Below are 57671 nucleotides of genomic sequence, written 5' to 3' on the forward strand. Positions count from 1 at the left end.
TGCGGGGATTGGTGCCCAGCGCCTTGATGCCGATGTCGATGCCGCCCAGTGCGACCGAATCGCGTACCGCGCCGTGTACCACCAGGCCCGCCCAGCCGTTGGATCGGGCCAATTCGGCGATCACATCGCCGACCAGTGCGGTGTGTAACGAGCCGGCGCCGTCGACAACCAGCACGCCGCCGGCCCCCGGCTGCGAGAGCATGGATTTCAGCAGGGCGTTGTCCTGAAAGCAGCGCACCGTGCTGATCGGCCCGGCGAACTCCGCGCGCCCGCCGAACTGGCGGAATTGCAGGTCGCAGCTGCGCACGTCGGGCCCGATATCGTCGACCAGATCGGCCGTCGGCCGGAACGACACGTTGCGCATCGACCTAGCGGCGGCGCAGCTGCCGGACCAGCAGCATCGCCAGCAGGCTTAGCGCGACGGCGACCAGCAGCGGAACGGTGAAGTTGTTCGACGCCGGCTCCAGGTCCCGGGAAAGTGGGTCATTGGCCCGGTCGACAGCTGCCTTCGCTTGTGCTGCAGCGTCTTTGGCGGCCGCGGCAAGTTCGCCATCGGATTTCGCGCGCTGCTCGAGACCAGGCGGCTCGGCGGCCATTGCGGCGGCCGCGGGTTCCGGGTTGCCGGTGGGGGTGTTCTTGGTGGGGGCTTTTTTGGCCGGCGCTTTTTTGGCCGGCGTTTTCTTGGCGGGCGCTTTTTTGGCGGGGGCCTTCGCGGCCTTCTTGGCGGGCTGCTTCTTGGCCGGTGGTCTCGGTGTGCCGTCGGGTTCGCCGACGGGTCGATCCTGCGGGTCTGCCATGCGGCCGCTCCTTTGCAGCTTCTCTGTTTGCGTGGGTGCGAAGCACTCGGGTCCCATCATGCCAGGACCCGTTGTGCCGCCATCTCGGCTACCTGTGCGCGCTTACCGGCTACCGCCGCCGCCGTACCGCCCACAGCGCCGCCGCGGCGACCGCGGCTATCGCACCGACCGCGAAAGGCCAGGTAGGCACGTCGGCGTCGGTGTTGGCCCGGGCTACCGTCACCGGGTAGCTGTCCCGCAGGTGTGGCCACCCGGTGACGGTCGGGCCGGTCAGCTCCGGCTCGGCGGTAGGCCACCCGGTGCCCGGATGCTGGATACCGGTCAGGCTCACCCGGGTTGGACCCGCGGATGCGCGGACGGGGTCACCGCTGGCGCCATCCACCATCAAGGGCGCGGCGATCGTCAGGGCGACCAGCAGCAGGGCTGACCACGCGACACCGAGCAGGTGCTTCATGATCGCCGGCGCATCTCAGGTCAGCCCCAGCCGGGCCATCAGATCGGCCTCGATGCCGTCGAGCTGTGAGGAGATCGCGGTGTGGGCGGCTCGGCGCCGCTGCGCCGGCATGTTCTCCGCGGCTGTGATGGCCGCTGACAGCTCGGCGAGCCGTTCGCTGATGGCTGCGACGAATTGTTTGGTCTCCGCGTCCTTCGGCTTCTTCTCCTGGACCATCCGCAGCGACTGCTCCGACCCGGCGATCCTGGCCGACAGCCGGGCGCCGTGCCCGGAGAATTGTCCGACCTGAGCCAGTGGAACCCCCAGTTGGTCGGCACGACGCTGATCGATCAGCCCGCGCGCGGCAATGGCCGCCCGGTATATCACCGGCACCAATATCGGGGCCAACAGCCGCGACACCGTCAGCGCCCGGCGGATTCGGGTGGGCGACAGCAACTTACCCTCGCGCGCCGCTTTGAGCTGGGTCTCGGCGACCTTCAGTGCCGCACGATCGCTGTCCCGCTGCGCCTTGAGCTGCGCCTTGAGGGCCTTGTCCGCCGCCTTGCGCTCGTACTTGAGGCGACGCGCCGCGTTCTTCGCCGACAGCTTGGCCTCGAGTTTGGCGCGGGCCTTTATCGCGCGGGCTTCGGCGCGACGAATCGCCCGGCTCTTTCGCTTGCGGAACAGGCCCATTCCCGGCCGCCTCCCGGTTCTCGTGGACTATCGCGGTGCATGCGCGATCGTTGGGCCAACCCTAATCTGCGCTGGGCGTGGGCAACCCGTCAGGTCGTTGGCAGCCGGCCGTTACACGTCGAGCCGCTCCGCGCGGCGCAGCTCGTCGATGCGGTCCGCGATCTCTTGCTGCGCCTGCGCCGACAACCCATGGGAACGCTCTGCGATGCGGCGCACGCCGTCGTCCCGCATCGCGGCCAGCCACTGCAATTCCTTGTCGATTTTCGCGTAGTAGTCGTCGTCGGTGAAGTAGGCCGCCCTGATGCGGAAGAAGTTGGCAAGCGCGGCCATGGTCGCCGACGACGGGTTGGTGCGGTTGCCCGAGCGTAGCTGGGACAGGTAGGGAGCCGACATCGTGATGCCCTCCGCCTTGAGCGCGGCGATCACCTCCGCGGAGGTGTGCGGCCCGCGTCCGGGTGGATACACCGTATCGAACAGACGGTTCAGGCGGGCAGCGAACGTCGTGCTCATCGATATGACCTCCACCGGGCTGCAAGATCGAACGGTTACCTATCTTTATTTGCTGATCATGGTAGCGACAGATATGTCCACAACCAAGTGCAAACCTGAGCGGATTGGTTGCCAGCGTGTTGGAGGCGCGTCCAGGATGCCCTTGATGAGCGTCCAACCGATTCGGTGAGGTGTCCACAGAATGAACGGATTTCACAGGCTATCCGCAGAATACATCGCAGGTGGGCACGCGGCGAGCCGTCGGCTGAGTCGTCCGGAACCGATATACGCGCACCTCGGCAGGGGAATGCATTCAATGTCGGGCAACCAACGCCCAACGGCGCAGTGCTCGGCAGCTCCTTTGCTGTCGAGGTCTACTGCGGGGCGCGGCGCAGACCGGCGGCGTCGTCGCCGGTCCACCGGAGCTGTCCGCAAGCGGTCGTCGGCATCGCCGAACGGTACGAGGTCCGGTAGGTGCCGTTCAGCACAGGTTCAACGGGGGTGGGCGGCCCTCGTGGCTACCGGGGAGGCATTGCGGCGCCGCCGAAGGGTTTGCGCCGTAACACCCGCCGCCGCCGCGATCGCCACCGCCGCCGTCACGCCGATGGCGACCGAGCGCCACCCGAGCGCGCTGTCGAACAGCATCCACAAGCCGAACAGCAGGAACAACAGGCTGGCCAGAACATGCAGCAGCTGCTCGGGCAGCCGCTGGTGCAGCAGTAGCCCCGCAGCGATTGCCAGGCCGTCGGCCAAGATCATGCCCAGGGTGGAGCCGATCCACACGCCGACCCAGTCGTGATCGCTGGCCAGGGTCACCGTCGCCAGCGTCGTCTTGTCGCTGAGCTCGGCCAGTACGAACGATGACACCACGGTGAGCAGCGCGAACCGTGGGTGGGGCGGGGTCGCGGGCTTGTCGTCACCGGCCGCGCCCTCTCGCCAGGCCCACACCGCGAAAAGCAGGAACGCGATCGCGCCCGCGAAAGCCATCGGCCGCGCCGGCAGGGTGGCGCCCAGGAAGTGGCCGATCGCCACCGAGACCCCGTGCACCGTGAAAGAGGCGATCGCCACGCCGGCCAGCACCACCCACCAGCGAAACCGCAACGCATAGGTCATGGTCACCAGTTGGGATCTGTCGCCGAGTTCGGCGACGAAAACCACCCCGAGACTCAGCAGTGTGGCTGCGAGCATTTCGGACGACCTTTCGACACGTGGTCGATGACAACGTGGTCATCGAACATCGGTCGAAGGTCTCGCCCACCGTCTGCTCGACGGTTCGCCGGCCGGGCTTTCACCAGTATGTCGACCCGACGATTCGGGGCTACTCCCCTTCGCTAACGATCCCCAGGTTAGCGGCCGGGTTCCGGGCGCGCCAGGGCGATGACGGTGTTCGGCCCGTCGCATTCCCGGATTCGCGGCCCGAAACTATGGTTTCGAATTTGCTTATGCGGCAAGCAGCATCGCCAGGATCGCGGTGTCGGGATGGCTGATCGGATCGACACCGACGCGACTCACCATGGACGTGATGGTGCCGTCCGCTTCGGCTTCCACCCAGGCGGCCCGGTGCTCCAGACCCAGGTGCGGCAATCCCGGCAGCAGGACACAGCCCGACGCTGCGCCGGTGCATTCCGGCAGCGACGGCGTTGTCTCCGACGGCGGATGCAACATCAGCAATGCCGGGGGCTGATGATCGGCGAAATATCCGGGTCGGATGGCCGATTCGCCGAACACCGTGCCCTCGGCCAGCACCAGGCCGACGGTTCCGGGCGCGGGTTCGTCGGGCAATTCTTCGCGAGCACCGAATACGGTTGTCGTGGAAAGCAGTCCGGGCCACGACGCGACTCGGACGGCGACCATCAGCAGCTGCGCCCATTCTTTGGTCGAATCAGGCCAGCGTCCAGAGATGACAAACCCTTTCAGAGCACCACGAGAATGAAAGGGAGCAACCCCTATTGGTCTATCTGACCCAGCATTCATCCCGCCCTCCGAGATGCCTCCATCCGAAATAACCACGCTGGTAGCTCGAACAACCGTCTAGTTTCAATAATCAAGCATGCGCGGGGATTTGGCGCCGCGCAACCCGACACGGCTAACCCTCGCCACGTTGACGGTGTCATCCAGATGTCGCGATATCGAAACCGGCCAAAGACCAGGGCGCCGCGCAATAGTGCGCGGCGCCCAAGCCCTGAAATATTGGAGTCAGCCGAAGATCAGGCCCGGCGTTTTCGAGGTGGCCGCCTCGTAGCGCGCCTGCACGTCGGCCCAGTTCACAACGTTCCAGAACGCTTTGGCGAAGTCGACCTTGACATTCTTGTACTGGAGGTAGAAAGCATGTTCCCACATGTCGAGCAGCAGTAACGGAATGATTCCGAGCGGAAAGTTCGTCTGGTGGTCGTAGACCTGGAATATCAGCAGCTTGTTGCCGAGAGTGTCCCAGCCCAGCGCCGCCCAGCCCGACCCCTGCACCGTGGTGGCGGCGGCGTGGAATTGGGCACGAAACTTGTCGAACGACCCGAACGCCTCGTCGATGGCCGCGGCGAGTTCGCCGGTCGGCTTGTCGCCCCCGTTGGGAGACAGGTTCTTCCACCAGATCGTGTGGTTGACGTGGCCGGCGAGGTTGAAAGCCAAGTTCTTCTCGTTCAGCAAGATCGCTGAGTGGTCTTCCTTGGCGCGCGCCTCTTCGAGTTTGGCGACCGCATCGTTGGCGCCCTTGACGTAGGTGGCGTGGTGCTTACTGTGGTGAAGTTCGTTGATCTGACCCGAGATGTGTGGTTCCAGCGCCCCGTAGTCCCAATCCAGATCGGGCAAAGCGTATTCAGCCACGGCATTCCCTCCTTGCAATCGTCTGACACGTCATTCGCGTGGGTTCCGCCACGCGGCGGGCTGACGTAGTCAACCCTGCTGCATGACCGCGCGCGCCGCAAGAACAGCCCCCATCGGGAACAGCTCGAACGGTTCCCAGGGATACCCGGGCGGCTGGGTCTTAATACACAACCAGGAGGATCAGCACCGCGAGCAGCGCGAGCGCGATAAGTCCGGCACGAAGGGCGGCGATGACATACGCGTGGTTCCAGGCGGGCGAGCCCGAGCGCGAATTCGACGGCGGCGTCGACCCCGGACCGTAGGAGTGTGTCGCCATCAAACGCCTTCCACCTGCATGGTCATCCCGCCTCAGTGAGGTGAGTCACAATGAACACCGCGTCGGAGATCATAACGCCTGGTGCACAGGTTGAAAAATTCCGTCGACGGGCAACCCCGGCAGCGCCGCCGTGTAATGGCCATGTGATGGCAAGACCGCTTCCGCGGGCCGTCGGAAAAGGCTGCCCGCGGCCCCGTGGGTGAGCCGGGCCAGACAACCGCTGACGGTTCCGCCGCACCGCCGGCAAGTCGCGTGACCAGGCGACGGCGGCGCTTCGCCCGGCGGAGAGCCGCACTTCGCTCGCGACGCCGCAGGGCTGTCGATCGGCGCGTCCCGGGAGCGCCATGTTATCCACAGTTCGACGCGAACCGGGCCGATAGAGGCGGCATCGAGATGGACCACCGGCTGTGGATAAAGCTGTGGAAACTGTGGATAGGTCGTGGCTAGGCCTTAGTAGCTGTCGAGGTCCTGTCCAGGTCCTGTCGAGCTTCTGATCCAGGTCCCGTCCAGGGCGCCCGCGGACTGTCTCGCCGGGGCCCGGGCCGCCGCGGTCGCGCGTCGTCCCGCGCACCGAAGGTGCTTCCCCGATCCGGATTGACGCCGTGCAGTGCCGTGGCGCCGACGCGCTATTAGGCTGGTCCGGTGATCCAGGTGTGCTCCCAGTGCGGCACTCGGTGGAACGTCCGCGATCGTCAGCGTGTGTGGTGTCCACGTTGCCGGGGGACCCTGATGGCGCCGCTGGCCGACCCGTCGGCGGGTGACCCGCGGTGGCGTTCACCCGTGGGCCCGCAGCCGGCGCCTCACCTCGTGCAGCGCACCCCGGCGCGGCTCCCACCCGGGTTTCGATGGATCGCGGTACGCCCGGGCGCCCCGCCGCCACCGCGGACCTGGCGACGATTCCGCGGACCCACGCCACGCTATGCCGTGATGCCGCGGTGGGGTCTGGCGGATCGACTCCCCTCGACCGCGCCTTCGCCCGCGGAAATACCGGAAAAGTCCGGGCCGGCCGCACCGACGGTGCGGTCCGTGCTGTTCGCCACGATCGTGGTGCTCGGCATCGCCGCACTGGTCTATGCGGTGCGATACGTGCTGCTCATCGTCAACCGCAGCCTATTGCTGAACTCCCTGGTGGCCGGCGCCGCGCTGTGGTTGGGGGTGCTGGCCAGCGTGGCCGCGCTCGTCGCGATGATCGGCTGTTTCGTCGTGCTGATTCGCTGGCTGATCGCTCGTCGGGCCGCCGCCTTCGGGCATCATGGCCTGCCCGAGCACCGCTCGTCGCGGCAGTTGTGGGCCGGCTGTCTGCTGCCGTTGGCCAATGTGTTCTGGGCGCCGGTGTACGTCATCGAACTGGCGGTCGTAGAAGACCAGTACCAGCGGCTGCGCCGGCCCATCGTGGTGTGGTGGATCACCTGGGTGGTCAGCAACACGGTGTCGCTGTTCGCCATCGCCACCAGCTTTTCCAGCGACGCCCAGGGCATCGCCAACAACACGGTCATGACGGTCGTTGGCTACGCGCTGGCCGCGGCCGCCGTGGCCGCTGCCGGGCGGGTCTTCGAAGGGTTCGAGCGCAAACCGGTCGAACGGCCGGCACACCGGTGGCTCGTGGTGCGCCCGGATGGCCCGCCCCCGCAACCCGCCCCGGCAGCTGCCGGTGCAGTTGAGCTGCAAGGGCAAGAACCGGCAGCATAATGGGCATGACCTGGGCCGACGAGGTGATCGCCGGGCACCCGTTTGTGGTTGCCCACCGTGGCGCGTCCGCTGCTCGACCGGAACACACGCTGGCCGCGTACGACCTGGCGCTCAAGGAGGGCGCCGACGGCGTGGAATGCGACGTGCGGCTAACCCGGGACGGCCACCTCGTCTGTGTGCACGACCGGCGCTTGGACCGGACCTCGACCGGAGTCGGGCTGGTCAGCACGATGACGCTGGCCGAGCTACGCGAGCTGGAATACGGCGCCTGGCACGAAAGCTGGCGTCCGGACGGCACTCACGGTGACACCAGCCTGCTGACCCTGGACGCGTTAGTCGCGCTGGTGCTGGACTGGCACCGGCCGGTGAAGATCTTCATCGAGACCAAGCACCCCGTCCGATACGGTTCGCTGGTCGAAAACAAAGTGCTGGCACTTCTGCACCGCTTCGGCATCGCCGCACCCGCTTCCGCCGACCGGTCGCGCGCAGTCGTGATGTCGTTCTCGGCCGCGGCGGTCTGGCGGATCCGCCGGGCCGCGCCGCTGTTGCCGACGGTGCTGCTCGGCAAGACCGGACGCTACCTCGCCAGCAGCGCGGCCACCGCCGTCGGGGCGACCGCGGTGGGACCGTCGCTGCCGGCGTTGAAGGACTACCCGCAACTCGTCGACCGTGCGGCCGCCCAGGGACGGGCGGTTTACTGCTGGAACGTCGACGAATACGGCGACGTCGAATTCTGCCGTGAGGTCGGGGTGGCGTGGATGGCCACTCACCACCCCGCCCGCACAAAGGCCTGGCTACAGCAGGGGCGCGCCGGCTGGGCCGGCGGCTAGAGGCTACCGCCGGCGGCGCGCGGGGCGCCTGAGGCGGAGGGCGCCCGGCCCACCTCGCGGGCGACGAAGTTCTCGAGTTCGAACAGGTTGGATCCGGCCCGGTCGGCGATCCGCAGCAGGGTGGACATCAGCGACATCTCCTCGACCTGTTCCTGCAGGAACCACTGCATGAACTGCTCGCCGAGGAAGTCGCCCTCGTCGCGGGCCACCGCCGCCAGCCGGCTGACCTGGTCGGTGACGGCACGTTCCTGGTCGAGCGCCAGCGCCAGCGCGTCACGCGGTTTGTCGAACTGGTTTCGGACGGTGTCAACGCCCGGTATTTCGACGCGAAGGCCGCGCTCGAGCAGATGTTGCACCAGCATCATCGCGTGATTGCGTTCTTCGACCGCCTGGCCATAGAAATGCTTCGCCAATTGCGGCAAGTCCTCGCTGTCGAAATGCACCGCGATCGCAATATATTGCTGCGCGGTGGTGAATTCGTTAAAGAGTTGCTCCTGCATTAACTCGTGGAATTTGGTCTTGTGTCCGTCGTAGTCAGTCATGAAGTCAGATTAATGCAGGTAGAACCCGGTCCGCAACGAAGGCATCACTTAGTGAGGAAAGCGTTTCCTAAGTGCTCCGCGGCCGTCAATAACGCTCTCTATCAGGCCAGGTTTGCCTAACTAAAATAATTACGGTAGGCGTCATTCCGGGTGGCCGTCGCACAAACGATGCGCGACATCTCTCGATCCGGTGAAGTCACTATGGTTGCCCGTCGATCACGGAAGCCGGCACCGGAGCGTCCGAAGCGAGCGCGTCGTACAATTCCCGGGCCGCGTCGTGGTTCCATACCACCACCGAGCCGACGTCGCTGTCGGTGAACTCGCCGATCGGAACCGTCAGCGCGGTGATGTGCCCGTGCAGCGCCCATCCCAGGCGGGCCAGGTCGAAGACATGGGTGTCCTGGTCGACGGTCAGCGCCCCGGCGGCTGCGTGTGGCACCGCGTACCAACGCCACGGGTTGAGCCATACCGCGGGGCTGGCGGCGCGGTGCAGCAGCGCTGCCATGAACTGGCGTTGGTTGAGCATGCGGTCCAGATCGGCCCGCGGTGTGGCGCGAGATCGGACGTAACCCAACGCCCGTCGGCCGTCCAGTTCTTGACAACCGGCCGCTAGGTCGACACCGGCCAACGGATCGCGGATCGGCTCGCCCAGGCACACGCTGACCCCGCCCAGCGCGTCGACCAGCTCGGCGAAGCCGCCGAACCCAACCTCGGCGTAATGGTCGACGCGCAAGCCGGTGGCCTGCTCGACCGTCTGGACCAGCAACGGCGCGCCACCCGTCACGAACGCGGCGTTGATCTTGTCGCGACCGTGACCGGGTATCGGCACCGAGGAGTCGCGCGGTATCGACACCAACGTCGTCGGGGTGCTCGACCCCAATCCCGGCACGTGCACCAGCAGGATGGTGTCGGTGCGTCCGGTGCCGACGTCGCCGCCGGTGGCGAGGTTCTGCTGTTGGTCGGCGGTGAGGTCCTGGCGGCTGTCGGAGCCGACGAGCAGCCAGTTCATGCCGCGGCCGCCTCCCGGGCGGTCGGCGTAGTCGCTGAACACCGGCTCGCGGCGCAACGACGTGTCCAGCCACAGCGCACCGCCGAGGATGCCCGCCCCGGCCAGTAACAGAACGACCAGCACACTGAGCGCCGCGATCCTGCCCCAGCGCCGCCTGACCCGCTTGCGGCGCGTCTTCGGCGCTACCGGCCGCGGGGGCGGCGTCGCCGCGGTGGGACTGTGCCGCCGTCCGCGCCGACTGGTCGGGACCGGCGGGTCGGCCGCCGGTGGTGCGGCTTCCGGTGCGGGTCGGGGTCTGGCCGGTGGCCGCGGTGGCGGGTTGTCGCGACGGATGACCTGTGACGGCTCCGCCGGCCGTTGATCCACCGGTCTTCGGGGTCCCCCGGGCTCCGGTGATCGATCGCCGTTCACCTGGACAACGTACGTGGCCGGACCCGACGATGCAGCCGGCCGCGAGGGCGTGCTAGGAAGCGCGGCGCCGGCGGGCGCGCAAACCGTTGACGAAAGGGCACCCCATCAACATCCGGATGGCCTGCCCCAGCCCGTTCATGTCGTCAACCGGCCGGTGGAACGGCAGCCGGATGTCACGGTCGCCGTCGTCACCTTCGACCCGAAATTGCACGCCGTACCGGTCGAGTCCGAGGGGACGGATCGGTCCGCGTCGCCATTGGGCCGGCAGCCGGGAGACCAACCGGGCGACGACGTCGCCGTGGACGGTCGCCAGGTGCCACAGCAACGTCGATTCGATGTCGCAGAACGGATCCGGCCGGGCGGCCAGCAGGTCCGCGACACTGACCGGCGAGGCTCCGGTGGCGTCGGTCACGACCACCGATTCGGTCTCCAGCCGCAGCAATGCGTACCGGTTCTGCTGCCGGAGGGCGGGGCCGGATCGGGGAGTCTCGACCTGCAGCAGGGCCGGGTCCGGGTTCTCGGTGGCGATCGTGTCCAGCACCGAGGTAACCGCTGCCCACGGGACCCGCTGCAGGCGGCCGCGGATCCACACCAGCGATCGGACCGGCTCCCGGACCGGCAGCGGGGCGTAGTCGGTGAGTTCCAGCAAAGCTTGAGATCCGCAGCCGGGCCCGTAACCGGCCGCGGCGGCGCGGTCAGCGGGAACCGCCACGGCGAAGGAACCGTCGGACATCAAGTGGTGCAGCGGCGCGGCCATCGGTTGGTCGGGCTCTACCGCCAGCAGGCCCGCGCCGGCCCGGGCGCACACAGTACGAATGCGCTCGGCCGTCGTGGGCGTCGGGCTGGTGATCGGAAACATCACGGCTCCTCGGAATTAGGTAAGCCTAACTTAAGCTACGCCCCTCGTTCGTCGCAAGGACCCGACGCGCCACTAATGTTGTCAGCGTGATCTGCATCGCCTACCTCGGTCCGGAAGGGACGTTCACCGAGGCGGCGCTGCTGCAGATAACCGCCGCCGGGCTGATACCCGGGCGGGACGCGGAGCTGACGGAGCTGCCGCAGCGGCTGCCGGTCGAAAGCACCCCCGCCGCGCTGGATGCTGTCCGGAACGGCGCGGCGGATTTCGCCTGCGTGCCCATGGAGAACTCGATCGACGGGTCGCTGGCGCCCACGTTGGACAGCCTGGCCATCGGTTCGCCCCTGCAGGTGTTCGCCGAGACCACCCTCGACGTGGCCTTCAGCATCGTCGTGCGGCCCGGCCGCAGCGCCGCCGAGGTACGTACGCTGGCCGCCTTTCCGGTGGCGGCGGCGCAGGTACGGCAATGGCTCAGCGCGCATCTGCCCGGCGTCGAGATGTGCCCGGCGTATTCGAATGCCGACGCGGCCCGCCAGGTGGCCGATGGCCGGGTCGACGCGGCCGTCACGTCGCCGCTGGCGGCCGCGCACTGGGCGTTGGCGCCGCTGGCCGACGGTGTCGTCGACGAATCCAGCGCGCGCACCCGTTTCGTGTTGATCGGCCGGCCAGCCCGACCGCCGGCGCGCACCGGCGCCGACCGCACCTCGGCGGTGTTGCGGATCGACAACGTGCCCGGCGCACTCGTGGAAGCGCTGACCGAGTTCGGCATGCGCGGCATCGACCTCACCCGGATCGAATCCCGGCCCACCCGCACCGAATTGGGCACCTATATGTTCTTCGTGGACTGCGTCGGCCACATCGACGACGACGCCGTCGCCGAGGCACTCAAGGCGTTGCACCGTCGTTGTGCTGATGTGCGATACCTGGGTTCCTGGCCGACGGGACAGGCGGTCGGCATGCGACCGCCGCCACCCGACGATGCATCGATCTGGCTGGCTCGGCTGCGGGAGGGCCAGCCCGAGCCGGTCCGGGAGCCGGGGCGATGAGCGGTCGTCTGGTGCTGCTGCGGCATGGCCAGTCCCACGGCAACGTCGAGCGCCGGTTGGACACTCGGCCACCGGGCACGGCGTTGACACCCCTGGGACGCGAACAAGCCCGCGCGTTCGCGCTCGGCGGCCCTGCCCGGCCGCTCCTGCTTGCGCACTCGGTGGCGGTCCGCGCAGCGGAAACGGCCGAGGTGATCGCGGCCGAGCTGGACTTGCCGCCGCTGCGGCTCGACGGCATCCACGAGGTCCAGGTGGGGGAGCTGGAAAATCGCAATGACGACGAGGCCGTCGCCGAATTCAACGCCATCTACGACCGCTGGCATCGCGGTGAATTGCATGTGCCGCTGCCCGGTGGTGAGTCCGGCGAAGACGTCTTGGGCCGTTACGTGCCGGTGCTCACCGAACTACGGATACGCTACCTGGACGACACCGCCTGGGACGGCGACATCGTGGTCGTCAGCCATGGCGCGGCGATCCGGCTGACCTCGGCGGTGCTGGCCGGAGTCGACGGAACCTTCGTGCTCGACAACCATTTGGGCAATGCCGAATGCGTGGTGCTGGCTCCGATCACCGACGGGCGGTGGAGTTGCGTGCAGTGGGGAACCCTCAAGCCGCCGTTCTACCCCGACCTCAGCCAAGGCCCACCCACCCCGGTCATCGACGCGGTGACGTCAAGCACTGACCCGATGGGGTGATCCGACCTCTCCGTCAGGCGTGTCAGCGCATCCGCAGCCGACCGCGTCGCAGTCGATGACGAACGTGTGGACCGAAATCTCGGGCCCGTCGCAGTCGGTCTCGGTGCATTCGGCCCGGCCCAGAGCATGACGAATGATGGTGCCGTGGCAGTGATAGACGCCCGTCCGGCAGTCGCGACAGACTGTGCTCATGAAGCGTTCTTAGCACCGGGGCCGGACAAATCCGGGATGCCGCGCCCGGCACCGGCCGGGTTCGGTCAGCCCCACCCCAGTTCGTCCAGCCGGGCATCGTCGATGCCGAAGTGGTGGGCGATCTCGTGGATCACCGTGATCGCCACCTGGTCGACGACTTCGTCGGCGGATTCGCAGACATCCAGCAGGGCGTCGCGGTAAATGGTGATCGCGTCCGGCAGTGCTCCGGCGTAATCGGAGTCACGCTCGGTCAGCGCGACCCCCTCGTACAAGCCCAGCAGGTCGCGGTCGTCGGGGTGGCGGTCGGCGACCAAGATGACCACGTTGTCCATCGCGGCTGCCAGTTCGGGCGGGATGAGGTCGAGGGCGTCGGAGACCAGTTCGTCGAACCGCTGCGGGTCCATCCGCACCGCCACGGACTAACCTTCCGGCGCGGGCTCGGCGGGTGCGGGAGCTTCCGGTGCCGGGGCCCCCGGCGGCGCGCCGCCATCGGCCGGTGGGGCGGCGGGTGCTTGGGTGGTGGCCGGGGCGGCGGGTGCGCGAGACGGTGTCACCACCGGCTGTTGATTGGGCAGGTGCTGGTTGCCCGGCGGCGTGATCGGGATCTCCTGGACCGGGGCAGCGGGTTGTGTGGTCGGCACCTGCAGCGGGATCGGCGGCAGCGTGAGCCGCTCCTCGGGGATGTCGGGTGGTGGTATCGGGGGCTGGCCGTTGACCAGCAGCGCCCCCTTGGCGCTGTTCACCAACGTGGCCCAGCCTCCGTTGCCCAGTGTCGCGCCGATACTGCATGCGACCTCACGGCTTCCGGCCGACCAACTGGACAGCGACAGCGTCGGGTAGATCAGGGTCAACGTGGTGGTCCGCAACTTGATCGGCGCCAGGTAGGCGTCCGTCATCCGGGTGCAGTTGTCCTTGATATGCGCGTTCTGCTCGGGCTCAGCGGGCAGCGCGTTCGGGAACTTCTCGGCGAGGTTGACCGTGCCGGTCACCTCCATCGCGTGCGGGGCCGTGCAATCGACCGGAACATCGACCGGTTGGTTGGTGTTCGAGTCGATGGCCAGGCAGGTGCCGGCCGGCCAGACCTTGGACTGGTCGAGGTCGGCAACCTTGCCTTTGAACAGGGCCTGCTGATTGTTGGAGCCGGGCAACTGCAGGCCGCACAACATCCGGCGCTCGCCGGCTTGTCGCCACGCCCGGTCACCGGACCACAGCATGCTGATGGTGAACTTGCTGTTCGGATCGAACCTGGTGCCGAGGTAGCGGCGTACCGCGGCCTCGCACTGTTCCTGGCTGATTTGCTGGATGCGTGCCGGCGACGGGGGAGCGGCGTTGGGCCCGTACTCCGAACCGGGGAAAGTCCGCATGTCGATGGACTCGGCCACCTCGAACCGGTGGTCGTCGGAGCAGCTGACGATGGTCGCGGCCTCCGGCATGGCCTCAGGCCAGGTCAGGCAGTCGCCGCTGGCAGCGCGGTTGAAGGCGGTGTTGCTCTTGGCGCCGGTGCTGGGCACCGGATTGTTGTCGATGTAGCCGGCCAGGCGCCCGGGACCGGTGGTCACCGTGGGAATCGCGGTGACCAGCCCGGCGATCAACAGGGCACCCAGGGCGGTGAGCAGCAGCGCCCGTCGGGTCGCCGACGCCTGCAGAGCACGGGGCCAGCGGAAACTCGCCGGCGGCGGCTCCGCTTGGGCCGTGGCGGCTTCGTTGTCCGGTGAGCTGTCAGGTGGCAGTTGCTTTTCGGGCGCGTCCAACATCCGTTCCATTGTGACAGGGGTCGCCCGGTGGCGTTACCAATGTTGCTGATGTGAGACCAGAGCCGATGCCCGGCCAGCTGACGCCATCGGGCGGTGCGGTCAAAAGTAGTCTTGCGGCCGTGATCGACCTGAAGCTGCTCCGGGAAGACCCCGACGCCGTGCGCCGCTCCCAACTCAGTCGCGGCGAAGACCCGTCGCTGGTGGATGCCCTGTTGACGGCCGACACCGCGCGCCGCAGCGCGATCGCGGCCGCGGATGCGCTGCGTGCCGAACAGAAGGCCGCCAGCAAGCGCGTGGGCGGCGCGTCACCGCAGGAGCGGCCCGCGCTGCTGCAGCGCGCGAAAGACCTTGCCGAGCAGGTCAAGGCCGCCGAAGCGAACCAAACCGAAATCGAGGCGGCGTTCACCGCGGCGCACCTGGCGATCCCGAACGTGATTCTGGACGGCGTCCCCGCCGGCGGGGAGGACGACTTCGCGGTGCTCGACGTCGTCGGCGAGCCGCCTCGGCTGGGCGACCCGAAAGACCACCTGGAACTCGGCGAGGCGCTGGGGCTCATCGACATGCAGCGCGGCGCGAAGGTGTCCGGATCGCGGTTCTACTTCCTGACCGGCCGGGGCGCGCTGCTGCAGCTGGGGCTGCTGCAGCTGGCGCTGCGGCTGGCCGTCGACAACGGCTTCATCCCGATGATCCCGCCGGTGCTGGTGCGCCCGGAGGTGATGTCCGGCACCGGCTTCCTGGGTGCCCATGCCGAGGAGGTGTATCGGCTGGAAGCCGACGACCTCTACCTGGTGGGCACCTCGGAGGTGCCGCTGGCCGGCTACCACTCCGGCGAGATCCTGGACCTGTCCGCCGGGCCGCTGCGCTACGCGGGCTGGTCGTCGTGCTTCCGGCGCGAGGCGGGCAGCTACGGCAAGGACACCCGCGGCATCATCCGGGTGCACCAGTTCGACAAGGTGGAGGGCTTCGTCTACTGCACACCCGGCGACGCCCCGGCCGAACATCAGCGGCTGCTGGGCTGGCAGCGCGAGATGCTGGCCCTGATCGAGGTGCCGTATCGGGTCATCGACGTGGCTGCGGGCGATCTCGGCTCGTCGGCGGCGCGCAAGTTCGACTGCGAGGCGTGGGTTCCGACCCAGGGCGCCTACCGCGAGCTGACCTCGACGTCGAACTGCACCACCTTTCAGGCCCGCCGGCTGGCGATCCGCTACCGCGATGCCAACGGCAAGCCGCAGATCGCGGCGACCCTCAACGGCACGCTGGGCACCACCCGCTGGCTGGTCGCCATCCTGGAGAACCACCAGCAGCCCGACGGCAGCGTGCGGGTCCCCAAGGCGCTGGTTCCGTTTGTCGGTACCGACGTGTTCGAACCTTAAGCGGGGACGGTCTGATGTGACTGTTCGTGGCGGCGCTGCCGCTCGATGATGGCGAAGTAGCAGGCGAACGCGAAGGCGAAGCTGGTGAACAGGCTGCTAAGGAAGTACAGCCACGGGCGCCGGATACCCCGCCGATAGCCGTCGGTGATGGTAAACAGCGGCAGCAGAATGACATTCGCGATCGTGTAGTCCTGGCTGGCCGAACTGGCGGCCGGGTTGGTGAACATCAGCCGGATGTAGTCTGCCCAGCTGCCGGGACCCCAGATTGGGTTGGCCGATCCATGCGTGTACTGCTGCACGAAGCGAACGTTGAAGTACCAGCCCAGCGCGATCGAGGCGATGCCGGCGGTGTAATACACGCATTCCAGCGGTGACAACCAGGACCCGCCCGCCGGTTTCGCATAGACCTTCGGGTTCGACCCCACGATCCAGCCGACGACGGCCAGCCCGAGTAACGCGTGGACAACGAGCGACACCATGGCCGCAGTCTCACCGCGGCGGAAAGTTTTGTCAATGTTGACATAACTTTTCTTGGTACCTTACTGCCATGGTCCGGCCCCCTCAGACGGCGCGCAGCGAACGCACCCGGGAGGCGTTGCGTCAGGCCGCGCTGGTGCGGTTCTTGGCCCAAGGCGTGGCGGACACCTCGGCAGAACAGATCGCCGCGGATGCGGGGGTATCGCTGCGGACGTTCTATCGCCACTTCCGCTCCAAGCACGATTTACTGTTTGCCGACTACACCGGGCTGCATTGGTTTCGCACGGCATTGGACGCCAGACCGGCCGACGAACCGATCATCGATTCGGTGCGGTCGGCTGTCTTCGCATTTCCCTATGACGTGGAAGCCGTGACGAAAATCGCTGCGTTGCGGGGTGAGGAACTCGACCCTGGCCGCATCGTCCGGCACATTCGTGACGTCCAGGCCGACTTCGCCGAGGCCATCGCCGGGCAGCTGCAACGCCGTAGCTGCGTGGCAGACCCGACTCCGGACCAGCGGTTGCGGGTGGCGGTGACGGCGAGGTGCATCGCCGCGGCCGTGTTCGGGGCCATGGAGGTGTGGATGCTCGCCGATGACCGGTCGCTGGGTGAGTTGGCGCGGATGTGTCATACGGCGCTGGAATCGCTGCGGGCCGGTATCACCGAGGCGTGGGTTCCGGCGGTGTTTCGTCATAATTGACAAAACACCGCGATCCGTGCCAGCGTACCTTGCTGGAGGGCAGCAGCATGTCTGATTACGACGCCATAGTCATCGGCGCCGGCCATAACGGGTTGACCGCGGCGGTGCTGCTGCAGCGGGCGGGGCTGCGAACCGTGTGCCTGGATGCCAAGCGCTACGCCGGCGGAATGGCGGCCACCGTCGAGCTGTTCGACGGGTACCGGTTCGAGATCGCCGGCTCGGTGCAGTTTCCGACATCGGCGGTGGTCGTCAGCGAACTCGGATTGGACAGCTTGCCGACCGTCGATCTGGAAGTCATGTCGGTGGCGCTGCGCGGTGTCGCCGACGATCCGCTGGTCCAGTACACCGACCCGGTGAAGATGTTCGCCCACCTCAACGAGGTACACGGAGCGGGCGCGGTCACCGGAATGGCGGGGCTGCTGGCGTGGGCCCAGGCGCCGACACGAGCGCTGGGACGCTTCGAGGCCGGCACGCTGCCGAAGACCTTCGACGAGATGTATGCCTGCGCCACCAACGAATTCGAGCGCTCAGCCATCGACGACATGCTGTTCGGGTCGGTCACCGACGTGCTGGACCGCTACCTGCCGGACCGCGAAAAGCACGCCGCCCTGCGCGGCTCGATGACGGTGCTGGCCGTCAACACCATCTACCGCGGGCCGGCCACGCCGGGCAGCGCCGCCGCACTGGCCTTCGGACTCGGCATCCCCGACGGCGACTTCGTGCAGATGAAGAAGCTGCGCGGCGGCATCGGCGCGCTGACCGCGCATCTGTGCTGGCTGCTGGAAAGCCACGGCGGCGAAGTCCGGTTGCGATCCAAGGTGGCCGAGGTCCGCGTCGCGGGCGGCCGGGTGAGCGGGGTGCGCACCGAGGCCGGCGACATACTGAGCGCCCCGATCGTGGTCTCGGCCGTCGCGCCGGACGTCACGGTCAACGAGCTGATCGATCCCGCGGCGCTGCCAGCCGACATCCGGGAACGGTATGCGCGTATCGATCACCGCGGCAGCTACCTGCAGATGCACTTCGCCCTGGACGAGACGCCCAGTTTTGCCGCGCCGTACCAGGCGCTCAACGATCCGGCCATGCAGGCATCGATCGGGATCTTCTGCACGCCGGAGGAGGTGCAGCAGCAGTGGGAGGAGTGCCGTCGCGGAATCGTGCCGGCCGACCCGACCGTCGTACTGCAGATCCCGTCGCTGCACGACCCGCAGCTGGCCCCGGAAGGCAAGCACGCCGCGTCGGCGTTCGCCATGTGGTTCCCCATCGAGGGCGGTGCCGACTACGGGCGGTCCAAGCTCGACATGGGTCAGCGCGTCATCGACAAGATCACTCGGTTGGCACCGAATTTCGCCGGCAGCATCACCAGGCACACCACCTTCACGCCCAAGCACATGGGGGTGATGTTCGGCGCCCCCGGTGGCGACTACTGCCACGGGCTGTTGCATCCCAACCAGATCGGCCAAAACCGGCCGGGGCCGAAAGGCTATATCGGGCAGCCCATCCCGATCGACGGGCTGTACCTGGGAAGTGCGGGATGCCACGGCGGGCCCGGAATCACGTTCATCCCGGGCTTCAACGCCGGACGTGCGGCCCTGGCGGGGTTATAGCTCGCCGAACGTGTTCTCAGCGCGAAGAAATCGCGAAAATGTCGCAGTGGCTACACGTTCGGCGAGAGGCTAACTGCGTTCGGAGAGCAACCCATCCAGCAGCGCCATGAAATCGACCGGACGCGCGGGCGTGAAGGCGGGTTTCCACCGCGCCCCCGGTATGTCCAGGGTGATCAACGTCGACTTGAGTGGCCGGTTGACGTCCAGCGGTAGCCAGCGCTGCAGGTCCGAGCTGCCCCAGATACGAAACCGGTGGGTGAGCAGGCCCAGCGGCTCGGCTTTGTAGCCGCGGATGTCGTCTAATGCGATGACCTTGGCCGTGCCGGACGGAAAGTGGTAGCGGCGCAACGTGAGCGCGGCACGGTCCAGCTGGACCACGCCGTCGTCGTAGAACTGCATCATGTTTTCGAACTCCGCAACTGGTGGCCGCGGGTGGTCAGGCAACGGCCGTCGTCCAGCCGCCATTGCCACCCGTGCAGGTTGCAGGTCAACGTGTTGCCTTCTACCACACCGAATTTCGAAAGGTCGGCCTTCAGATGGGGGCAGCGGCGCTGAATTTCCCAGCCGTCCAGGGTGATCGATGCGCTGTCGTCGTGAGTCTCGGCGAACCAGCCGTCGGCGTAGGTGATCCGCTCGTCGGTCAGACACTTGAAGAACGTGTAGAGATATTCGTTGTAGCCGCCGACGCGCCAGGCCCGAAACCGGGTGGACAAGAAGATGGTGTTGACCCAGTCCGGTTCCCGGTCGCGCAGCACGGTGCGTACCAGCTCCGGCGCGATCGCGAACCCGTAGCGCATCTTTTCGTCGGGAATGCGTTCGCGCACCGTCCGTTTGGGAAAGTCCAAGACGACGGTCTCGGGACCCAGGACCAGTTCCACCGGGTAGCCGATGCCGTCGCAGATCTGGTCGCTCTGCATCATGATCGGTTCGAATAGCGCGCGCAGCGGTTCCAGCAGCGGCTCACCGCTGGCGGAGTCCCAGCTTGCCCGTTCGGCTGCGACGACGGGCGCCATTCGTTCGGCATAGTCGGCGATGTACTGCGACTTGCCGGTGGTGAAGATGGCTTCGACATCTTCGACGGGCAGTGGATGACTCAGCGAATTCAGCTCCGCCCCGGTGAAATCCGCGACCGATCCCGGAATCATCAGCAGGCCGCGATCGTGGCCGTGGGCGCGCATCTGGTCCAGGAACACCATCTGGTCGGGGAAGATGTTGGCCGGGTCGCTGCCGTCGTCGTTGAGGTGGCGCAGTTCGGGGTCCAAGAAGCACGGTGGTCCGGCCGACGGGATGACCCAGGTAGCCCCGACCTGCGCGATGTATTGGCGCGCCCGGTCCATCCCGCGCTGCCGCTTCTGGGTGCCGAAAGCTTCCTTGGCGCGCGCCGGCATGTCGTAGACCATCGGGTACCAGATGGCGCCCGAGTACTGCAGCATGTGCACGTCGATAGGGCCGAACTCCGATGCCAGCACGTCCAAATCGATCGGTCGGGCATCGTTCATGTTGAACGCCGTCGTCTCGCCATCGGAAACCACCAGCGCCGAGTCCCCGATCGGACCGTCGGCCGGGGCTCGCAGCGCGATGATCATGATGTCGAGCTCGCCCTTGGGCCCGCTGAGCCGGTGCTTGACCGAGTCGGTGGTGTCGAAAAAACGGTGAAACCCTAACTGTTCCAGCTCATCCCGCAGATCGGGTACCGGAAAGTCGGGCAGCAGCACCACCGCGTCCTTGTTGACGTGGGCCCGCAGGTTCTCCGCGTCGAAGTGGTCCTTGTGCAAGTGGGATACGTATAGATAGTCACACTCGCCCAGGGCGTCCCAGTCCAGTGTGCTGTTGTCGGGAAACGGGAACCAGGAAGTGAAGTAGGCCGGGTTGAGCCATGGGTCGCACAGAATGCTGCCCGCGTGGGTCTGGATCAGAAAGCCGGCGTGGCCGACACTGGTGACCTGCACAAATACCTTTCCGTGCCGTTCAGAGGAGATCTACCTGCTGCGCGCCTGCGGCGCACAAATGCAGCATCGAGCTTAGCTTGCGTCGATATCTTCGGACCGCCACAGCCGGCGGTAGTAATCCAGGCGTGGTGGGTCCGGCTCGACTCCGTAGGCTTCGAAGAACACCGTGTCCCAGCCTCGCCCCGGGTAGTTCCAGCCCAGCGACAGTGTTGCTACCGCCAGGTCGGCCCACCGATCGGCCACACCCATGGCGTCGACGTCGACATGTCCGCAGCACCGGCCGTGCTCATCGATCAGCGTGTTGGGTGAACACGCGTCACCGTGACAGACCACCACCCGATCGACCGGCGGGGGGTCGCCGAGCTTTCCCCGCCAGGCCGGGGAAAGCCTGGCCAACCGGCCGGCCGCCGACCAGTCGAACGGACACGACGGCACCGGCAACCTGTCGTGCAGCGTGCGCAACCCCACAGCAATCGCCCGCACAGCCACCTCCGGTGCGGCCAGCCAGCGAGGGTGCACCGCCGAGACCCCGGGCAGCCCGCCGGTCCGCAGCCAAGCCCGGTCTCCGTCCAGGCCGAAACCCAATACCGGTGGCACCGGCGTGTACTGCGCCGCCCAGCGCAACCGGCGCGCTTCGTCGGCAAAGTCGACCGCCGCCGCTCCGGCTACCTTGACGAATTCGGTGCCGGGACCGATCCGGAAGGTGACGCCGCTGAGCTCATTGATCCAGATGGCGCGCACCCGCCGGCCGGCAGCAAATCTGCGGACGACCGCAGGCAGGGCCGGCGGTGACGTCGGGAAAGACATGGGAAGGGAAAGCCGCCTCTCTTTGCCTCTCGTTTCCGGCTTCAGCCTTGGCGGCCCGGAGCACTAGGCTGGACAGCTGTGGAGCCGGTATACGGGACTATCATTCAGCTTGCCCGCTTGACCTGGCGCATCCAGGGTCTCCGGATCACGGTCACCGGTGTGGAGAATGTACCGGCCAGCGGTGGCGCAGTCGTCGCGATCAACCACACCGGATACCTCGACTTCACCTTTGCAGGTTTGCCCGCTTACCAGCAGGGCCTCGGGCGCAAGGTGCGGTTCATGGCCAAACAGGAAGTCTTCGACCACAAGGTCACCGGCCCGATCATGCGTCGCCTGCGGCACATCCCGGTGGACCGGCAGGAGGGGGCCGCGTCCTACGAGGCGGCGGTCCGGATGCTCAAGGATGGTGAGCTGGTTGGCGTCTATCCCGAGGCCACGATCAGCCGCAGCTTCGAGATCAAGGAATTCAAGTCGGGTGCCGCCCGGATGGCGGTCGAGGCCGGCGTGCCGATCGTTCCCCACATCGTGTGGGGCGCGCAACGGATCTGGACGAAGGGCCACCCCAAGAAGCTGTTGCGTCCGAAGGTGCCGATCGTGGTCGTCGTCGGCGAACCGATCGAACCGACACTGGGCACCGCCGAACTGAACAGGTTGCTGCACTCGCGGATGCAGCATTTGCTGGAACGGGCGCAGAAACTATACGGACCACATCCGGCCGGTGAGTTCTGGGTACCGCACCGGCTGGGCGGCGGTGCACCATCGCTGGCTGAGGCGGCCCGGATGGACGCGCAGGAGGCGGCGGAGAAGGCGGCTCGCCGTGCGCAGCGCGGCAATCCGGCCGGAGCCGCGGAGCAGTGACCGATGGCCGAGCCCACCTATCGCACCCTGGAGATCCTGGCCAAGTTGCTGGTGCTGGCGACCGGAACCCGGATCACCTATCTCGGTGTGGAAAACGTGCCCGAAAGGGGCGGCGCCGTGGTCGCGATCAACCACACCAGCTATGTCGACTGGCTGCCGGCCGCGCTGGCCATGAATTGTCGGCGCCGCCGGATGAGATACATGATCAAGGCCGAGATGCAGCGGGTGAAGGTGGTCAATTTCTTGATCAAACGCACCCGGACTATCCCGGTGGACCGGGGTGCCGGCGCCGGCGCCTATGCGGTGGCGGTGCAGCGGCTTCGGGACGGGGAACTGGTCGGCGTCTATCCGGAGGCGACGATCAGCCGCAGCTTCGAGCTCAAAGAGTTCAAGTCCGGGGCCGCTCGGATGGCGCTGGAAGCCGACGTCCCGATTGTTCCCGTTATTGTTTGGGGTGCCCAGCGGATCTGGACTAAAGGCCATCCACGGCGCATTGGACGCACCAAAGTGCCGGTCATTGTGCAGGTGGGACCGCCGTTTCCGGCCCGCGGCAATATCGCGCAGACCGATGCTGCTCTGCGGGAGGCGATGACCGGGCTGCTACACCAGGTCCAGCAGCGGTATCGGCATCCGCCCGGGGCGTACTGGGTGCCGCGCCGGCTCGGTGGCGGTGCGCCGACGCCGTTCGAGGCGGCTCAGTTGGAGGCTGACGAGGCGGCGGCGAAAGCCGCCAGCCGTGCACCGCATCAGTCGCGGTAGCGGTGGAAGGAGAACATAAGAAATGGCCGAGCCATTTTTCCGGATGATGGAGTTTCTTGTCCCATCGATTGTCGCGGCCAACGGAAACAAGATCACCTATTACGGCCTGGAGAACATTCCTGAGCGTGGCGGCGCCTTAATCGTCCTCAACCACACCAGCTACGTGGACTGGATTCCCGCCTCGATCGCCGCCAAGCAGCGCAGGCGACGGTTGCGGTTCATGATCAAGGCCGAAATGCGGGAGGTGAAGGCGGTCAACTACGTGATCAAGCACGCCCAGCTGATTCCGGTGGACCGCTCCGAGGGCGCCAATGCCTATGCGGTGGCGGTGCAGCGGCTGCGCGAGGGCGAACTGGTCGGGTTGCACCCGGAGGCGACCATCAGCCGCAGCCTGGAACTGCGGGAGTTCAAGACCGGGGCGGCCCGGATGGCGCTGGAGGCGCAGGTGCCGATCGTTCCCATGATCGTCTGGGGTGCGCACCGGATTTGGCCCAAAGATCAACCAAAGGACTTGTTCCGCAACAAGGTTCCGATCACCGTGGCGGTTGGGCCGCCGTTGCGGCCCCAGGGCGACGCGGTGACGTTCAACGCCGCGCTGCGCCAAGCGATGGAGTCGATGCTGTATTGGGTGCAGGAGCAGTATCCGCATCCGCCGGGGGAGTACTGGGTGCCCCGGCGGCTCGGTGGCACCGCGCCGAGCCCGGAGGAGTCGCAGGCCTTCCGAATCGCCGAATTGGCTGAGCGAGCGCGAAAGCGTGAGCGGGCCCGCATGACATCGCCGAGTCGCAGCAGAATCGCTGAACTGGCCCAGCGAGCGCGCCGGCGCGGGCCCCACGGAGTGATCTCGCCCAGTCGCAGCAAAGGCGTACCGCACTGACGACACCGCCGAGCCCGCCCGCGCTGATCGCGTGCGACGTCGACGGCACCCTGCTCGACGACGACGAAACCGTCACCGCGCGCACCCGCGCCGCGGTACGCGCCGCGGTCGCCGGCGGCGCGACGTTCATCCTGGCCACTGGCCGCCCGCCGCGTTGGGTGCGGCCGGTTGTCGACGCACTCGGTTTCGCGCCGATGGCGGTGTGCGCCAACGGCGCGGTCATCTATGACCCCGTCACCGACCGGGTGCTCTCGGCGCGCACCCTGTCCGTGGATGCGCTAGCCGCCCTGGCCGAGATCGCCCAACGGGTCATCCCCGGTGCCGGGTTGGCCGTCGAGCGGATCGGCGACCGTGCGCACGATACGGCGACCCCGCAGTTCGTCAGTTCGCCGGGCTACGAGCATGCCTGGCTGAACCCGGACCACACCGAGGTGTCGATCGAAGATCTGCTCAGCGCGCCCGCGATCAAGCTGCTGATCCGCAAGACCGGCGCCACCAGCGCGGAGATGGCGGCCGTGCTGGCCGAACATCTCGGGACCAAAGGTGAAATCACCTATTCGACCAACAACGGGCTGGTCGAGGTCGTTCCGCTGGGCATCAGCAAGGCGACCGGTGTGGCAGAGATCGGCCGGCCGCTGGGAATTGCAGAGGCGAACGTGGTGGCTTTCGGTGACATGCCCAATGACGTGCCGATGCTGCTGCGGGCCGGCCTCGGGGTGGCGATGGGTAATGCCCATCCCGACGCGCGCGCCGCGGCCAACGAGGTCACCGCTGCCAACACCGACGACGGCGTCGCCCGGGTGCTGGAGCGCTGGTGGTCCTGATCCGGACGGCGCCGCTGATGTGGGAGACTGCCCGCGTGCCGGCGTACCAGCCTGATTCTCGCCCCCTGGGCAGGAAGTGTGTCGCCACGTCGGGCCAGTTACCCGGACCGGAGGAGAGCTAGTGGGGTCGCAACCAGACCCACCCGTCAGCGGCCGACCCGACGACGACCAGAGCGGGCTTGCCGGGCGGCGCGAGGATGCGCAACCGGCACCGGAGGAGGAGCCCGCCGGGGCTGCCGAGCGGTCCGACGAAACGCCGCCGGCGGCGGAGGTCGGATCGGAGCAGGACGAGCCCGACGAGACGCAACCGGCGCCGGACGTCGGATCGGAACAGGACACGCCCGCAAAGCGCCGGGCTGGCAGCATCCAGTTTCAGGACGCGGAAACGTCGCGGCCGCGTCCCCCGACGCCGGCCGAGCTGCGGGCGCGATGGAAGTACGAGGACAAGCAGCGCGAGATCGAAGAGGCTCGGCTCGAGGCGAAGGCCAAGCGCGCCAAGCAGAAGCGTGTCCTGATGGGCGCCGCGGCCGGCGTCGGGGTGGTGGGTCTGGTGGCGGGCCTGGGGTACTGGTTGTTGACCCCGGAGCATGTCACCGCACAGTGCGTCCAGGACGACCCGAATGGCCAGCCGGTGATCGTTCCCGACAGCTACTGCACCGGCCATACCGCGGGTCTCAACGGCTTCTTCTTCTACGGCGGGCATCAGTACCGGTACTACTACGGCAGCTCCGGAACGGTCGGTCAACGCCCCAGCGGTGGCACCACGGTGGCGCCGAAGGGCGCCACGATCACCACCAAGTCCGGTACCACGATTTCGCGCGGCGGGCTCGGCGGCAGCGGCGGCAAGGGCGGCGGCGGGAGCAGCGGCTCGTGAAACGCGCCCGGACACAGCCACGTCCCGACTGGCGGTCCATCGTCGAATCGCAGGGCCTGGTGTACGGCACGCCCGCGCGCGATGTGGCCGGCGCCGACCGGCCGTACTGGGACGAGTCGGTGTACTACGAGTTCGACATGGACGAGATCCTGGCGCTGGAAGCCGATGTCGAACTGCTGCACTCGATGTGCCTGAACGCCGTCGAGCAGGTGGTGTTGATGGAGCGATACGCCGATTTCGGTCTGCCCGAATGGAGTTGGCCGTTTATCGCCGAATCCTGGCGGCGCTCCGATCCACATGTGTACGGGCGCTTCGACTTACGTTACGACGGTCGCCGGCCGGCGGTGCTGCTCGAATACAACGCCGACACCCCGACCACACTGCTGGAGGCCGCAATCCTGCAGTGGTATTGGCTGAAGGACAAGTTCCCCGCCGACGACCAGTGGAACTCGTTGCACGAACAGCTCGTCGAGCGCTGGAAGGCGGTCGCTGATCTGTTGCCGGGCAACGAGCTGCACTTCACCTGGTCGGGCGTGGAAGCAACCGGCGAAGACCAGATCACGACGACGTACCTGCAGGAGACCGCGGCCGAAGCCGGTTTCCAGACCGTCGGCTTGATGATCGAGGACGTCGGCTGGGATGCCGCGCTGGAGCGATTCGTCGATCTGGAAGAGGCGCCGATCGAGGCCATCTTCAAACTGCACCCGTGGGAATGGGTGCTCGATGACCAGTTCGGCAAACACGTGGTATCGAGCCTGCCGCAGACGATGTGGATCGAGCCGCTGTGGAAGGCGCTGTTATCCAACAAGGCGATCCTGGCGGTGTTGTGGGAGATGTATCCCGGGCACCCGAACCTGCTGCCGGCCTACATCGACGACCCGCACGAACTCACCGAATACGTTCGCAAACCCAAGCTGGGCCGCGAAGGCGCAAACATCACGATCGTCGGCGCCGGCATGGAGACCGCCACCGGCGGCGTCTACGGCGAAGAGGGCTTCGTCTACCAATTGCTGGATCCGCTACCGGAATTCGACGATATGCGTCCCGCGTTGGGGGCATGGATCGTTGGTGACTCGGCGGCCGGTCTCGGTATCCGTGAGACCGCCGGACTGGTCACCGACGACGGCGCGGCCTTTGTCCCACACCGAATTCCGCTGCAATGAGCCATTCCGCTGAAATGAAACCTTTCCGCCATATGAAACGGAGCTGACCTTCGATGACGACAACCATCCTGGCGCTGCATTCGGACTACTGGAGTTGGCTTGGGCGCGGGGTCGGCGCCGTCGTCTTGTACTCGATCCTCGGTCTGGTGCTGATGATCATCGGTTTCCACGCCATCGACTTCACCACCCCGGGACCGTTGCGCAAGATGGTCCGCGCCGGTAAGCCCAACGCCATCATCGTGGCCGCCGCCGGGATGGTGAGCATGGCGCTCATCGTGGTGCTGGCGATCTATTCATCGTCGGGCAGGCTCGCCGAGGGACTGCTGGCGTCGGCGACCTTCGGCGTCGTCGGCATCGCCGCCCAGGTGGTGATGATGCGGATCGCGACCCTGGTCATCGGAATCGACATGGACACGTTGTTTCAGGCCGACGAATACAGCTACGAGTGTCTTATCGTGGCGGCGGCGCAGTTCGCGCTCGGCATCGTGGTGGCGGTGGCGATCCTGTGACGTTCGCAAGCGATGCGGGGCGCTGGACCGCGTCGATCCGGTCACGCTGCCGCAGATCTCGGCGACAACCATTGTGGGCCCTAGAGCGTTACGGGGTAGTCTCTTTCACCATCTAGCCCGCAGCGATTTGGGTGCGACCGTGCAGCCTGCCAGCGAATCGGCGTCGATGGTGTGGGGCCGGTACGCCAACCCGGGCAATCGGGCCGTCATCGCCGCGACGGGATCTTCGGGAATGGGGCCGGATAGGCCGGACAGAAAAGCCCACTCGTGCTCGTCGCTGCCGAAATAAACTACGGTGTCAAAGGTTTGGTGAAAGCGCCGCCAAGAACGGCGCAGCGACTCGTTGCGCCACAGTGTCGGGCAGCCGGCCTGGGACACGACGACACGGCCGATTGCGCGGCATCGTCTGAGGAAGTCGGTGTCGTACAACCGGTTGTGCTGGGCGTGCCCGGTGTGCTCGTCGGGAAGATCGACCACGACGACGTCGTAGCACTCGGTGGACCGCTCCACGAATTCCCTGCCGTCACAGTAATGTACCGTGATCGGGCCGAATCCTAGTTCGGCCCTGCGTAGTTCGTCCATCGGGTAGCCATAGGGCAGATGCTGCGCGCAGAGCCGAACGGCATCTCGATCGATGTCGACGTGATCGACATGTGTTGCCCCGGCTGCCACCGCCAGCTGACATACCACGCCTTCGCCGGAACCGATGACCAGTACTCGGTCGATCCGCTCCGCCAACAGCAGCGCCGGCACCAGCAACGCCTCGTGATACACCAGCTGGCTGACCTCGGTGCTCTGCCGTTCGCCGTCGCTGAACAACGCCACGCCCTGGGCTGTCTTGCCGATCAGCAGTTGCTGGAATGGGGTCCGTTCCTCACAGATGACCTGGTGCAATTGCCAACGTCGGCTCAGCCCGGGCGCCAGCGGCTCGATGATCTCCCGGTCCGGTGAGCCGACACCGACCCCACCGACGAAATAGGTTGGCAGCGGCACAAATCCGTTGAACCCGACCGATGCGTAGCTCGCGGTGTAGGCCCCGGCGTCGTCGATCTGCACGCCGTCGCCGGGACGCAGCGTCACCGGAAGGGCGTAGCTGCGGTAGAGCACGTCGTCGCCGTCGCAGGTCGGTCCCGCGAGCACCGCATCGGCGACGGGGTCGCCGTCCCGGTCGGTCCTCAGGCGATAACGGATGTACTCGTTCTCCGTCTCCGCAAGACCCTGGTAGCGACCGATGTCGAGGTACACCCAACGGTGACCATCGGTACCGGTTCGCACCGACACCACCGCGGAGCTGATGACACCCGCTGAGCCCACGAGTGCGCGGCCGGGTTCGATCACCAGCCTGGGATGACGGGCGCCGAAATGACGTTCCAGCGCCGACCCGATGGTGTCGGCAACGGCGCTCAGTGGTGGTGCGTCGGTGGCATAGGCGATCGGGAAGCCGCCGCCGGCATTGACCGTCGTGAGGCCGTCGAACTCAGCGAATATGTCAGCGGCACAACGTATCCCGATCTCCCACGCGGCCGGGTCGAGCTGCTGGGAACCGACGTGAAAGCAGACGCCCTCGGGGCGCAAGCCCAGTTGCCGGGCATGTTCGAGCAGCCCGGCGGCCTCTGCGGGAGCGCAGCCGAACTTGTGGCCGAACGGCGTGACCGACGACGGAAACGCCGGAGCGATACGGCATTCCACGCCGGATCCGGGGGCGTGCTCGGCGATTGCGGTCAGGTCCGCAACGGTGTCGAACGCGAACCGTCGCACCCCGTTTGCCGACGCCTGCGCCACCTCCGAGGGCTTCTTGACGGTGTTGCCGAATGTCAGTCGGTCACCATCGATCCCGGCGGAACGGCACGCGCGGATCTCGCCGACCGAAGCGACGTCGAATGCGGCCCCTTCGGCCGCGAGCAGCCGCAGGATGGGTTCGCTCGGGTTCGCCTTGACCGCGTAGCGGATCGAAGCGCCGGGCAGCGCGGCTTGCAGCGCCGCGAAATTGTCCCGCACCCGAGCCAGGTCGATCGTCAGATACGGCGTCTCGGGCACGAGACGCAAGACTAACCGGACCTCAGTTCACTGGATGCGTTGGCAGCGAGAAGTGTTCGGGAGGGACCTCCGGGCCGCTCGGGGGCTGCGCGGACATGAGAGACAGCGGCGTCGTGATCCCGTCGACGACCTCGGTGACATTGCCGGTCAGCCGTTCGAAGTTCAACACCCCATGCTGGAAGTTCTGCGTGATCCGCAGCGGTTCTTGGATCTCCGCGCTGGTCGGCAGGCCGAGCGGGCCGCGTTCGTAGCTGAGCGCCGCCCAGGCGTCGTAAATCGCACCGGTGACCGGTTGGGCGCCGGTCTCGGGCGACCAGTACATCGCGCCCTTGGCGAAGGTCGCGTACCGAGCCGCACCCGCGGCCTCGGCCTCCGGCGAGGTCGGCGCGCCCAGCACGCTGTTCATCCCGCCCAGCGCCTGCCAGCGCTGGTAGATCACGCCGCCCTCCAGTGCCTTGAGCAACTCCTCCGGGGGATCGTTGAAATGTGCGGCGATGTCCCGGATTTCGTCCATCAGGGCATAACCGGCATTGCCCGGACAGTCGGTGTTGCCGACGTCGCGGTGGGTGAAGATGGCCGGCAACCGCGCTATCGCACCAGCCGGATAAGTGGTGTAGGAGCTGCCGGCCGACTCCAGTTCCACGGTGCCCTTGGGGTCGACGTCGTCCATGCCCAGCCGCCAGCCGAGCAGTCGCCCGACGGCGCGGAGTTGCAGCGGTGTCGGCGCGACGTCGTCGAAGTTGCCTATCATCGCCACACCCCAGGTGTCGCGGTTGAATCCGCCGGTGTGGAACGCCTCGACCGGTTTGGTGAGGCCGCCGGCGCTGCCCTCGAACACCTGGCCGTACTTGTCGACCAGCGCGTTGTAGGCGATATCGCACCAACCCAGCGTCTTGCTGTGATACGTATATATCGCCTTGACGATCGCGGCGGACTCCAGCGGCGAATAGTCGTTGCTGCCGGCGGTGTGGTGAATCACCGCGGCGCGAACCGCCCGGTCGTATTGCGGGCTACCGCAGCGCAGCGATTCGTCGGCTCCCCATTCCGCACGGCTGATGATGGGCGGCGCTTGGCCGGGCATCGTGACCCCGGTCGGCGGTGTCCACTGCGCTGGGACCGGCGCCTGCGGTGGCGAGATGAGGATCGCCGAGATGTTCTGCCCGAACGGCTGCTCCTTGGTGGCCGGACGATAGCCCAGGCCGGCCGGGTTCGGTTCGGCAGCGACCGGCGGCCGGGTCACCGGCGCATCGACCGGGCGGGTGACCGCTACCTGGACGGTCCTGGTGGTGCCGACGAACACCGGATCGGTGCTGCGCGGCCCCTCACCGCGGTCTGTGCCCGGTGCGTCGGGTGCTGCGGTTTCATACTCGGCTTGGTACCACGGCCCCCACGACCCGTCGGGGCGTTTGGCCCGCACCCGCGTCGAGGTACCGGCCAGGTCACCGGTCAATGCGACCAACGAAAACGGCGTGTCCTGAGTCAGTTCGCGTACCGTGACACCGCCGCCGAGGCCGATCAGCGGCTTCTCGACGAGTTGGGTGTCCTGCGCCGGCGGTCGCTCATGGGTGCTGTGATGAGGACGGTTCAGCACCCACGAGACGATGACCACCGTGGCGGCGACAGCGGTGACCAGCATGGTCGGGGCACGGCTGCGAGACGCCACCAGCCGATGTTACGTGTGTGCCTAGTGTTTCTAATGAGGCGACACGGTACTTATGGGGAAAACCTGTCGACGACACCGCAGAGTGATGACGTGGCGACTCTGCGGTGTCGTCAGGTGACAGGTCCCAAGGCCTTTCTCGAGGCTGCCTCGAGGCTGCGCGGCGTCAGGCGACCGGCGTTGTCGGCGGTGCCGGTGGTGCCACCACCGGTGCGGCGGCCGCCGGCACCGCGGGCGGGGCCACAGCGGGCGCACCGACGGCAGGTGCGCCAGCGGCCGGCGCCGCCGCGCCGCCGTTCTGGATGGCCTGCATGATGGACGGCATCAGCACGCCCTTCAGCAGGTCGATGGCCTGCCCGGCGCCCAGCTGATTGGCCGCCTGCATCACGTCGTTGAGGAGCCCGCCGCCGCCGCTGCCTGCGCCACCGGTGCCGGTGCCGATCGGGCTGGTAGCCGGCCCATAGCCGGTGCCTGGCCCGTAGCCCAACGACGGGTCTCCCAGGATCGGGTAGGTGCCGTCGGCCCCCGGGTCCAGACCGGCGGGCGTCGTGATGGGGATCTCGTTGGCGCCGCCGAGTGCCGGGTCCAGGCCCGTCGGGCTGGTCAGGCCCGGCGTCACTCCGGCGGGGCTGGTCAGCGCGGGATTCACCGCTGTCCCCGGTGTCGGCGGTGTCAAGGTGGTACCCGGCAGGGCCAGCGATCCCGGCGTCGACGGCGTCAAACCCGTCGGACTGGTTAGGCCCGGGCTGGTGAGCCCCGGGCTGGTGAGACCCGGACTGGTCAGCCCCGGACTGGTGAGACCCGGGCTGGTCAGGCCCGGACTGGTCAGGCCCGGGCTGGTCAGGCCGGTGCCGGCGGCACTGCTGCCGGTCAGGCTTGGCACCGGCGGCAGGTTGATACCGAACTGCGAAAGCCCTTGCGACAGGGCCGACATCAGCTCGCCGGGCAAATCGGCCACGCTTGCCGCCCGGACGAACTCGTGGTGCTCGGGCGGTTTGCTTCCCGCGGTCGATTCGTAAACGAGAAAGTATGCACAAGGACTCGCAACTGCCAGGGCCGCGACTGCGCTCATGGTGGTCGAGAGCTTGCGTCGGCGTCGATTCGGCACGGAAGTCTCCTCAATCTGGACTATTTATCGCGTCGGCTCCCTCCCCGCCATCGACGGAAGGAAACCCACAAGGTCGATGGTACGAGTGAGGTTTATGTGACTAGAGTGGCTATATCGAATCGTGAGGCAATCGCACCTAAGGCGCGATGTTGGGCTGGCGACGGACATGAGAACCTGCGCACTTGCCCAAAACCTGCGAGAACCCTCACTCACGCGAGCCGCCAAGTCGGGTTTTGGCAGTGGGGTCGGATAACCTAGGCAACCGATGACCGCACGTTTCGACCTCTTCGTCGTCGGTTCCGGATTCTTCGGCCTGACGATCGCCGAGCGCGTGGCTACCCAACTCGGCAAGCGGGTGCTCGTTGTCGAGCGACGCCCGCACATCGGCGGCAACGCCTATTCCGAGCCGGAGCCACAGACCGGGATCGAGGTTCACAAGTACGGCGCGCACCTGTTCCACACCTCCAATAAGAAGGTGTGGGACTACGTGCGGCAGTTCACCGACTTCACCGATTACCGGCATCGGGTGTTCGCGATGCACAACGGGCAGGCCTACCAGTTCCCGATGGGTCTGGGCCTGGTGTCGCAGTTCTTCGGCAGATACTTCAGCCCGGCCGAAGCGCGCCGGCTGATCGCCGAACAGGCATCCGAAATCCACACCGCCGACGCGCAGAACCTCGAGGAGAAGGCCATCTCGCTGATCGGCCGGCCGCTCTACGAGGCATTCGTCAAGGGCTACACCGCCAAGCAATGGCAGACCGACCCCGCTGAGTTGCCGGCTGCCGTCATCAATCGGCTGCCGGTGCGCTACACCTTCGACAACCGGTACTTCAGCGACACCTATGAGGGCCTGCCGGTCCACGGCTACACGGCGTGGCTGCAGAACATGGCCGCCGACGACCGCATCGAGGTCAGGCTGGACACCGACTGGTTCGACGTCCGCGACCAACTGCGCGCGGCCAGCCCGGATGCCCCGGTCGTTTATACCGGTCCGATCGACCGCTACTTCGATTACGCCGAGGGCCGGCTGGGCTGGCGCACCTTGGACTTCGAGGTGGAAGTGCTAGGCGACTGCGGTGATTTTCAGGGCACGCCGGTGATGAACTACAACGACCTCGACGTCCCGTACACCCGTATCCACGAGTTCCGGCACTTCCACCCCGAGCGCGATTACCCGACGGACAAGACCGTGATCATGCGCGAATACTCGCGGTTCGCCGAAGACGACGACGAGCCCTACTATCCGATCAACACCGAGGCCGACCGCGCCCTGTTGGCCGCCTACCGGACCAGGGCGAAGTCCGAGACAGCGTCAGCGAAGGTTCTGTTCGGCGGCCGCTTGGGCACCTATCAATATCTGGATATGCATATGGCCATTGCCAGCGCTTTGAGCATGTACGAGAACGTCCTCGCGCCGCACCTACGCGACGGCGCCGAACTGGACGGAGGCGCGCGGCAATGACCGCCGAAAGCCTGCTGTCCCGCATCATCCTGCCGCGACCGGGCGAACCGCTCGACGTGCGCAAGCTGTACCTCGAGGAGTCGACCACCAACTCGCGGCGCGCTCATGCGACCAGCCGCACCTCGCTGCAGATCGGCGCCGAGTCGGAGGTGTCGTTCGCCGCATATTTCAACGCGTTCCCGGCCAGCTACTGGCGACGCTGGTCGATCTGCACGTCCGTGGTGCTGCGCGTCGAGCTGACCGGCGCTGGGCGCCTCGACGTCTACCGAACCAAAGCCACCGGTGCCCGCATCTTCGTCGAGGGCCGTCAGTTCGTCGGCGCTCAGGACTGCCCGCCGGCGCAGCCGCAGGTCGTCGAGGTCGAGGTGAGCCTGCAACCGTTCGAGGACGGTGGCTGGATCTGGTTCGACATCACCACCGACACCAAGGTCACCCTGATCAGCGGCGGCTGGTACGCGCCTATTCCCGCTCCGGGCACCGCCAACGTCGCCGTCGGCATCCCCACCTTCAACCGCCCCGCGGATTGCGCCAACGCGCTGGCCGAACTCACCGCCGACCCGCTGGTGGACCAGGTGATCGGTGCGGTGATCGTGCCCGACCAAGGCACCCGCAAAGTCCGCGACCATCCGGACTTCCCCGCCGCCGCGGCTCGACTGGGCAATCGGCTCTCCCTTCACGACCAACCCAACCTGGGCGGTTCCGGCGGCTACAGCCGGGTGATGTACGAGGCGCTGAAAAACACCGATTGCCAACAAATCCTATTCATGGACGACGACATCCGCATCGAGCCGGACTCCATTCTGCGGGTGCTGGCCATGCACCGCTTCGCCAAGAGCCCGATGCTGGTCGGCGGGCAGATGCTCAACCTGCAGGAGCCGTCGCACCTGCACATCATGGGCGAAGTCGTCAATCGCTCGAACTTCATGTGGACCGCCGCGCCGCACGCCGAGTACGACCACGACTTCGCCGAGTACCCGCTCAACGACAAAGAAGACAAGAGCAAGCTGCTGCACCGGCGCATCGACGTCGACTACAACGGCTGGTGGACGTGCATGATCCCGCGGCAGGTGGCCGAGGAGCTGGGCCAGCCGCTGCCGTTGTTCATCAAATGGGACGACGCCGACTACGGTCTGCGCGCGGCCGAACACGGCTACCCGACGGTCACGCTGCCCGGCGCGGCGATCTGGCACATGGCCTGGAGCGACAAAGATGACGCGATCGACTGGCAGGCCTACTTCCATCTGCGCAACCGGCTGGTGGTGGCGGCGATGCACTGGAACGGTGACGTCACCGGCCTGGTCCGCAGCCACCTCAAAGCGACTCTGAAACACCTTGCCTGCCTGGAATATTCGACGGTGGCGATCCAGAACAAGGCCATCGACGACTTCCTCGCCGGCCCCGAGCACATCTTCTCCATCCTGGAATCCGCGCTGCCGGAAATACACCGGATCCGCAAGGCCTATCCCGATGCGGTCGTGCTGCCCGCCGCCAGCGAGCTGCCGCCGCCCTTGCACAGGAACAAGGTGATGAAGCCGCCGGTGAACCCGGTCACCATCGGTTACCGGCTCGCCCGGGGCATCGTGCACAATCTCACGACCGCCGACCCGGCCCACCATGAGCGCCCCGAGTACAACGTGCCCACCCAGGACGCCCGCTGGTTCCGGTTGTGCACGGTCGACGCGGTCACGGTCACGACGGCCGACGGCTGCGGAGTGGTCTACCGTCAGCGCGATCGGGCCAAGATGTTCGCGCTGCTGTGGCAGTCGCTGCGCCGCCAGCGTCAGCTGACCCGGCGCTTCGACGAGATGCGCAAGGTCTACCGCGCCGCGTTGCCCGTGCTGTCCAGCAAGCAGAAGTGGGAGACGGTGCTCTTCGCGGCGGCAAACCAAGAGCCGCAACATGCCTGAAGCCCGTCCGGTTGGGGCGCCGGCGCACGGCGAAGTCGCTGCGATAGTGGCCGTTCAGTCGGCGCTGGCCGACCGGCCGGAATCGCTGACCGTGGCCCAGGGGCTTTCCTACTTCGGCGAACACAGCATCGGGTGGCTGGCGGTGTCGGCGCTCGGGGCGGTTCTTTTCCCGCGGCGACGGCGGGATTGGCTGGTCGCCGGGGCCGGCGCCGTCACCGCCCACGCGGCGGCGGTATTGGTCAAGCGGGTGGTCCGGCGCAAACGGCCCCACCATCCGGCCGTCGCGGTCAACGTGGGCACGCCCAGTCAGCTGAGCTTCCCGTCGGCGCACGCGACCTCCACCACGGCCGCGGCCATCCTGATGAGCAGGGCCGCAGGCCTGCCCATCGGGCTGGGCGCGGCGGCGCTGGTGCCACCGATGGCCCTTTCCCGAATACTGCTGGGGGTGCATTACCCCAGCGACGTCGCCGCCGGTGTGGCGCTCGGCGCCGCCGTCGCGGCCGTTGCAGTGCGACTCGACGTCGGCCTGCAGAGGGGTGTGTCGATATGAGTGAAGACGTGGTGACCGGACCGCCGGCCAACCTGGTTGTCGGTGTGGTCAAGGCGATGCGCCCGCGGCAGTGGGTGAAAAACGTCCTGGTGCTGGCCGCGCCGCTGGCCGCGGCGGGCCGCGGCGTCCGATACGACTACGCCGAGGTGCTGACCAAGGTTTCGGTCGCGTTCGTGGTGTTCAGCCTGGCCGCCTCGGCGATCTACCTGATCAACGACGTGCGCGATGTGGAGGCTGATCGCGAGCACCCCACCAAGAGGTTCCGCCCGATCGCCGCCGGTGTGGTGCCCGAATGGCTGGCCTACGGGGTGGCGGCGGTGCTGGGAGTGGCCTCGCTGGCCATTGCCTGGTGGCTGACCCCCAGCCTGGCCGTGGTGATGGCCGTCTACCTGGCCATGCAACTGGGGTACTGCTACGGCCTCAAGCACCAAGCGGTGATCGACATCTGCATCGTGTCGTCGGCGTATCTGATCCGCGCCATCGCCGGCGGCGCGGCCGCCGACATTCCGCTGTCGCAGTGGTTCTTGCTGACGGCGGCGTTCGGGTCGCTGTTCATGGTGGCCGGCAAGCGTTACGCCGAGCTGCAACTCGCCGAGCGCACCGGCGCGGCGATCCGCAAGTCGCTGGAGAGCTATACCAGCACCTATCTTCGATTCGTCTGGACGCTCTCGGCCACCGCCGTGGTGGTGTCCTACGGGTTGTGGGCGTTCGAACGCGACCGGTACTCGGGGTCGTGGTACGCGGTCTCGATGGTCCCGTTCACCATCGCAATCCTGCGCTACGCCGTCGACGTCGACGGAGGGCTGGCCGGGGAGCCCGAAGACATCGCACTGCGCGACCGGGTGTTGCAGCTGCTGGCGCTGGCGTGGATAGGAACAGTTGGGGCCGCTGTTGCCTTCGGCTAGTTCGAGGTTCAAGGCCCTGCGGGCCAGCGCGCTGGCCCGCAGGCCCGCAGTCCGGCGGGTCAGGTGGCCGGTTTTTCCCTATGAGCCGGTGGTCCGGATCAGTCTGTGGGTCAGCGTGGCGGTGGTCTGCATGCTGTTCGGCTGGGGTGCGTGGCAACGACGCTGGATCGCCGACGACGGGCTGATCGTGTTGCGCACGGTGCGCAACCTGCTGGCCGGCAACGGGCCGGTGTTCAACATGGGTGAGCGGGTGGAGGCCAACACCTCGACGGTGTGGACGTATTTGGTCTACGTGGCCAGCTGGGTGGGCGGGCCGATGCGGCTGGAATATGTGGCGCTGGCCCTGGCCCTGATGCTGTCGTTGCTGGGGGTGGCGCTGCTGATGCTCGGCACCGGCCGCTTGTATGCCCCCAGCCTGCGCGGCCGCCGGGCGATCATGTTGCCGGCCGGCGCGCTGGTCTACATCGCGGTGCCGCCGGCCCGAGACTTCGCCACGTCAGGGCTGGAAAGCGGGCTGGTGCTGACCTATCTCGGGCTGCTGTGGTGGATGCTGGTGTGCTGGGCGCAGCCGCTGCGGGTCCGTCCCCACGGTCGGGTGTTCATCGGTGCGCTGGCCTTCGTCGCGGGATGCAGCGTGTTGGTCCGGCCCGAGCTGGCCTTGATGGGCGGCCTGGCCTTGATCATGATGCTGGTCGCGGCGCGGACCTGGCGCCGCCGGGTGCTGATCGTGGTAGCCGGCGGCTTGCTGCCGGTCGCCTACCAGATCTTCCGGATGGGCTACTACGCGTTATTGGTGCCCGGTACCGCGCTGGCCAAGGACGCCGCCGGCGACAAGTGGTCACAGGGCATGATCTATCTCTCGAATTTCAACCGGCCCTACGCCCTGTGGGTGCCGATCGTGCTGTTGGTGCCGCTCGGCTTGGTGCTGATGCTGGCTCGTCGCAGGCCGTCGTTCCTGCGTCCGGTGGTGGCGCCCGACTACGGGCGGGTGGCCCGGGCGGTGCAGAGCCCGGCGGCGGTGGTGGCCTTCATGGTCGGCAGCGGCCTGCTGCAGGCGCTGTACTGGATCCGGCAAGGCGGCGATTTCATGCACGGCCGGGTGTTGCTGGCGCCGCTCTTCTGCTTGCTGGCCCCGGTGGCGGTGATTCCCGTGTTACTGCCCGATGGCAAGGACTTCTCCAAGGAGACTGGTTACTGGCTTGCCGGCGTGGTCAGCATCCTGTGGCTGAGTGTGGCGGGCTGGGCGCTGTGGGCAGCGAACTCGCCGGGGATGGGCGACGACGCCACGCACGTCACCTATACGGGCATCGTCGACGAGCGCCGCTTCTATGCGCAGGCCACCGGACACGCCCATCCGCTGACCGCCGCCGACTATCTCGATTACCCGCGGATGGCCGCCGTGCTGACCGCGCTCGACAACACCCCCGAAGGCGCCCTGCTGCTGCCGTCCGGCAACTACAACCAGTGGGATCTGGTGCCGATGATCCCGCCGGGAACCGCTCCCGGTATCCCGGTCACCCAAAAGCCGCAACACGCAGTGTTTTTCACCAATTTGGGGATGCTGGGCATGAACGTGGGTCTCGACGTCAGAGTGCTCGACCAAATCGGGCTGGCGAACCCGCTGGCCCAACATACCGAGCGGTTGAAGCATGGCCGGATCGGCCACGACAAGAACCTGTTCCCCGACTGGGTGATTGCCGACGGCCCGTGGGTGAAGTGGTATCCCGGTGTTCCGGGTTACCTCGACCCGGCCTGGGTCGCGCAGGCGGAGGCGGCCCTGCGATGCCCTGCGACCCAGGCGGTGCTGAACTCGGTCCGAGCGCCGTTGACCGTGCGCCGTTTTGTGTCCAACGTGGTGCACTCCTTCGAGTTCACCCGGTACCGGATTGACCGGGTGCCGCTCAACGAACTCATCAGGTGCGGGCTCGAGGCGCCCGACGTGCCGCCGGCCCCGGCTCGAGAGTGATTTGGGGCCAGCGATCCGGCCCGAATGCCGGCCCGCGCGGTCCTTGCCGCGAAGAATTTCGGCCCCATTGCGATCGGGCGTCCGCGACGCGCGTCCCGCGGTTTGAGGCGAGACTGACAGCAACATCACATTTGAGCCGTCACCAGCGGCCACCGAACCCCGGGCACATGCGGAAACGAGATCTCGGGCCGCCGGATCCGATGCGAAAATCACCCGGAATGGCGGCCCGGTAACGCTTTCGGCGCAGTGCTCGATGAGAGAACCGACCCCAAGTTGTGGTTGACTACACGGGCACTGCGACGCCGAGCGCGCGCAGTCTGACGTAGTTGAGGATGCGCCCTATCCACCGGATGCGCCTAAAAGATTGAGGATGAGGAAGCAAGGATGAAGCTTGTTGACAGGTTTCGTGGCGCCGTGACGGGTATGCCGCGCCGACTCATGGTGGGAGCCGTTGGTGCGGCCCTGCTGTCGGGTCTGGTTGGTGTCATTGATGTCACTGGCGGTTCGGCGACCGCGAGTGCGTTCTCGCGGCCGGGCCTGCCGGTGGAATACCTGCAGGTGCCCTCGGCGGCCATGGGCCGCGACATCAAGGTCCAGTTCCAAAGTGGTGGGGCCAACTCGCCGGCGGTGTACCTGCTCGACGGCATGCGCGCCCAGGAGGACTTCAGCGGCTGGGACATCAACACCCCGGCGTTCGAGTGGTACTACCAGTCGGGCCTGTCGGTGGTCATGCCGGTCGGCGGGCAATCCAGCTTCTACTCGGACTGGTACAACCCGGCCTGCGGTAAGGCCGGCTGCACCACCTACAAGTGGGAGACCTTTCTGACCAGCGAGTTGCCGCAGTACCTGTCGGCCAACCGGCAGGTCAAGCCGACCGGCAGCGCTGCGGTCGGTTTGTCGATGGCTGGCTCGTCGGCGTTGATCCTGGCCGCGTACCACCCGGCGCAGTTCGTCTACGCCGGATCGCTGTCGGCGCTGCTGGACCCGTCGCAGGCGATGGGGCCGTCGCTGATCGGTCTGGCCATGGGCGACGCCGGGGGTTACAAGGCCTCCGACATGTGGGGTCCCAAGGATGACCCGGCGTGGCAGCGCAACGACCCGACGCTGCAGGTGGGCAAGCTCGTCGCCAACAACACCCGCATCTGGGTGTACTGCGGCAACGGCAAGCCGTCCGACCTGGGTGGCGACAACCTGCCCGCCAAGTTCCTCGAGGGCTTCGTGCGGACCAGCAACCTGAAGTTCCAGACCGCCTACAACGCGGCCGGTGGTCACAACGCCGTGTGGAACTTCGACGACAACGGCACGCACAGCTGGGAGTACTGGGGCGCGCAGCTCAACGCCATGAAGCCGGACCTGCAGCACACGCTGGGCGCGACCCCCGGCGGCGGCGGCACCAGCACCACGCAGGGCACCTAGACGCCCTGGGCGCCGCAACGGCGTCCGATAACCCGCAATCAACGGCGGCGACCCTCCGGGGTCGCCGCCGTTGGCTATTTCCGCGTTATCTCCCCTTTATCCCCTTGTGTGCGGTGTGGTTAGCTACCTTGCGGGCCGGGGCTTGCCTCGAACCCGCCGCACGGTCGGGCGCTGCGGGCACGCAGCGATACACGATGGAGGTGGACATGAGGGGTCTGTCGGTGTTGCTGCGGCTGCTCTGCGTTGCGGTGCTGTCGATCGCATTGGGCGGTGTCACGGCGGCCGCAGGATCGTCGGGCACGGCCAAAGCCGCCCCGTACGAGACCCTGATGGTGCCGTCGGGCGCCATGGGCCGCGACATCCCGGTCGCGTTCCTGGGCGGCGGCCCGCACGCGGTGTACCTGCTGGACCCCTTCAACGCCGGCCCGGACGTGAGCAACTGGGTTACCGCGGGTAACGCGATGAACACCCTGGCCGGCAAGGGAATCTCGGTGGTCGCCCCGGCCGGCGGTGCCTACAGCATGTACACCAACTGGGAGCAGGACGGCAGCAAGCAGTGGGAAACCTTCCTGTCCAGCGAGCTTCCTGATTGGCTGGCCGCCAACAAGGGCCTGGCACCCGGTGGTCACGCCGCCGTCGGCGCATCTCAGGGCGGCTATGGCGCGATGGCGCTGGCCGCGTTCCACCCGGACCGATTCGGCTTCGCCGGATCGCTCTCCGGGTTCCTGTACCCGTCGAGCACCACCACCAACGGCGCGATCCTCGCCGGTCTGCAGGAGTTCGGCGGTGTGGACGGCAACGGCATGTGGGGTGCCCCACAGTTGGGCCGGTGGAAGTGGCACGACCCGTGCGTGCATGTCACTCTGCTGGCGCAGAACAACACCCGGGTGTGGGTATGGAGTCCCACTAACCTGGGTGCCAGTGATCCTGCCGCCATGATCGGTCAAGCCGGTGCGGCGATGGGTGACAGTAGGTCGTTCTACCAGCAGTATCGCAACGTCGGCGGGCACAACGGCCACTTCGACTTCCCGGGCGGCGGCGACAACGGCTGGGGCTCGTGGTCGGCACAGCTGGGCGCCATGTCCGGCGATATCGTCGGCGCGATCCGCTAGCGAGCCGACGGGCGGGCCCACCTAGCCGGCCCCGGACACGCGTAGCGCGGACATCGTCCGGGACGGAACCTCCTCACCAGCCGGTACCGTGTATGGGGTGCAGCACAGGGCGGTGCCACCGTGTTCCGACGCGGTGTGGGGTGACTTCGGGCGGCTCGGGCGGTGAGCATGCGCGACACCGCCGCCGACCGCACGCTGTACTCAGACTTACCGACGCTGCTAGCAGGAGAACATGGCTACCAACTCCCGGCGCAGAAGACGCCGCCAACGAATCCTCGCCTGGGTTGCGGCCGGCGCCCTGGCGTCGGTCGTCGCGCTGGTCATCGTTGCCGGCGTGGTCATGCTGCGCCGCCAAGAAGCGCCGCCCAGCGCAGTACCGCCCGGGGTACTGACCCCAGGTCCCACCACCTCTCATCCACGCAAGCCCCGGCCCGCCTACCAGGATGCGTCCTGCCCGGACGTGCAGTTGATCTCCGTACCCGGCACCTGGGAGTCGTCGCCGCAGGATAACCCGCTTAACCCGGTGCAGTTCCCGAAGGCGTTGCTACTCAATGTGACCGGGCCCATCTCCCACCAGTTCCCCGCACCGCGGGTGCAGACATACACGGTTCCCTACACCGCGCAGTTCCACAATCCGCTCAGTTCCGACGGTCAGATGTCTTATAACGAAAGCCGGGCGGAGGGCACCCGCGCGATGGTGCAGGCCATGAAGGACATGAACAACAAGTGCCCCTTGACCAGCTATGTGGTGGTCGGTTTCTCGCAGGGGGCGGTGATTGCCGGCGACGTGGCCAGCGATATCGGCAACGGCCGCGGTCCGGTCGACGACGACCTGGTGCTGGGCGTGACGCTGATCGCCGATGGCCGTCGCCAGCCGGGGGTGGGAAACGACATCCCGCCCAGCCCCCCGGGTGAGGGCGCCGAGGTCACCCTGCATGAGGTGCCGGTGCTGTCCGGGCTCGGCTTGACGATGACCGGGGCACGCCCAGGCGGTTTCGGCGCGCTCGACAGCCGCACCAACGAGATCTGCGCCCAGGGCGATCTGATTTGCGCCGCCCCGCAAGAGGCGTTCAGTCCCGCCAACCTGCCGACCACCCTCAACACATTGGCCGGCGGTGCCGGCCAACCGGTCCACGCGATGTACGCCACCCCCGAATTCTGGAACTCCGACGGGTCGCCGGCGACGCAATGGACGTTGAACTGGGCGCTTGACCTCATAGACAAGGCGCCGCATCCCAAACACGGCTGAGATGGGACGCGCGGCCCGAACGCCGTCCGCGGGGCCAGCCGTCACAGCACCCGCGTGCTTGCAGATTGGGGCACCCGGACACAGCCGCTAGTGCCCCGATCGTTACGCGAACAGCGGTACCTTGTGATTTGGTCTGTCGCCTCGCGCCCCTTAACATATTAAGAGAAATTTAAGAGCATGTGGATGACCCGGTTGAGTCGTAACTGGCAACGATCGGCGCGCCCGCGAGTGTTGGCGCCGCTCAGAGGCCCGGATCGAGCACGGATGTAACTCGTCGGCGGAGCCGACCAGGATGTAAACCCCGTCGGCGTGGCCGACCAAGCAGTGTTGTGACAGGAGAGGGCGGTATGGCGTACCACAACCCATTCATCGTGAATGGAAGAATCCGGTTTCCGGAGAACACCAATCTGGTGCGTCACGTCGAAAAGTGGGCGCGGGTGCGTGGCGACAAGCTGGCCTACCGGTTCCTGGACTTCTCCACCGAACGGGACGGCATCGAGCGTGACATCCTGTGGTCGGAGTTTAGCGCGCGCAACCGCGCGGTCGGCGCCCGCCTGCAACAGGTCACCCAGCCCGGCGACCGGATCGCCATCCTGTGCCCACAGAACCTGGACTACCTGATCTCCTTCTTCGGCGCGCTGTACTCCGGCCGGATCGCGGTGCCGTTGTTCGACCCGGCCGAGCCGGGCCACGTCGGCCGGTTGCACGCGGTGCTCGACGACTGCACCCCGTCGACCATTCTGACCACCAGCGACTCAGCCGAGGGTGTGCGCAAGTTCATCCGCAGCCGCTCGGCCAAGGAGCGGCCCCGGGTAATCGCCGTCGACGCGGTTCCCACCGAGGTCGCCGCGACCTGGCAGGAGCCCGACGCCAACGAGTCGACCACGGCCTACCTGCAGTACACCTCCGGATCGACCCGCACCCCGACCGGCGTGCAGATCACCCATCTGAACCTGCCCACCAACGTGCTGCAGGTGCTCCATGCCCTGGAAGGGCAAGAAGGCGACCGCGGTGTCAGTTGGCTGCCGTTCTTCCACGACATGGGCCTTATCACCGTGCTGCTGACGTCGGTGCTGGGCCACAGCTTCACCTTCATGACCCCGGCCGCGTTCGTGCGCCGGCCCGGCCGCTGGATTCGCGAACTCGCTCGTAAGCCCGGCGAAATCGGGGGAACATTCTCCGCCGCGCCGAACTTCGCCTTCGAGCATGCGGCGGTGCGCGGTTTGCCCCGCGACGACGACCCACCATTGGACCTGAGCAACGTCAAGGGCATCCTCAACGGCAGTGAACCGGTGTCGCCGGCGTCGATGCGCAAATTCTTCGAAGCCTTTGCGCCGTACGGTCTGCCCGAGACTGCGGTCAAGCCGTCCTACGGTCTGGCCGAGGCGACGCTGTTCGTCTCGACTACCGCGCCCAACGAGCCGCCGACCGTCATCCACGTCGACCGCGACGAGCTCAACAATCAGCGTTTCGTCGAGGTGCCCGCCGACGCGCCGAACGCCGTCGCGCAGGTCTCGGCCGGCAAGGTCGGCGTCGACGAGTGGGCGGTCATCGTCGACCCGGACACCGCCAGTGAGTTGCCGGACGGGCAAATCGGCGAAATCTGGCTGCACGGCAACAACCTGGGCATCGGCTACTGGGGCAAGGAAGAAGAATCCGCTCAGACATTCCGCAACATCCTGAAGTCGCGGATCAGCGAGTCGCACGCCGAGGGAGCCCCCGACGACGGCCTATGGGTACGCACCGGCGACTACGGCACCTACTTCAAGGGACACCTCTATATAGCGGGCCGGATCAAGGACCTGGTCATCATCGACGGCCGCAACCACTACCCGCAGGACCTGGAGTACACCGCACAGGAGTCGAACAAGGCCTTGCGGGTCGGCTACGTGGCCGCCTTCTCGGTGCCCGCCAACCAGCTGCCGCAGCAGGTGTTCGACGACCCGCACGCCGGGCTGAAGTTCGACCCCGAGGACACCTCCGAGCAGCTGGTGATCGTCGCCGAACGCGCTGCCGGTACGCACAAACTGGAATACCAGCCGATCGCCGACGACATCCGTGCCGCTATCGCCGTCGGGCATGGGGTGACCGTGCGGGACCTGCTGTTGGTGTCGGCCGGCACGATTCCCCGGACCTCCAGCGGCAAGATCGGACGGCGCGCGTGCCGGGCTGCCTACCTCGACGGCAGCCTGCGCAGCGGCGTCGGTTCCCCGACGGCGTTTGCCACCGAATCCTGAGACCCAAAACCACAAAGGTACCCATGGCTGACATCGACGACCCTCAGAACCCCGAAGCGAACTTGCCCGACCACAAGTCGGACTTAACGGTCCCCGAGATGCGGCAGTGGCTGCGCAACTGGGTGGGCAAGGCGGTCGGCAAGTCGCCGGACTCGATCGATGAGTCGGTGCCGATGGTGGAGTTGGGATTGTCGTCGCGCGATGCCGTGGCGATGGCCGCCGACATCGAAGACCTGACCGGCGTCACGCTGTCGGTCGCGGTGGCCTTCCAGCATCCGACCATCGAGTCGCTGGCCACCCGGATCGTCGAAGGCGAACCCGAAACCGCAGATGACGGTGTCGACGTCACCGACTGGACCCGCAACGGTCCCGCCGAGCGGGTGGACATCGCGATCGTGGGATTGTCCACCCGGCTGCCCGGCGACATGAACACCCCCGACGAAACCTGGCGAGCGCTGCTGGAAGGCCGCGACGCCATCACCGACCTGCCCGAGGGCCGCTGGACGGAATTCCTCGAAGAGCCCCGGCTGGCCGAGCGGGTCAAGGCGGCGCGTACCCGCGGTGGCTACCTGAAGGACATCAAGGGCTTCGACTCGGAGTTCTTCGCGGTGGCCAAGACCGAGGCCGACAACATCGACCCGCAGCAGCGGATGGCGCTGGAACTGACCTGGGAGGCGCTCGAACACGCCCGCATCCCGGCCTCGAGCCTGCGCGGCGGGGCCGTCGGCGTCTACGTCGGTGTCTCCAACAACGACTACAGCTTCCTGGCCGTGTCGGATCCGACGGTCGCGCACCCCTACGCGATCACCGGCACCGCCACCTCGATCATCGCCAACCGGGTGTCCTACTTCTATGACTTCCGGGGGCCTTCGGTCGCGGTCGACACCGCATGCTCGAGCTCGCTGGTGGCCACCCATCAGGCGGTGCAGGCGCTGCGCAACGGCGAATGCGACGTCGCGGTGGCCGGCGGTGTCAATGCGCTGATCACCCCGGTGGTGACGCTGGGTTTCGACGAGATCGGACAGGTGCTGGCGCCCGACGGCCGGATCAAGTCGTTCTCTGCCGACGCCGACGGCTACACCCGCTCCGAGGGCGGCGGGATGGTGGTGCTCAAGCGGGTCGACGACGCGCGCCGCGACGGCGACCAGATCCTGGCCGTGATCGCCGGCAGCGCGGTCAACCACGACGGCCGGTCCAACGGCTTGATCGCACCCAACCAGGACGCCCAGGCCGACGTGCTGCGTCGGGCCTACAAGGACGCGGGCATCGATCCGCGCACCGTCGACTACATCGAGGCGCACGGCACCGGAACAATCCTCGGTGACCCGATCGAGGCCGAGGCGCTGGGCCGCGTCGTGGGCAAGGGTCGTCCCGCCGATCGGCCGGTGCTGCTCGGCGCGGTGAAAACCAATGTCGGACACCTGGAGTCGGCGGCCGGTGCGGCCAGCATGGCCAAGGTGGTGCTGGCGCTGCAGCACGACAAGCTGCCGCCGTCGATCAACTTCGCCGGGCCCAGCCCCTACATCGACTTCGACACGATGCGACTGAAGGTGATCGACACGGTGACCGACTGGCCGCGCTACGGCGGGTACGCCGTGGCGGGGGTGTCGAGCTTCGGCTTCGGCGGGGCCAACGCGCACGTGGTCGTGCGCGAGGTCTTGCCGCGCGACGTGGTGGAGAAAGAGGCGCGTGAATCCGAACCCGCGCCGGCGGCGCCCGCCGAGGCGGCCCCGTCCGAGGCGCCCGCGCTGGAAGGCCACGCGCTGCGGTTCGACGACTTCGGCAACATCATCACCGACGCGGCCGCGGCTGCCGAGGACGACGAACCGGAGCTGCCGGGCGTCACCGAAGAAGCGCTGCGGCTCAAGGAAGCCGCGTTGGAAGAGCTCGCCGCGGAAGAACCTCAGCCGCCGCTTATCCCGCTTGCGGTGTCGGCGTTTCTGACCTCACGCAAGAAGGCCGCAGCCGCCGAGCTGGCCGACTGGATGGAAACCGCCGAAGGGCAGGCGTCGTCGCTGGAGTCGATCGGCCGCTCGCTGTCGCGGCGCAACCACGGCCGTTCCCGCGCGGTGGTGCTGGCCCACGACCACGAGGAAGCCATCAAGGGCCTGCGCGCGATCGCCGCCGGCAAGCAGGCGCCGAACGTGTTCAGCGTCGACGGGCCGGTGACCAACGGTCCGGTGTGGGTGCTGGCCGGGTTTGGCGCCCAGCACCGCAAGATGGGCAAGAGCCTGTATCTGCGCAACCCGGTCTTCGCCGAGTGGATCGAAAAGGTCGACGCCCTGGTGCAGGACGAGCTGGGGTATTCGGTGCTCGAGCTGATCCTCGACGACTCGCAGGACTACGGCATCGAGACCACCCAGGTCACCATCTTCGCGATCCAGATCGCCCTGGGTGAGCTGCTCAAGCACCACGGCGCCAAGCCGGCCGCGGTGGTGGGGCAGTCGCTGGGCGAGGCGGCGTCGGCGTATTTCGCCGGGGGCCTGTCGCTGCGCGACGCCACCCGCACCATCTGCTCGCGCTCGCACCTGATGGGCGAGGGCGAGGCGATGCTGTTCGGCGAGTACATCCGGTTGATGGCGCTGGTGGAGTACTCCGCCGACGAGATCGAAACTGTCTTCCCGGACTTTCCTGATCTCGAGGTGTGCGTCTACGCCGCGCCCACCCAGACGGTCATCGGCGGCCCGCCCGAGCAGGTCGACGCGATCATCGCCCGCGCGGAGGCCGAGGGCAAGTTCGCCCGTAAGTTCCAGACCAAGGGCGCCAGCCACACCTCGCAGATGGATCCGCTGCTCGGTGAGCTGTCCGCCGAGCTGCAGGGCATCAAGGCGATGAGCCCCACCTGCGGGATCTATTCGACGGTGCATGAGGGCAGCTACATCAAGCCGGGCAGCGAGCCCATCCACGACGTCGAGTACTGGAAGAAGGGCCTGCGACACAGCGTCTACTTCACCCACGGGATCCGCAACGCCGTCGACAGCGGGCACACCACCTTCCTGGAACTGGCGCCCAACCCGGTGGCGCTGATGCAGGTGGGTCTGACCACGGCCGCCGCCGGTCTGCATGACGCCCAGCTGATCCCGACGCTGGCCCGTAAGCAGGACGAGGTCGAGTCGATGATCTCGACCATGGCCCAGCTCTACGTGTACGGCCACGACCTGGACATCTGGACGCTGTTCAGCCGTGCCAAGGGCCCCGAAGATTTTGCGAACATTCCGCCGACCCGCTTCAAGCGCAAGGAGCACTGGCTCGACGCGCATTTCTCCGGCGACGCCTCGGTGATCATGCCGGGTAACCATGTCGCGCTGCCGGATGGCCGCCACGTGTGGGAGTACGCCCCGCGCGACGGCCAGCCGGACCTCGCGGCTTTGGTGAGAGCCGCTGCGGCCCAAGTGCTTTCGGACGCACAGCTGACGGCCGCCGAGCAGCGCGCGATACCCGCCGATGGTGCCCGGCTGGTGACGACCATGACCCGGCATCCCGGCGGCGCCTCCGTCCAGGTGCACGCCCGCATCGACGAATCGTTCACGCTGGTCTACGACGCCCTGGTGGCCCGGGCCGGTTCCGAAGCGGTGCTGCCGGTCCAGGTTGGGGCGGGCGCGGCGATCACCGCTGCACCCGCTTTGGTCCCCGAAGCTTCGGTCGAGGAATCGGAAGCCGACACGCTGACCGACAGCCTGACCAACCGCTACCTGCCGAGCGATGTGGGCAGATGGTCACCGGATTCCGGGGAGACCATCGCCGACCGGTTGGGCCTGATCGTCGGGTCGGCGATGGGTTACGAGCCCGAGGACCTGCCGTGGGAGGTGCCGCTGATCGAGCTCGGTCTGGACTCGCTGATGGCGGTGCGGATCAAGAACCGCGTCGAGTACGACTTCGACATGCCGCCGATTCAGTTGACGGCGGTGCGCGACGCCAATCTCTACAACGTCGAAAAGCTGATCGAGTACGCGGTCGAGCACCGCGACGAGGTCGAGCAGCTCAGCGAGTACCAGAAGACCCAGACGGCCGAGGAGATTGCCCGGGCACAGGCTGAATTGGTCAGTGGTGCAACGGTTTCCACGGTGACTGCGCCGGCGCCCGATCCGCAAGCCGCACCGCATACCCAGGGCGCACCCGCTTCGGACGTTCCCGTCCCGCCGCCGCCGACGGACCCCTCCGGCCCCACCGGTAATGGGCAGCCCAACCTGGTGGCCGCCGCGGAAGCGCTCAATCAGGAAGCGGTCGCAAAGGCGCTCAATTCCGACGTGCCGCCGCGCGATGCCGCCGAGCGGGTCACCTTCGCCACCTGGGCGATCGTCACGGGCAAGTCGCCGGGCGGCATCTTCAACCCGCTGCCTAGGTTGGACGACGACAAGGCGGCCAAGATGGCGCAGCGGCTCTCCGAGCGCGCCGAAGGCCCGATCACCGCCGAGGACGTGCTGACGTCGGAGAACATCGAGGCACTGGCCGACAAGGTGCGCGGCTACCTGGAGGCCGGGCAGATCGACGGGTTCGTGCGCACGCTGCGGGCCCGGCCCGAAGGCAGCACCAAGCCGCCGGTGTTCGTGTTCCACCCGGCCGGCGGGTCGACCGTGGTCTATGAGCCACTGCTCAACCGGCTGCCGGCCGACACCCCGATGTACGGCTTCGAACGGGTCGAGGGGTCGATCGAAGAGCGTGCCGCACAATATGTTCCGAAGCTGGTCGAGATGCAGGGCGACGGGCCCTACATCCTGGTCGGCTGGTCGCTGGGTGGGGTGCTGGCCTACGCGTGCGCCATCGGGCTCAAGCGGCTGGGCAAGGACGTCCGGTTCGTGGGCCTGATCGATGCGGTGCGCGCCGGCGAGGAGATCCCGCAGACCAAGGAGGAGATCCGCAAGCGCTGGGACCGCTATGCCCGCTTCGCCGAGAAGACCTTCAACGTCACCATCCCGGAGATCCCGTACGAGCAGCTCGAGGAGCTCGACGACGAGGGCCAGGTCCGGTTCGTGCTCGACGCCGTCCGGGAGTCCGGGGTACAGATCCCGGCCGGGATCATCGAACACCAGCGCACGTCGTACCTGGACAACCGGGCGATCGACACCGCGCAGATCCAGCCTTACGACGGGCACGTCACCCTCTACATGGCCGACCGATACCATGACGACGCGATCATGTTCGAGCCGCGATATGCCGTTCGCCAGCCGGACGGCGGTTGGGGCGAATACGTCTCCGACCTCGAGGTCGTGCCGATCGGTGGTGAGCACATCCAGGCCATCGATGAGCCGATCATCGCCAAGGTGGGCGAGCACATGAGCCGCTCGTTAGAGAACGTCGAGGCTGAACAGAGGGCCCCTCAGTGAGCACCAAGACCACGGCCGAGCTGCTGGCCGAACTACGCGAAAAGCTGGAGCTGGCCAAGGAGCCCGGCGGTGAGAAGGCCGCCGCCAAGCGCGACAAGAAGGGCATCCCGAGTGCCCGCGCCCGCGTCTACGACCTGGTGGACCCGGGCACCTTCTTCGAAATCGGGGCGTTGTGCCGCACTCCGGGCGACCCCAACGCGCTCTACGGCGACGGGGTGGTGACCGGGCACGGCCTGATCAACGGCCGCCCGGTCGGGGTGTTCTCCCACGACCAGACGGTGTTCGGCGGCACGGTCGGGGAGATGTTCGGCCGCAAGGTGGCCCGCTTGATGGAGTGGTGCGCGATGGTCGGCTGTCCGATCGTCGGCATCCAGGACTCCGGCGGCGCCCGCATCCAGGACGCCGTCACGTCGTTGGCGTGGTATGCCGAGCTGGGCCAACGTCACGAAGCGCTGTCCGGGGTGGTGCCGCAGATCTCCCTCATCTTCGGCAAGTGTGCTGGGGGAGCGGTCTACTCGCCGATCCAGGACGACCTGCTGGTCTCGGTGCGTGACCAGGGCTACTTTTTCGTCACCGGTCCCGACGTGATCCGCGAGGTCACCGGCGAGGAGGTCACCCTCGACGAGCTCGGCGGCTCCGACGCGCAGGCCCGCTACGGCAACATCCACCACGTGGTGAACTCCGAAGCCGAGGCGTTCCAGTACGTGCGCGACTTCCTGTCGTTCCTGCCGTCCAACTGCTTCGGCAAGCCGCCGGCCATCAATCCCGGACTGGAACCGGAGATCACCCCGACCGACCTGGAGTTGGATTCGATCGTCCCGGACTCCGACAATGCGGCCTACGACATGCACGAGATCCTGCTGCGCATCTTCGACGACGGCGACTTTCTGGACGTCGCCGCGCAGCACGGGCCGGCCATCATCACCGGGTACGCCCGGGTCGACGGGCGTCCGGTGGGCGTGATCGCCAACCAGCCCATGCACATGTCCGGGGCCATCGACAATGAGGCTTCCGACAAGGCGGCGCGGTTCATCAGGTTCTGTGATTCGTTCCAGATCCCGCTAGTGTTCGTGGTGGACACCCCCGGGTTTCTGCCGGGCGCCGAGGAGGAGAAGCGGGGCATCATCAAGCGCGGCGGGCGGTTCCTGTACTCCGTGGTCGAGGCCGATGTGCCGAAGGTGACCATCACGGTCCGCAAGTCCTATGGCGGCGCCTACGCGGTGATGGGCTCGCGGCAGCTGACCGCCGACTTCAACTTCGCCTGGCCCACCGCGCGCATCGCGGTGATCGGCGCCGAGGGGGCCGCGCAGCTGCTGATGAAACGCTTCCCGGACCCCAATGCGCCGGAAGCGCAGGCAATTCGCAAGTCTTTCATCGAGAACTACAATCTCAACATGGCGATCCCCTGGATCGCCGCCGAGCGCGGATTCATCGACGCGGTCATCGATCCGCACGAAACCCGGTTGCTGCTGCGCCGGTCGATGCACCTGTTGCGGGACAAGCAGCAATGGCAACGGTTGGGCCGCAAGCACGGGCTGATCCCGGTCTAACTCTAACGCCGAGCAGACGCAGAATCGCCCGTTTCGTCCCGAAATGGTGGGATTCTGTGTCTGCTCGCGCTACAAGCGCAGTGCCCCGTCCGCGAGTTCGTCGAAGCGCTGCAGCGCTTCGACGGGTTCGGTGTCGATCCCGCGCAGCGGGCCGCGGTCGGCCAGATACCGGTGCGTGTATAGCCGGGCGACGAGAGCCTTGCGGTCGGCGCCGCGGGTGGCCCGCTCCCACGCTGCCTGCTCGGTGAGCAACGCCCCGGCATAGACGTCGCCCATGAACTGGGCCAGCGGGAACAGTCGCGCCTCGGCCACCTCCCGGTCCAGCTTCGTCCACGCCGTGATCGCCTGGTCGAGGTCGTCGATGCGCCGCGATACCAGCCGCGTGGTCTCGTCGTCGTCGGACACCGACACCGCATCGCACATCCGGGCCAGCAACGGCTCGTGCGCCCGCGACTGTTCCATGCCCCGCCGCACGTCGAGGCAAAGGATATTGTCGGAGCCCTCCCAGATGGTGTTGACCTGCGCGTCCCGCAGGATCCGGGCCACCGGCCAGGTCTCGATGTAACCGTTACCGCCGTGCATCTCGACCGCATCGGACGCGGCGGTGATCCCGAGCCGGCACACCCGCAGTTTGGTCACCGGCACGGCGATGCGCTGCCGGATCGTTTGCGGCTGACGGTGGTTGGTGGCTCCGGTGCCGTCGAAAATCAGCGCCAGCGCGGCTTCGACGTCGACGACCATCTCGGCCAGCTTGCGCCGGATCAGCGGTTTGTCGATCAACGCCTCGCCGAACGCGCGCCGCTGGCGGGCATAGCACAGCGACTCGACCAGGGCGCGGCGCGCGTTGCCGACGGCGAACGAGGCGGTGCCCAGCCGCAACTTGTTGGTCAGCTCCATCATGCGGCCGAGCCCTTTGCCGTCGGCCGGCCCGGAGTCAGCCTGCGGTTCGCCGGACAGCAAAAAGGCTTCGGCGTCGACGAACTCGATTTCGCCGGAGGCAACCGAGCGGGTACCCAGCTTGTCCTTCAGCCGCCGGACGCGCACGCCGTTGCGGGAGCCGTCCCGTCGTGTCCGCAACACCAGGAAGGAGGCCACCCCCCGGGGCGAGTCGGGAGCCCCCTCGGGTTTGGCCAGCGCCACAAACGCCTCACCGGCGCAATTGGAGGCAAACCATTTGAAGCCGTTCAGCAGCCAGTCGTCGCCACAGCGTGTCGCTGTGGTCTCGAGCGCGCCCAGGTCGGAGCCGCCGGTGCGCTCGGTCATCAGTTGCGCCGCCTCACCGTCCCACTCGCCGGAGTTGAGTTTGCCCAGGACGTAGTCGCGTACATCGGGGGGCGCGTAGGCCGTCACCAGTGACCGGACCATGTTGCCGCCGGTGCCCAGCGCGCAGGCCATCCCGATGTCGGCCTGGTTGAGCAGATAGTTGGAAGCGAACAGTGGCAGCGACGGGCTCACGCCGGCCCGCTTGGCGTCGTCGCGCAAGGCTTGCTGGGCGTCCAGAATGGCTCGCTTGGATCGGGTGAACGATTCCGGCATCACCACCCGGCTGATGTCATGGCCCCACCGGTCGTAGCGTTCCAGCTGCGGGGGATTGCGGTCGGTCTCCTCGGCCCAGCGCGTCACCGGGCCGCCCATCAGCTCACCGATGCGGGTCAAATGAGGCTCGGCGAAACCCAATTCGTCGGGCAGCAGGTAGTACGCCATGGTGAACTGCAGCGTGGGATCGGTGAGGTACCAGTTGAGACCGGTGGCGCCCTGGTAGTTCTCGGTGCGGTAGCGGCCGGCTTTTTCCGGTGTCGAGAACGGCAGCCGGTCGACGGCCTCCAGGAGGTATTTGCTCATCCCGCGACACTATTACATAGGTTTTATATATGTCTATACTTCCGGGACGCAGCTTCGGCCCGGCCGGCCGCCTCAGGGGCGATAAACGGCTTGCGCCACAACGGAATCCAGCGCGGCTAAGCTAAGGCGCGGGCTCAACCAGGGTGAGCCGCGGCCACGCCACCGCATAGCCGAACCGAACCGGCGTTCCGTGGTTCCGGCCTCGTTGCAGCACCGCCAGCCACGTGGCGAACTGGGGGTCGTCGCGTTCCAGCAGGTAGATGGCCGCATGGCGGCCGAAGTGCACCCCTATCGGCTTGTCCGGCTGAGCAGTGTCGAGCCTGACCACGACGTCTTCTTCCACCACCGATCACCTGCCGTCAGTGGTGACCGGCTCGGTCGTGCTGCTCCCATTGGCGCTCCCGGTGGGCCTCCCACGGGGCACGGCGCATCCGACCGCGGTGATGAGCACCGCCATCGCCACCAGACCGGCGATCGAGCGCGCCGCGACGAGATACCGGGGCCCGCTCACGCGGCGCGTGGCAGATCCGGCTTTGCCGTTGCCGTGTGCTGGGTCGGCCGGCTGGGCGTCGGCGCCCAGCCGACGTAGGTGAGATACAGCCCGACCAGCGCAAAAACCAGGCACAAGCTCACCCACACGCCCTGTGCGCCGATCATGCTGTTGGCGACCGTTAGGAAGGCCCTGGGAAAGGCCAACAGCAACAGCCCGCGCAACGTGACAAGCCACCCCAGCAGGGACACGATGATCGCCGCGGCACCGCGCCAGTACTGGTGACTGGACACCATCACCAAGCCGAACAGCAAGATGAAAGCCCCGGTCACCCAGGTCCACAGTGAATTCGCCTCGAATTGTGACAGCAGGTTCGCCATGTCGGAGGCACGTACCACAGCCGTCACGTCGACGATCACCAGGAAAGGACCGAGCACCCGGGAGAACATGCGGGTTCGGGTCTGCGAATCGGGTGAGACGTTCATGGCCATACCTCCATCCGACGCCATTGACGAATCACCTTGAATCGCATCATGCGACGGCCTGCCGCGGTAGGGACCGAAGTCCCCGCCGGTTTGCGAGCGGCCGCCTCGCCTACATGGGCACCAGGAACTCGGAAGTGTAGAACTCGGCGGGGTCTTGGGAATTGCTGTTGGGACGCTCGACAATTACCCACACCCCGGTCGTACCCTGGCGCACCGTGTCCTGAATGGTCACCGTCCCGGTCCCGCCCGCATCGAGGTCAAGGCCGGTGAAAGCGGTGCCCGGGGCCCCGGGACCGCACGGGGCTGTAGATGGGCGGGGCGCCTGTATCAGGCCGACGTCGTAATGCATCCCCGGCTGCGCGGTGTTGACCAGGTGTACCTCGGCGACCACCTGCGATCCCGCGCGGTGGATGAGCGCAGAGCCGGTTCCTGTAGGGGGCGGAACCGCCGGCAACCTGGGCGCGACAGAGGTGCGGCTGTAATCGCATTGCCGCATAGCCGCTCCCAGCGCCACCCTGGTGGCGCTGCTCGAGCCCGGATTGGCCGGCGCGGTGGCGACCGTGATCGCCGCCGCCGGGCAACTCGCCAAAGTGATTGCTGCCGTAAAGGTCATAGTTCGTGTCAGCCTGCGCATGGCCCCCACCGTTCTTTCCCCGCGGTTTGCCCGACCCGCACTAGCTTCGCTAGCTATTGACCGCATCGGCGACGGTGAAACCTCGCGCTGATTTGCCGGCTGGGTGCGGACGAATCACGCCGCCCGCCCATCGAATCTGGTGTATAACCACAGCGACCGGCTGGGGGGAGTAGCGCTTTCCAAGGGTGTGACTAACAGCGTGATGGGCACGTCGAAACGAGTTCGATGACAGGCGAATTGCGGATCTCGCGGCGACAACTTGGTGTCGCCACGGGCGCCATTCTCGCGGGCGGGCTGATTGCCGTCGGTACCCGCGGGCACAAGTCCGCGACCTCCGCAGCCTCGGCCGTCTCGCCGCAATCGCTGGGGTACGTGGTCAACGTCGACAAGCCCGGCGGTGCGTCCGGCTATGTATTCTTTGTCTCCGGAACCACGGCGGCCCACCTTGGGACCGTGTCGCGCCCGTGTGTGCTGGTCGTCGCCGACAAGGCCGGACATGTGGTGTGGCAGCGCGAACTTCCGGCCGGGGAGACCGCGGGCAACCTCCGGGTCCAGCGCTACCGGGGAAAGCCGGTGCTCACCTGGTGGCAGGGCCGCAAGCAATGGGGGCACGGGCTCGGCGCCAGCTATATCGCCGATGAACATTACAACGTGATCAGTACCCTGACGCCCGGCGGCGAGTTGTCGTCGGACATGCACGAATTCCGGCTCACCCCGGACGGCCGCGCCTTGATCACGTCCTACCCGGAGGTCGCGGCCGACCTGACGGCCATCGGCGGACCCAGGGACGGCCGGGTCTACGACTGCACCGCCTCGGTGGTCGACGTAGCCACGAAACAGACGTTGTTCCAGTGGGATGCGTTGAGCCACGTCCCGATCAGCGATTCACCGGCGAAATACACCGCCGGTCAAACGCTCGACGTGTACCACATGAACTCGATCGCGCTGGACCCGGCGGGCAACTTGGTGATCAGCATGCGCGCCCTCTCCACGGTCTTCAACGTCGATTACCGCACCGGCGCCATCAACTGGCGACTGGGCGGTAAGCGGTCCACGTTCGCCCTGGACGACGGCGTCGAATTCGCCTACCAGCACGACGTGGAGATGCCCGATGCCACCACGATCACGTTGTTCGACAACCACTTCCAGGGCAGTCAGGGGCACATGGGCGATGGGTCCGTGCCGACCAGCCTGAAATGGATCCACCTGGATATTGCTGCCGGCCGGGCGAGCCTGGTCCGGGCCCAGCGGCACCCGGGAGATCTCAGCGTGGGGGCCATGGGCAATCTGCAACAGCTCCCTGGTGGCAACACCTTCTCCGGATGGGGCACCGCCGAACACATCGCCGAGTTCACCGCGGGCGGCGAGATGGTGTTCGACGCCAGCCTGCCCGGCGGTACCTATCGGGCGTTCCTCGACGAGTGGACCGGCGATCCCGTCGAACCCCCGCAACTGACCTTCGCCGGCGATACCGCACACGCCATCTGGAACGGCGCCACCAGGGTGGACCGGTGGCGGTTACTGCACGGCCCGGAAAGCAACACCTTGACGCCTCGGACCACCGTCGCCTGGTCCGGCTACGACACGTCGATCCCGCTGACGGGAAGCCCGGACGGCTACTACCAACTCGAGGCGCTGGACGCCGCCGGGGCCGTCATCGGCAAGAGTGTGCTGATCGCACGGTGAGCAAGGCTGTGACGAGACTGCATCTATGTCGCCGAAACTGTGGCCACCGCGTGCCTCGGGGCCTCGAACCCGCGATGAACGCAGACTCGGACTCAGGGGCCGATCCGGATCTTGCCCGGCGACCACAATCCGCTGCGGGTCGCTGTGCCCAGGTCGAGTTGTGCGGGCGGGGCATCGACCAGGGTGTCGAACTTGCGCAGTGATCCCCAGTCGCGGGCCCAGTCGCGCGACAGATAGGTCGCCATCACATGGGCGCGCAGCAGCAAATCGGTGATGCCCAGCAGGCCGCCGTTGACGCCATCTTCCCAGGTGTCGGTGTCCAGCTTCTTGGCGTTGTAGTCCGGCGTGATACGGAATTTTGGAATTTCGGTGACGCCGTTGACGTGCAGCATCGGCTGCTGACACGGGAACGCCAGCCCGACCGCCCAGTCCAGCAGCACCGGTTGGGTGGAGCCGACGTATTCCTGCAACGACCGCAGGTCCGGCACCCGCGGCGGGGTCACCGCGATCCAGTCCTCGGGGGTCAGGGACAGGTCCTCGGCCACCACGCGGACAGCGACGGCGTCGGCGGGCATCTTGTCGCGGGCGAACCGCAGATTGCGCCAGGCTTTGGGCTGTTCCCCGTACAGGTCGTCGGGCACCAGCCGTCCGGCGGGCACCAGCGCGCCCGGCCCCGGCCGGGCGTACTCCAGCACCACCGTCTGC

Annotated in this window: 51 protein-coding genes and 3 pseudogenes (2 of these 54 cut by a window edge); 27 read left to right on the forward strand and 27 right to left on the reverse strand. The window is 67.1% G+C overall.

The annotated features are described in order from the left end of the window. The 9 genes and pseudogenes from rraA to CDN38_RS29445 all read right to left on the reverse strand — a co-directional run. On the reverse strand, positions 1-364 hold the 5' portion of the coding sequence (gene rraA, locus CDN38_RS14035) for a ribonuclease E activity regulator RraA (protein ID WP_075509117.1). Its footprint begins 119 nt before the window's first position; the window shows 364 of its 483 coding nt (coding positions 1-364); its start codon is at positions 362-364; the stop codon falls past the left edge of the window. Positions 365-368: 4 nt separating this feature from the next. Then, positions 369-797, reverse strand: a complete 429-nt coding sequence (locus tag CDN38_RS31825; protein WP_075509118.1) for an Rv3852 family protein — start codon at positions 795-797, stop codon at positions 369-371. Between the two features lie 109 nt (positions 798-906). After that, positions 907-1011, reverse strand: a pseudogene (locus CDN38_RS14045) (LPXTG cell wall anchor domain-containing protein); the annotation flags it as partial. Positions 1012-1266: 255 nt separating this feature from the next. Next, positions 1267-1923: a DUF6474 family protein gene (locus CDN38_RS14050; protein WP_075509120.1), complete on the reverse strand. Its 657-nt coding sequence runs from the start codon at positions 1921-1923 to the stop codon at positions 1267-1269. Between the two features lie 111 nt (positions 1924-2034). Then, positions 2035-2433, reverse strand: coding sequence for a secretion protein EspR (locus CDN38_RS14055; RefSeq protein ID WP_075509121.1), 399 nt, complete (start codon positions 2431-2433; stop codon positions 2035-2037). Positions 2434-2904: 471 nt separating this feature from the next. Further along, a complete protein-coding gene (locus CDN38_RS14060) occupies positions 2905-3600 on the reverse strand; it encodes a TMEM165/GDT1 family protein (protein WP_075509122.1) in 696 nt (231 codons plus the stop codon). A gap of 252 nt (positions 3601-3852) precedes the next feature. Further along, on the reverse strand, positions 3853-4386 hold the full coding sequence (locus CDN38_RS14070) for a hypothetical protein (protein ID WP_023368897.1): 534 nt from the start codon (positions 4384-4386) through the stop codon (positions 3853-3855). Positions 4387-4608: 222 nt separating this feature from the next. Beyond that, positions 4609-5232, reverse strand: coding sequence for a superoxide dismutase (locus CDN38_RS14075; protein WP_036410990.1), 624 nt, complete (start codon positions 5230-5232; stop codon positions 4609-4611). A gap of 160 nt (positions 5233-5392) precedes the next feature. Continuing rightward, a complete protein-coding gene (locus tag CDN38_RS29445; protein ID WP_180276327.1) occupies positions 5393-5548 on the reverse strand; it encodes a hypothetical protein in 156 nt (51 codons plus the stop codon). Positions 5549-6190: 642 nt separating this feature from the next. On the opposite strand from CDN38_RS29445, the gene CDN38_RS14080 reads away from it, so the two are divergent. Next, a complete protein-coding gene (locus tag CDN38_RS14080; RefSeq protein ID WP_099319011.1) occupies positions 6191-7237 on the forward strand; it encodes a DUF4328 domain-containing protein in 1047 nt (348 codons plus the stop codon). A gap of 5 nt (positions 7238-7242) precedes the next feature. Further along, positions 7243-8067, forward strand: coding sequence for a glycerophosphodiester phosphodiesterase (locus tag CDN38_RS14085; protein ID WP_075509171.1), 825 nt, complete (start codon positions 7243-7245; stop codon positions 8065-8067). On the opposite strand, the gene CDN38_RS14090 is transcribed toward CDN38_RS14085, so the two are convergent. From CDN38_RS14090 to CDN38_RS14100, 3 genes are all read right to left on the reverse strand, one after another. Beyond that, positions 8064-8609, reverse strand: a complete 546-nt coding sequence (locus CDN38_RS14090; RefSeq protein WP_075509123.1) for a ferritin — start codon at positions 8607-8609, stop codon at positions 8064-8066. The genes CDN38_RS14085 and CDN38_RS14090 overlap by 4 nt on opposite strands. Positions 8610-8808: 199 nt before the next feature. Further along, a complete protein-coding gene (locus tag CDN38_RS14095; RefSeq protein WP_075509124.1) occupies positions 8809-10029 on the reverse strand; it encodes an LCP family protein in 1221 nt (406 codons plus the stop codon). A gap of 52 nt (positions 10030-10081) precedes the next feature. Next, positions 10082-10888: a DUF2470 domain-containing protein gene (locus CDN38_RS14100; protein ID WP_075509125.1), complete on the reverse strand. Its 807-nt coding sequence runs from the start codon at positions 10886-10888 to the stop codon at positions 10082-10084. A gap of 86 nt (positions 10889-10974) precedes the next feature. On the opposite strand from CDN38_RS14100, the gene pheA reads away from it, so the two are divergent. Beyond that, the gene (gene pheA / locus CDN38_RS14105; protein ID WP_075509126.1) at positions 10975-11931 is read left to right on the forward strand and encodes a prephenate dehydratase; all 957 of its coding nucleotides are present in this window, start codon (positions 10975-10977) and stop codon (positions 11929-11931) included. Further along, positions 11928-12626 carry a histidine phosphatase family protein gene (locus tag CDN38_RS14110; RefSeq protein ID WP_075509127.1) on the forward strand — a complete coding sequence of 233 codons (699 nt, stop codon included), beginning with the start codon at positions 11928-11930 and terminating at the stop codon, positions 12624-12626. The genes pheA and CDN38_RS14110 overlap by 4 nt, the downstream gene beginning before the upstream one ends. Here the strand turns inward: CDN38_RS14110 and CDN38_RS30800 are convergent. The 3 genes and pseudogenes from CDN38_RS30800 to CDN38_RS14125 all read right to left on the reverse strand — a co-directional run bounded on the left by CDN38_RS30800 (position 12603) and on the right by CDN38_RS14125 (position 14572). Beyond that, the gene (locus CDN38_RS30800) at positions 12603-12818 is read right to left on the reverse strand and encodes a hypothetical protein (protein WP_075509128.1); all 216 of its coding nucleotides are present in this window, start codon (positions 12816-12818) and stop codon (positions 12603-12605) included. The two genes, CDN38_RS14110 and CDN38_RS30800, sit on opposite strands and share 24 nt — an antisense overlap. Continuing rightward, positions 12815-13234: pseudogene (locus CDN38_RS14120) on the reverse strand (metallopeptidase family protein). Before CDN38_RS14120 ends, CDN38_RS30800 begins: the two are co-directional and overlap by 4 nt. 3 nt (positions 13235-13237) lie before the next feature. Continuing rightward, positions 13238-14572: a septum formation family protein gene (locus CDN38_RS14125; RefSeq protein WP_099319390.1), complete on the reverse strand. Its 1335-nt coding sequence runs from the start codon at positions 14570-14572 to the stop codon at positions 13238-13240. Positions 14573-14691: 119 nt separating this feature from the next. On the opposite strand from CDN38_RS14125, the gene serS reads away from it, so the two are divergent. Beyond that, positions 14692-15945, forward strand: a complete 1254-nt coding sequence (gene serS, locus CDN38_RS14130; protein ID WP_075509172.1) for a serine--tRNA ligase — start codon at positions 14692-14694, stop codon at positions 15943-15945. Here serS and CDN38_RS14135 read toward each other — a convergent pair. Then, positions 15942-16424: a DUF2834 domain-containing protein gene (locus CDN38_RS14135; protein ID WP_075509130.1), complete on the reverse strand. Its 483-nt coding sequence runs from the start codon at positions 16422-16424 to the stop codon at positions 15942-15944. The genes serS and CDN38_RS14135 overlap by 4 nt on opposite strands. A gap of 68 nt (positions 16425-16492) precedes the next feature. Between CDN38_RS14135 and CDN38_RS14140 the strand changes: the two genes are divergently transcribed. Next, positions 16493-17122: a TetR/AcrR family transcriptional regulator gene (locus CDN38_RS14140; protein ID WP_075509131.1), complete on the forward strand. Its 630-nt coding sequence runs from the start codon at positions 16493-16495 to the stop codon at positions 17120-17122. A 47-nt stretch (positions 17123-17169) separates the two neighbouring features. Continuing rightward, positions 17170-18726: a phytoene desaturase family protein gene (locus CDN38_RS14145; RefSeq protein WP_099319391.1), complete on the forward strand. Its 1557-nt coding sequence runs from the start codon at positions 17170-17172 to the stop codon at positions 18724-18726. Between the two features lie 69 nt (positions 18727-18795). On the opposite strand, the gene CDN38_RS14150 is transcribed toward CDN38_RS14145, so the two are convergent. From CDN38_RS14150 to CDN38_RS14160, 3 genes are all read right to left on the reverse strand, one after another. Further along, the gene (locus CDN38_RS14150) at positions 18796-19128 is read right to left on the reverse strand and encodes a hypothetical protein (protein WP_075509132.1); all 333 of its coding nucleotides are present in this window, start codon (positions 19126-19128) and stop codon (positions 18796-18798) included. Continuing rightward, positions 19125-20675: an MBL fold metallo-hydrolase gene (locus CDN38_RS14155; RefSeq protein WP_075509133.1), complete on the reverse strand. Its 1551-nt coding sequence runs from the start codon at positions 20673-20675 to the stop codon at positions 19125-19127. Before CDN38_RS14155 ends, CDN38_RS14150 begins: the two co-directional genes overlap by 4 nt. A gap of 72 nt (positions 20676-20747) precedes the next feature. Beyond that, entirely contained in the window at positions 20748-21482 is a 735-nt protein-coding gene (locus tag CDN38_RS14160) for a phosphotransferase (RefSeq protein ID WP_075509134.1), read from the reverse strand. Between the two features lie 78 nt (positions 21483-21560). Between CDN38_RS14160 and CDN38_RS14165 the strand changes: the two genes are divergently transcribed. From CDN38_RS14165 to CDN38_RS14195, 7 genes and pseudogenes are all read left to right on the forward strand, one after another. Continuing rightward, positions 21561-22340, forward strand: coding sequence for a lysophospholipid acyltransferase family protein (locus CDN38_RS14165; RefSeq protein ID WP_075509135.1), 780 nt, complete (start codon positions 21561-21563; stop codon positions 22338-22340). A 3-nt stretch (positions 22341-22343) separates the two neighbouring features. Beyond that, positions 22344-23099, forward strand: coding sequence for a lysophospholipid acyltransferase family protein (locus tag CDN38_RS14170; protein ID WP_075509136.1), 756 nt, complete (start codon positions 22344-22346; stop codon positions 23097-23099). Positions 23100-23121: 22 nt separating this feature from the next. Beyond that, positions 23122-23895: pseudogene (locus tag CDN38_RS14175) on the forward strand (lysophospholipid acyltransferase family protein); the annotation flags it as partial. A gap of 77 nt (positions 23896-23972) precedes the next feature. After that, positions 23973-24800: a Cof-type HAD-IIB family hydrolase gene (locus tag CDN38_RS14180; protein WP_075509137.1), complete on the forward strand. Its 828-nt coding sequence runs from the start codon at positions 23973-23975 to the stop codon at positions 24798-24800. A gap of 121 nt (positions 24801-24921) precedes the next feature. Further along, positions 24922-25674 carry a hypothetical protein gene (locus CDN38_RS14185; RefSeq protein WP_233026872.1) on the forward strand — a complete coding sequence of 251 codons (753 nt, stop codon included), beginning with the start codon at positions 24922-24924 and terminating at the stop codon, positions 25672-25674. Beyond that, complete coding sequence (locus tag CDN38_RS14190; protein WP_075509138.1) at positions 25671-26837, forward strand: glutathionylspermidine synthase family protein; 1167 nt, start codon at positions 25671-25673, stop codon at positions 26835-26837. Before CDN38_RS14185 ends, CDN38_RS14190 begins: the two co-directional genes overlap by 4 nt. A gap of 53 nt (positions 26838-26890) precedes the next feature. Further along, positions 26891-27346, forward strand: a complete 456-nt coding sequence (locus CDN38_RS14195) for a DUF350 domain-containing protein (protein ID WP_075509139.1) — start codon at positions 26891-26893, stop codon at positions 27344-27346. Between the two features lie 105 nt (positions 27347-27451). On the opposite strand, the gene CDN38_RS30805 is transcribed toward CDN38_RS14195, so the two are convergent. The 3 genes from CDN38_RS30805 to CDN38_RS14215 all read right to left on the reverse strand — a co-directional run bounded on the left by CDN38_RS30805 (position 27452) and on the right by CDN38_RS14215 (position 32151). Then, positions 27452-29383: an alanine racemase gene (locus CDN38_RS30805; RefSeq protein WP_233026873.1), complete on the reverse strand. Its 1932-nt coding sequence runs from the start codon at positions 29381-29383 to the stop codon at positions 27452-27454. Positions 29384-29405: 22 nt separating this feature from the next. Then, on the reverse strand, positions 29406-31046 hold the full coding sequence (locus CDN38_RS14210; RefSeq protein WP_180276328.1) for an LGFP repeat-containing protein: 1641 nt from the start codon (positions 31044-31046) through the stop codon (positions 29406-29408). A 163-nt stretch (positions 31047-31209) separates the two neighbouring features. Further along, a complete protein-coding gene (locus tag CDN38_RS14215; protein ID WP_075509141.1) occupies positions 31210-32151 on the reverse strand; it encodes a hypothetical protein in 942 nt (313 codons plus the stop codon). A gap of 265 nt (positions 32152-32416) precedes the next feature. On the opposite strand from CDN38_RS14215, the gene glf reads away from it, so the two are divergent. From glf to CDN38_RS14270, 11 genes are all read left to right on the forward strand, one after another. Next, on the forward strand, positions 32417-33613 hold the full coding sequence (gene glf, locus CDN38_RS14220) for a UDP-galactopyranose mutase (protein ID WP_099319012.1): 1197 nt from the start codon (positions 32417-32419) through the stop codon (positions 33611-33613). Next, positions 33610-35520, forward strand: coding sequence for a glycosyltransferase (locus CDN38_RS14225; protein WP_075509143.1), 1911 nt, complete (start codon positions 33610-33612; stop codon positions 35518-35520). Before glf ends, CDN38_RS14225 begins: the two co-directional genes overlap by 4 nt. Further along, positions 35513-36070: a phosphatase PAP2 family protein gene (locus CDN38_RS14230; protein WP_075509144.1), complete on the forward strand. Its 558-nt coding sequence runs from the start codon at positions 35513-35515 to the stop codon at positions 36068-36070. Before CDN38_RS14225 ends, CDN38_RS14230 begins: the two co-directional genes overlap by 8 nt. Then, a complete protein-coding gene (locus tag CDN38_RS14235; RefSeq protein WP_075509145.1) occupies positions 36067-36975 on the forward strand; it encodes a decaprenyl-phosphate phosphoribosyltransferase in 909 nt (302 codons plus the stop codon). The genes CDN38_RS14230 and CDN38_RS14235 overlap by 4 nt, the downstream gene beginning before the upstream one ends. Positions 36976-37063: 88 nt before the next feature. Then, positions 37064-38941 (forward strand): terminal beta-(1->2)-arabinofuranosyltransferase, encoded by a 1878-nt coding sequence (gene aftB / locus CDN38_RS14240; RefSeq protein ID WP_099319013.1) that lies wholly within the window; start codon positions 37064-37066, stop codon positions 38939-38941. A gap of 384 nt (positions 38942-39325) precedes the next feature. Beyond that, on the forward strand, positions 39326-40357 hold the full coding sequence (ag85A, locus tag CDN38_RS14245) for a diacylglycerol acyltransferase/mycolyltransferase Ag85A (RefSeq protein WP_075509147.1): 1032 nt from the start codon (positions 39326-39328) through the stop codon (positions 40355-40357). Between the two features lie 206 nt (positions 40358-40563). After that, entirely contained in the window at positions 40564-41469 is a 906-nt protein-coding gene (locus tag CDN38_RS14250; protein ID WP_075509175.1) for an esterase family protein, read from the forward strand. A gap of 232 nt (positions 41470-41701) precedes the next feature. Next, positions 41702-42718 (forward strand): carboxylesterase Culp6, encoded by a 1017-nt coding sequence (gene culp6 / locus CDN38_RS14255; RefSeq protein WP_075509148.1) that lies wholly within the window; start codon positions 41702-41704, stop codon positions 42716-42718. Positions 42719-43065: 347 nt separating this feature from the next. Further along, on the forward strand, positions 43066-44955 hold the full coding sequence (gene fadD32, locus CDN38_RS14260; RefSeq protein ID WP_075509149.1) for a long-chain-fatty-acid--AMP ligase FadD32: 1890 nt from the start codon (positions 43066-43068) through the stop codon (positions 44953-44955). Between the two features lie 23 nt (positions 44956-44978). Beyond that, complete coding sequence (gene pks13 / locus CDN38_RS14265; protein ID WP_075509150.1) at positions 44979-50279, forward strand: polyketide synthase Pks13; 5301 nt, start codon at positions 44979-44981, stop codon at positions 50277-50279. Then, on the forward strand, positions 50276-51829 hold the full coding sequence (locus CDN38_RS14270) for an acyl-CoA carboxylase subunit beta (RefSeq protein ID WP_075509151.1): 1554 nt from the start codon (positions 50276-50278) through the stop codon (positions 51827-51829). Before pks13 ends, CDN38_RS14270 begins: the two co-directional genes overlap by 4 nt. Before the next feature lie 69 nt (positions 51830-51898). Here the strand turns inward: CDN38_RS14270 and CDN38_RS14275 are convergent, their stop codons facing one another. The 4 genes from CDN38_RS14275 to CDN38_RS30810 all read right to left on the reverse strand — a co-directional run bounded on the left by CDN38_RS14275 (position 51899) and on the right by CDN38_RS30810 (position 55037). Next, the gene (locus tag CDN38_RS14275) at positions 51899-53671 is read right to left on the reverse strand and encodes an acyl-CoA dehydrogenase family protein (RefSeq protein ID WP_075509152.1); all 1773 of its coding nucleotides are present in this window, start codon (positions 53669-53671) and stop codon (positions 51899-51901) included. 121 nt (positions 53672-53792) lie between these two features. Next, positions 53793-54014 (reverse strand): hypothetical protein, encoded by a 222-nt coding sequence (locus CDN38_RS14280; protein WP_075509153.1) that lies wholly within the window; start codon positions 54012-54014, stop codon positions 53793-53795. 164 nt (positions 54015-54178) lie between these two features. After that, positions 54179-54646, reverse strand: coding sequence for a hypothetical protein (locus CDN38_RS14285; RefSeq protein WP_233026875.1), 468 nt, complete (start codon positions 54644-54646; stop codon positions 54179-54181). 109 nt (positions 54647-54755) lie between these two features. Further along, complete coding sequence (locus tag CDN38_RS30810) at positions 54756-55037, reverse strand: hypothetical protein (protein WP_233026876.1); 282 nt, start codon at positions 55035-55037, stop codon at positions 54756-54758. Positions 55038-55164: 127 nt separating this feature from the next. Here CDN38_RS30810 and CDN38_RS30815 point away from each other — a divergent pair, with 127 nt between their 5' ends. Continuing rightward, positions 55165-55371, forward strand: a complete 207-nt coding sequence (locus tag CDN38_RS30815; RefSeq protein WP_233026877.1) for a hypothetical protein — start codon at positions 55165-55167, stop codon at positions 55369-55371. Positions 55372-55505: 134 nt separating this feature from the next. Beyond that, on the forward strand, positions 55506-56966 hold the full coding sequence (locus CDN38_RS14295) for an arylsulfotransferase family protein (protein WP_075509155.1): 1461 nt from the start codon (positions 55506-55508) through the stop codon (positions 56964-56966). A gap of 92 nt (positions 56967-57058) precedes the next feature. Here CDN38_RS14295 and embB read toward each other — a convergent pair whose 3' ends face one another. Continuing rightward, positions 57059-57671, reverse strand: partial view of an arabinosyltransferase EmbB gene (gene embB, locus CDN38_RS14300; RefSeq protein ID WP_075509156.1) — the 3' portion only. Its footprint extends 2633 nt past the window's final position; the window shows 613 of its 3246 coding nt (coding positions 2634-3246); its start codon lies off the right edge, out of view; it ends in the stop codon at positions 57059-57061.

It is taken from the genome of Mycobacterium ostraviense (genome assembly GCF_002705925.1).
Classification (GTDB): domain Bacteria; phylum Actinomycetota; class Actinomycetes; order Mycobacteriales; family Mycobacteriaceae; genus Mycobacterium; species Mycobacterium ostraviense.

Bases quoted from the DNA above. Each gene is read 5' to 3' on its own strand.
- CDN38_RS14225 (WP_075509143.1), top strand. From the start codon at position 33,610: ATGACCGCCGAAAGCCTGCTGTCCCGCATCATCCTGCCGCGACCGGGC.
- CDN38_RS14275 (WP_075509152.1), bottom strand. From the start codon at position 53,671: ATGAGCAAATACCTCCTGGAGGCCGTCGACCGGCTGCCGTTCTCGACA.
- CDN38_RS30800 (WP_075509128.1), bottom strand. From the start codon at position 12,818: ATGAGCACAGTCTGTCGCGACTGCCGGACGGGCGTCTATCACTGCCAC.
- CDN38_RS29445 (WP_180276327.1), bottom strand. From the start codon at position 5,548: ATGGCGACACACTCCTACGGTCCGGGGTCGACGCCGCCGTCGAATTCG.
- CDN38_RS14100 (WP_075509125.1), bottom strand. From the start codon at position 10,888: ATGTTTCCGATCACCAGCCCGACGCCCACGACGGCCGAGCGCATTCGT.
- CDN38_RS14110 (WP_075509127.1), top strand. From the start codon at position 11,928: ATGAGCGGTCGTCTGGTGCTGCTGCGGCATGGCCAGTCCCACGGCAAC.
- CDN38_RS14140 (WP_075509131.1), top strand. From the start codon at position 16,493: ATGGTCCGGCCCCCTCAGACGGCGCGCAGCGAACGCACCCGGGAGGCG.
- CDN38_RS14085 (WP_075509171.1), top strand. From the start codon at position 7,243: ATGACCTGGGCCGACGAGGTGATCGCCGGGCACCCGTTTGTGGTTGCC.
- CDN38_RS14055 (WP_075509121.1), bottom strand. From the start codon at position 2,433: ATGAGCACGACGTTCGCTGCCCGCCTGAACCGTCTGTTCGATACGGTG.
- CDN38_RS14050 (WP_075509120.1), bottom strand. From the start codon at position 1,923: ATGGGCCTGTTCCGCAAGCGAAAGAGCCGGGCGATTCGTCGCGCCGAA.
- CDN38_RS14070 (WP_023368897.1), bottom strand. From the start codon at position 4,386: ATGAATGCTGGGTCAGATAGACCAATAGGGGTTGCTCCCTTTCATTCT.
- CDN38_RS14125 (WP_099319390.1), bottom strand. From the start codon at position 14,572: ATGTTGGACGCGCCCGAAAAGCAACTGCCACCTGACAGCTCACCGGAC.
- culp6 (WP_075509148.1), top strand. From the start codon at position 41,702: ATGGCTACCAACTCCCGGCGCAGAAGACGCCGCCAACGAATCCTCGCC.
- ag85A (WP_075509147.1), top strand. From the start codon at position 39,326: ATGAAGCTTGTTGACAGGTTTCGTGGCGCCGTGACGGGTATGCCGCGC.
- CDN38_RS14145 (WP_099319391.1), top strand. From the start codon at position 17,170: ATGTCTGATTACGACGCCATAGTCATCGGCGCCGGCCATAACGGGTTG.
- CDN38_RS14090 (WP_075509123.1), bottom strand. From the start codon at position 8,609: ATGACTGACTACGACGGACACAAGACCAAATTCCACGAGTTAATGCAG.
- pks13 (WP_075509150.1), top strand. From the start codon at position 44,979: ATGGCTGACATCGACGACCCTCAGAACCCCGAAGCGAACTTGCCCGAC.
- CDN38_RS14230 (WP_075509144.1), top strand. From the start codon at position 35,513: ATGCCTGAAGCCCGTCCGGTTGGGGCGCCGGCGCACGGCGAAGTCGCT.
- CDN38_RS14285 (WP_233026875.1), bottom strand. From the start codon at position 54,646: ATGAACGTCTCACCCGATTCGCAGACCCGAACCCGCATGTTCTCCCGG.
- glf (WP_099319012.1), top strand. From the start codon at position 32,417: ATGACCGCACGTTTCGACCTCTTCGTCGTCGGTTCCGGATTCTTCGGC.
- CDN38_RS14060 (WP_075509122.1), bottom strand. From the start codon at position 3,600: ATGCTCGCAGCCACACTGCTGAGTCTCGGGGTGGTTTTCGTCGCCGAA.
- CDN38_RS14160 (WP_075509134.1), bottom strand. From the start codon at position 21,482: ATGTCTTTCCCGACGTCACCGCCGGCCCTGCCTGCGGTCGTCCGCAGA.
- CDN38_RS31825 (WP_075509118.1), bottom strand. From the start codon at position 797: ATGGCAGACCCGCAGGATCGACCCGTCGGCGAACCCGACGGCACACCG.
- CDN38_RS14135 (WP_075509130.1), bottom strand. From the start codon at position 16,424: ATGGTGTCGCTCGTTGTCCACGCGTTACTCGGGCTGGCCGTCGTCGGC.
- CDN38_RS14295 (WP_075509155.1), top strand. From the start codon at position 55,506: ATGACAGGCGAATTGCGGATCTCGCGGCGACAACTTGGTGTCGCCACG.
- CDN38_RS14195 (WP_075509139.1), top strand. From the start codon at position 26,891: ATGACGACAACCATCCTGGCGCTGCATTCGGACTACTGGAGTTGGCTT.
- CDN38_RS14235 (WP_075509145.1), top strand. From the start codon at position 36,067: ATGAGTGAAGACGTGGTGACCGGACCGCCGGCCAACCTGGTTGTCGGT.
- CDN38_RS14250 (WP_075509175.1), top strand. From the start codon at position 40,564: ATGAGGGGTCTGTCGGTGTTGCTGCGGCTGCTCTGCGTTGCGGTGCTG.
- CDN38_RS14150 (WP_075509132.1), bottom strand. From the start codon at position 19,128: ATGATGCAGTTCTACGACGACGGCGTGGTCCAGCTGGACCGTGCCGCG.
- fadD32 (WP_075509149.1), top strand. From the start codon at position 43,066: ATGGCGTACCACAACCCATTCATCGTGAATGGAAGAATCCGGTTTCCG.
- CDN38_RS14170 (WP_075509136.1), top strand. From the start codon at position 22,344: ATGGCCGAGCCCACCTATCGCACCCTGGAGATCCTGGCCAAGTTGCTG.